Consider the following 54,306-nt stretch of genomic DNA (forward strand, 5'->3'; position numbering starts at 1 on the left):
CCAGGCGAGGGAGACGCTGCTGGCGGTGACGCCGGTCGAGCGGGCGTTGCCGGGGACGCTGGGCGCCTGCGTGTCGGTGCCTCCGCCGCCGGTGGTCTTCCACAGGGCCGCGACGTTGGGCGGCTCCCAGCCTGGCTGGGAGGTGTGGCTCTGCCGGCATTCGTACTCGACGCCGTTGTAGGTGACCCGGGTGCCCGCGGTGTACGCGGTCCACGGTGCCCAGTCGGCGAAGGCGACCTGGGTGCTGCTGGCACTGAAGGCCATGGGCGGGGCGACCACCGCTGCGCCGAGTGGCAAGAGTAAGGCCGCCAGGACTGCGAGTGTTTTGCGATGCTTCATAGTGCTCCGACATCCGGTGCTTGGGGGGTGGGATGAAGAGAGGCGCAGAAACTCTTAGGAAAGTTTCCTTTTAATTACCTGCGACGTTAACCCCTGCCCGCCAGGTCGTCAATATCTGGATCAAAAGGTCGACGAGGATCAGCAGGCCGATGCCGATCAGCACGAGGCGCCCCCAGCGAGCGTCCCGGCCCGGATGGCGAAGAAGCGGCGGGCGAGGCACCAGGACCAGGTGGACGCTCACCCCGCCGCGTCCTGCGGTGCCTTGGCCTGGCACGACGGTTCTTCCACGCGAGCGGCCCGGGTTTGTGCGGCGTAGGGCCAAGGCACGGCTTCCGTATCCTTACGGGGTGATCCGCGCCGTGGTGATTGATGTGGACGACACGCTCTGCCTCACCGAGGCGGCGTGCTTCGAGCTCGAGAACGAGGTCCTGGCGTGTATCGGCCGTGAGCCGATGTCCCGGGACGTGCACCTGTCCACGTGGGGGCAGCCGCTGCTGGAGGCGATGCCGTCGCGCTCGCCGGGCATCGACGTCGAGGCCTTCGCCGCCGCGTACCCGGCCGTGCTGCGGCGGTATGTGGCGGACGGGCGGCTGGACGTCGTCGCGCAGGAGAACCTCCAGGCGCTCGACGCGCTCGCCGCCGCGGGCCGCAGCCTCATGCTGCTGACCTCACGTACGGAAGCCGAGGTCGAGCACCTGCTGGCCCCGGACCACGCGCTGACCGGCCGCCTCGCCGCCGTCTACCACGCGGGCAACATGCGCTACAGCAAGCCCGACGCCCGCGCCTTCGACGAACTCCTCGCCGCCACCGGGCTCGACCCCCATCACTGCCTGTACGTCGGCGACTCACCCGGCGACGCCCGCGCTGCCAACGGCGCCGGCCTGCGCTTCATCGCCTGCATGCAGAGCGGCGTCCGGCGGCGTGCCGACTTCGCCGCCCATCGTGTCGACGCGTTCATCGACACCTTCCCCCAGATGGTCGAGGCCGTGGCCCACCTGGAGACCGCCCGGTCATGAACGGCGGGCCCACGCCGCCGGCGCGGACACCACGCTCCCGACCGCCGGCCGCGAGGCGGCAGGCCATGCCCCCGGTTGCCACAGTCGCCGTGACCTATCTCGGGCGCACGGCGGTGACGTAGTAGATCATCGGGCTGAGCTCGCCTTCCCCCTCGACCAGGAAGCCCGCGTCGGGGATCAGGTCGCCGAGGAGTTCGCGCGGGCTGTGGCGCATGGCGGGTCCGGTGAGCAGCCGCACGAGCCGCCCGGTCAGCCGTCCGGTCGGCGGGCGGAACTCGGCGATGAGCAGCCGTCCGCCGGGACGCAGCACCCGGAACATCTCCCGTACGGCGGCGCCGCGCAGATCGGCCGGGACGTGGTGGACCGCGAGCGTGGACATCACCACGTCGAACGACGCGTCCGGCAGGGCCAGCGCCTGAGCCTCGCCGACCAGGTAGGCGCAGTTGCGCGGGGCCCGCGAGCGGGCGTGCTCCACCATGGGCGGCGAGGGGTCCACGCCGGTGACCTCGGCCGCGATCGGGGCGACGATCCTGGTCAGGTAGCCGGTGCCGCAGCCCACGTCGAGGACCCGGTCGCCGGTCCGCACCCCGGACCTGGTGGCCAGGCGGGTGAAGACCTCGCGGCGCCGGCCCAGGAATCCGAGGGTGACGCCCATGCCGTAGGCGCGGGGATGGTCGATCGTGCCGCCGTGGTCGGCGTGTTCCTCGTGCCGGTGCAGAAGCCTGCCCAAACCCATGATCGCCTCCGATATCGAACAGAGTGTTCTGTAATGAATAGTCTGTCTGTCGGTGTTGCCGGGGCAACAAACAGTTCTGCCCGGCTGTGCCGTACTGAACACAAGGAGGGACATTGGACCGGCGGGTACGGCGCACGCGGCAGGCCATCCAGGGGGCGCTGGTGGAGCTGACGCTGGAGAAGGGCTACGACGCGGTGACGGTCACCGACATCATCGACCGGGCCGACGTGGGCCGATCCACGTTCTACGCGCACTTCACCGACAAGCAGGACGTGCTGTTCAGCAATCTGGAGGCGCTGACCTTCCTGCATGCGGAGCCGGGCGTGGACGGGCGGTTGTTCGCCTTCAGCCTGCCGATGTTCGAGCACGTGCACGAGCAGCGGCGGCTGGTGAAGGCGCTGCTCGGCAGGCGCGGCGGCGGGGTGGTGATGGCGCGGGGCGAACGGATGCTGGGCCGGATGATCCGCGCGGAGCTGGAGGCCAGGAAGGGGGAGGTGTCCGAGCTGGTGGTGAGCTGTGTGGCGGGGGCGTTCATGACGTTGCTGCGCAGGTGGGTGGACGAGGAGATCACCGCGACGCCCGCCGAGCTCGACGCCGCCTTCCGCGCCACAGTCCTGCCGGGGGTGGAGGCTCTGTGACGTTCCTTCCCACCTGCACTACCACCGGCCCGGCAGGCTACGGCATTCTCCCGGCCGCAGGCGCCTTTCTAGACTGGCCGCCATGAACGACCCCCGCCGCCGTGTGCTCCTGTGGATCGGCTTCCTCGTGTTCGCGGCCATCAACACCATCGGCGGCACCATCGGCGGTACGGCCCAGGTCGCCGGCCTGATCGCCGGAATCGTCTGCCTCGGCTTCATCGCGGCCCTGATCATCCACCACTACACCGGGCGCCGGCCGTGACCCGGCCGTCGCCTCCTCTGGAGAGGGTGCTCCCATGGCATTGGAATCCATCAATCCCGGTGAACTCGACCCACCGGCGACCTACAGCCACGTCGTCGTCGCCACCGGCACGCGGATGGTCTTCATAGCCGGTCAGGTGGCCGAGGACCGGGCGGGCAACCTCGTCGGACCGGGGGACATGACGGCCCAGGCGCGCCAGGTGTTCGCCAATATCGGACACGCGCTCGCCGCCGCGGGCGCCCGTCCCGACCAGGTGACGAAGCTGACGATCTTCGTCGCCGGGTACCGGCGTGAGCATCTCGCGCAGATCGAGGAGGGCAGGGTCGCGTTGTTCGGCGATCACAAGCCGGCGGACACGCTGGTGGGGGTTGCCACGCTGTCCAGGCCGGAGTACCTGCTGGAGGTCGACGCCGTCGCGGTCACGACGTAGCTCCGGCCGCTACGGCTTGCGGCCCACCGCGGCGTACATGTTGGTGGCGGTGTCCGGGAGGGGCCGGTCGCCGCGGGCGGGGCGCCAGCGGGGCATCGGGACGACGCCCGGGTCGAGGAGGTCCAGGCCGGTGAACAGGCGTTCCACCTCGGCGCGGGTGCGCAGGTACATGGGGATGCCGCTGCTGGTGTACTCGCGGGCCAGTTGCTCGGACTCGGGGGCCAGGTCGGCGGTCGGGATGGTGACGGCCAGGTAGCTGCCGGCCGGAAGAGGGGCGATCAGGGCCTCCACCAGGCCCTGGGCGTCCTCCACGAACTGGAGCATGGCGATCACCGTCAGGGCCACCGAGCGGGTGAGGTCGATCACCTCGTGCAGGGTGGGGTCACCGAGGAGAGCCTCGGGGGAACGCATGTCGGCCTGGATGTAGGCGATGCGGCCCTCGGGCGTACCGGCCAGCAGGGCCCGCGCGTGGGTCAGCACGATGAGGTCGTTGTCGACGTAGACGATCCGGGCCTCGGGGGCGCTCTCCTGGACGACCTCGTGCAGGTTCGGGGAGGAGGGGATGCCGGTGCCGATGTCGACGAACTGCTGTATGCCCGCGTCGGCCAGGTAACGGGCCATCCGGTGCATGCAGGCGCGGTTGGCGAGCATCGAGGTGCGCAGTCCCGGCCAGTTGGTCAGCACCTTGGACGCGGTCTCCCGGTCGGCGGCGAAGTTGTCCTTGCCGCCCATGATGTAGTCGTAGACCCGCGCCGAGTGCGGCCGGTGGGTCTGCAGATCCATCGGTGTGGGCCGGTGCTGTGGAACGTCTTCCATATCCGGATTCCGCCTTCCGGTCGTGGTCTTCTGGCCCCGCACTCAAGATCCACCATAGGGCACGGAGCGGAAGGCGCACACCGGTCGGGGGCGGGCGGCCCCGCGTGGGCGCCCGCCCGCGAGTCAGGTCAAGGGGTGGGTTCCTGCATGGTGACGCGGTGCGCGCCGCCACCGCCGTTTCCGTAGAGGTTGTCCAGGTTGAGCATGACCACGGGCTTGCCGAAGGCCGCGGCGATCGCGCTCCGCCGACCTGCTGGAGGGCAGGGCCGCGGCCCCCGTCACGCGGGCCCTGCCGACCCGTCTGGTGGAACGGGACTCGACGCTTCCCCGAGCTCCGCGATGACGGCGCCCTCCACCAGTTCGCGGGCGCGCTCCAACGTCATCGACCCGCTGAGCCAGCGTTCGCTCACGCCTTCGACCAGGGCGGTCAGCCGTTCCGCCACGGCCGGCGGATCGGCCCGCGCGGCGGCCAGCCCGGCCGCCTGAGCCTGCCTGATCATGGCGGCGAGGTCGTCGACCCAGCCGCGCGTGGAGGTGCTGAGCGGCTCGCGCAGGTCGGGGTTGAAGACCGCGCTGGCCCGCAACTCGCCCCAGGCCGCGCTGTTCTCCCGGACCGCGGGGGTGTCCTGCAGTTCGAGGAGCAGGAGCAGTTCGAGCTGCTCGCGCGGGTCCTTGCCGATCTCCATGGCCTCGTGCGTGTAGCGGCCGGCGCGCTCGTTGACGAACTCCAGCGTCTTGCGCATGAGCCCGGCCCGGTCGCCGAAGTGGTAGTAGATCAGCGCGGTCGACACTCCGGCCTCGGCGGACAACTTTTCCACCCGTAGCCCGCGCACGCCGCTGTGGGCGATGACGCGGACGGCCGCTTCCAGGATCTGCCGCTGGCGATCGGACGACATTTCACCTCACGTCGCAGGGTCGGGGACACCTTGACTGAATCTTCAGTCGGTGGGCACTATAGCAACTCCGTAAGGCTGACTGAATTTTCAGACAGGAGTGATCATGCGCATGCCCGCCGAATGGGCCGTCCATGACGGCTGCCTCATGGCCTGGCCGACCCGGGAGGAACTGTGGGGCGACCTGCTCACCTCCGCCCGGCAGGAGTACGCGGCGGTGGCCCGCGCCATCGCGCGGTTCGAGCCGGTGACGATGGTGGCGCTGCCCGGCCAGGGCGAGCAGGCGCGTGCGGAGTGCGGCGACACGGTCGAGGTGGTCGAGCTGCCGATCGACGACTCGTGGCTGCGCGACTCCGGCCCGATCTTCGTACTCGGCCCGGACGGCTCCCGCGCCGGCGTGGACTTCCGCTTCAACTCCTGGGGCGGCAAGCACCACCCCTGGGACCGGGACGACAGGATCTCCGCCCTGCTCCTGGACCGCCTCGGCGTCGCCCGCGTCGAGTCCGGCATGATCCTTGAGGGCGGCGCGATCACCGTCGACGGCGAGGGCACGCTGATCACCACCGAGCAGTGCCTGCTCCACCCCAACAGGAACCCCGGCCTGACCCGCGCCGAGATCGAGGACGAGCTCAAGGCCAGGCTGGGCGTCACCAAGGTGATCTGGCTGCCGTACGGCGGGCTGGAGGACCGGGAGACCGACGGCCACGTGGACGGCGTCGCCGCGTTCACCGCCCCCGGCACGGTGCTCATCCAGCTCCCCGACGACCCGGGACACCCCGACTACGCCCGCATGCGCGCCAACAAGGCGATCCTGGAGGCCTCGACCGACGCCGCCGGCAGACCGTTCGAGCTCGTCGAACTGCCCCAGAGCGCGTTCACCGAGGTGGCCGGGGAGACGATCGAGGTCGGCTACCTGAACTTCTACGTGGCCAACGGCGGCGTGGTCGTCCCCGTCGCCGGAGTGGAGGCCGACGAGAAGGCCCTGGCCGTCATCGCCGGCGCCTTCCCCGGCCGCACCGTGGTCGGCGTGCGTACCCCGGTCATCGCCTACGGCGGCGGCGGCGTGCACTGCGTCACCCAGCAGATTCCGGCCGCGGGGCGGGCCTCGTGAACTACGCCGAACTGACCTCCTACGGCTCGCCGCTCGGTTCACCGGCCCGGCCCGGCACGGAACCCGGCACGCTCCTGCGGGTGGGCTTGGTCCAGATGCGCTGGCAGCCCGACGAACGGGCCCACGACGAGGCCCTGCGCACCGGGGTACGCCTGGCCGCGGGCCTCGGCGCCGAGGTGGTCTGCCTGCCCGAGCTCACCCGCAGCCCCTACTTCGCCGCCGACAAGACGCGGGCGCAGGACGCCGCCCGCCACATGGAGGACCTGCCCGGCGGCCCCACCACCGCGCTCGCCACCGAACTGGCCGCGGACCTGGGCGTCGTGGTGCACGCCTCCCTGCACGAGCGGGCCACCGACGGCGGCCTCGGCTACAACACCGCGATCTGCGTGGACCCGGACGGCACGCTGCTGGCGCGTACCCGCAAGCTGCACATACCGCGCTTCCCCGGCTACCACGAGGACCTGTGCTTCCGCCCCGGCGACACCGGCTTCCCCGTGGTGGAACTCGGCGGCGCCAGGTTCGGCTTCCCCACCTGCTGGGACGAGTGGTTCCCCGAGCTGGCCAGGACCTACGCGCTGGAGGGCGCGCAGGTGCTGGTCCACCCGACCGCGATCGGCTCGGAGCCGGAACTGCCGCACTTCGACACCCGGCCCATGTGGGAGCACGCCATCTCCGCCAACGGGCTGGCCAACGCCCTGTTCATGGTGGTGCCCAACCGGGTCGGCGCGGAGGGGCTCATCACCTTCTACGGCTCGTCGTTCATCTCCGACCCCTACGGCCGCGTGATGCTGCGCGCCCCGCGGGACCGGCCCGCCGTCCTCGTCGCCGACCTCGACCTGGACCAGCGTCGCGACTGGCTGGAGTTCGGCCTGATCAACACCCGGCGGCCGGAGCTCTACGGCGCGCTGACCCGCCCGATCTGACCCCAGGGAGAGCCCATGCGGATCGCAGCACTCACGGCCCTCGCCTTCATGGCGGTGGCCTGCGGCGGGGCCGCCACCCCCCACTCCACCGCCGGCACGAGCTTCACGCTGTCGCCCACGACGCCGCCCGCCAAGGGCGAGATCGACGGCTTCACCTGGTCCGTCTACGCCGAGCCGCCGACGCTCGACTACATCTACGCCTTCGACTACCCGCAGAACATGATCCTGTCCAACGTCTGCGAGAGCCTGATGCGCTGGACCCCGCAGCTCGGCCTGGAGCCCGGCCTGGCCCAGGAGGTGAAGCAGCCGGACGCGAAGACGTTCGTCTACCGCATCCGGCCCGGGGTGAAGTACCACGGCGGCGGCGAGGTCACCGCCGACGACGTCGTCTTCAGCCTGCGCCGCCACCTGGACACCGCTTTGGGCTCCTACTGGGCCAAATCCTTCGACCGGGTCGCCTCGATCGGCAAGAGCGGCCCGATGGAGGTGACCGTACGGCTGAAGCGGCCGGACTCCCAGTTCAACCAGTGGATGGCCACCTCGGCTGGAACGGTCGTCAACCCGCGCGCCGTCCAGGCCAAGGGCCGCGACTACGGCAACCCGGACGGCGGCGCCGACTGCACCGGCCCCTACCGGCTCGGCCCGTGGCGCAAGGGCGAGTCGATCGCGCTCGACCGATTCCCCGGCTACTGGGGCAAGAAGGCGAAAGCCCGGCAGGTCACCTTCCGCTTCATCACCGACCCGGCCGCCAGGACCAACGCGATGCTGACCGGCGAGGTCGACGGCGGCTACCTCATCGCCCCCGACAGCTACGCCGGTCTGCGCGCGGGCGGCAAGGGCACGCTCTACTTCGGCAAGAGCCTGACCACGGTCAACCTCGCCTTCACCAACCTCAAGGGCACACTGAGCGACGTCCGCGTACGGCGGGCGCTGTCGCTGGCCCTGGACCGCGACGGCTTCGTCAAGACGGGTCTGCAGGGCGTCGGCTCGGTCGCCGCGGCCCCCGCGCCCCGGGACGCCTGGCCCCGGCAGACGGCGGCCCCGGCGGGCGCCAAGCGCGACGTGGCCGCGGCCAAGGAGCTCATCCGGCAGGCCGGCGCCACCGGCAAGAAGATCACCGTGGCGACCAGCCCGATCGGTACCGACGTGTCGCTGCTGGCCACGGCCGTACAGGCGGCGGGCACCGAGATCGGCCTCGACGTCGAGCTCAAGACCATCGCGCCCGACGCCTACACCGCGCTGTTCTCCGACCCGAAGGCCCGCGCGGCCGTCGACCTGTTCCCCTGCACCTACTACCTGTCGATCACCGACCCGCTGGCCAGCTACTCGATCTTCCGCAGCGACGGCTTCGAGAACTACATGGGCTACGCCGACCCCGCCTACGACGCGCTCGTCGACCAGGCCGTCGCCGAGTACGACCCGGTCAAGCGGGCGGCGCTGACCGCCGGGCTGGGACGGAAGGAGGCCGAGCAGGTGCTCTGGATCCCCGTCGCCGAATGGCCCACGTCGCTGTACCTCAGCAGGCGCATCACCGGCGCCCCGACCTCCATCGCCTACATGTACTACCCATGGGCGGCCGACGTGGGCGCGGCCGGATGATCGCCCGCTTCCTGCTGCGGCGCCTGCTGGAGCTGGCGCTGACGCTGGTGACCGCGTCGTTCCTGGTGTTCGGCGCGGTCCACCTGGCCCCCGGCCGCCCGGAGACCTTCCTGCTCGGCGGCCGGGCGGCGAGCCCGGAGGCGATCGCGGCGATCCGGGCCCAGTACCACCTGGACGACCCGTTCTTCCTGCAGTACCTCAAGTGGGCGGGCGGCGTGCTCACCGGCGATCTGGGCCGGTCGATGCAGTACCGCAGCCCGGTGCTCGGGCTGATCGAGGCCCGGCTGCCGAGCACGCTGCTGCTCATCACGATGGCCGCCCTGCTGGTGGTGGTCTTCGGCATCGGCCTGGGCCGGCTGGCCGCGGTGGGCGGGCCCGCCACCGACTCGGCGGTGCTCGTCGGCACCTCGCTCGCGCTCGGCACCCCGTCGTTCGTCGCCGCCATCGGCCTGCTGTGGGTGTTCTCCATACAGCTCGGCTGGTTCCCGACGATCGGCAGCGGCGACGGGCTGCCCGACATGATCTACCATCTGGCGCTGCCGTCCCTGGCGCTGGCCCTGTACTGGACAGGCTGGCTCGCCCGGGTCACCCGCGGCGCCATGAAGGACCAGCTCGCCCTCGAACACGTCACCGTCGCCCGCAGCCGCGGCCTGCCCGAACGCCAGGTGATCCGCCGGCACGTCCTGCGCAACGCGCTCGGCCCGGTCGCCACCGTCAGCGGCCTGACCCTGTCCGGTCTCGTCATCAGCACCGTGCTGGTCGAAGCCGCCTTCGGCATCGGCGGGCTCGGCGCGCTGCTGGAAAGCTCCGTGCAGGTCAAGGACTTCCCCGTCGTCCAGGCCATCACGCTGCTGGTGGTCGCGCTGTTCACGGTGACGAACCTGATCGTCGACCTGTGCTACCCGCGGGTCCGGCTCGGCGCACGGGGTGATGCCGGATGAGCGCCGCCGGCCCGATCATCCACCGCCCGGTCCTCGGCCGGCTGCGCACCGGCCGGAACCGGCTCTACCTGACCTGCCTCGCCTTCGCCGCGCTGATGGTCGCCGTCGCGCTGGCCGGGCCCTGGCTCGCCCCCGCCGACCCCAACGCCGGCGACCTCGGCGCCGCCCTGACCGGCCCGTCCCCGGCTCACCCGCTCGGCGCCGACGCCGCCGGCCGCGACACCCTCTCCAGGCTCATCGCCGGCGCGAGCACCACGCTGCTGGGCCCGATCGCCGTCGTCCTGTTCTCCACCGTCGCGGGAGTCCTGGCCGGCGTCACCGCCGGCTGGTTCGGCGGCTGGCCCGACACGCTGCTGTCGCGCGCCGCCGAACTCCTGCTCGCCTTCCCCGCCCTGCTCGTGGCGATCGTCTTCGTCTCCCTGTACGGCACCGGCCTGGCCGCCCCGGTCATCGCCCTCTCCCTGGCCTACCTGCCGTACGTCAGCCGCCTGGCCCGCAATCTCACCCTCTCCGAACGCCGGCGGCCCTACCTGGCCGCCTACCGGGTGCAGGGCTTCTCCGGCCTGTCCATCTGCGTGCGCCACCTCATCCCCAACATCGCGCCCGTGGTGCTCGCCCAGTCGTCGGTCAACTTCGGCTACGCCCTGCTCGACCTGTCCGCCCTGTCCTACCTGGGCCTGGGCGTACCGCCCCTGACACCCACCTGGGGATCGATGATCAACGACGGCCAGTCCGCCCTGCTCCAGGGCCATCCCCTATCGGCCATCCTGCCGTGCGCGGCGATCGTGCTCACCGTGGTGGCGTTCAACGTCGTCGCCGAGCACTGGGCCGACCGCGTGTCACGGAGGCGGGCATGAGCGTGCTGCGCGTCACCGGCCTGCGGATGTGGCTGCCCGGCACCCTGCGGCCCGTCCTCGACGGCGTCGACCTGAGCGTGGGCGAGGGGGAGACCGTGGCGCTGGTCGGGGAGTCCGGCTCGGGCAAGAGCCTCACCTCGCGGGCCGTGCTCGGGCTCCTTCCCGAGGGCGCCGAGGTCGAGGGCGGCGTGGAGGTCGCGGGGCAGGACGTGCTCGCGCTGACCCCCGCCCGGCTTCGGGAACTGCGCCGCCGTACCGTCGCGATGATCTTTCAGGACCCGCGGGCGGGCATCAACCCGCTGCGCAGGGTCGGCGACTTCCTGGTCGAGGGGCGGCCCGGGTCGCGGGATCGCGCCCGCGAACTCCTCGACGCGGTCGGCCTGGAGCAGCGGGTCCTGAGGCAGTACCCGCACGAGCTGTCGGGCGGGATGCTGCAGCGGGTCATGATCGCCGGGGCGCTGATGGGCGATCCGAAGCTGCTGCTGTGCGACGAGCCGACGACCGCCCTGGACGTCACCACCCAGGCCGAGATCGTGGCGCTGCTCGCGGCGCTGCGTGAGAGATACGGGACCGGGCTGCTGTTCGTCACGCATGACCTGGACCTGGCCGCGGCCATCGCCGACCGCGTGTACGTCATGTACGCGGGCCGGATCGCGGAGACCGGATCGGCGGCCACGCTGTTCTCCCGCCCGCGCCACCCCTACACCGCGGCCCTGCTCGCGGCCACGCCCAGGGTTCTGAGGTCTCCACGAAGGTTGTCCACCCTTCCCGGGCAACCCCCTGATCTGCGGACCGAGCTTCTCGGCTGCGCATTCGCGGCACGGTGCCCGCTGGTGACGGCCGTGTGCCGCACCGATCCACCCGAACTGGTCGCCCAGGTCGCCTGCCATCACAACCTCACCGGAGCGGAGCATGCTTGACGTCGACGGGCTGTCCAAGTCCTACGGAAGCGTCCAGGCGGTCCGCGACGTCAGCTTCACGCTGGCCGAAGGCGGCTCGCTCGGCGTCGTCGGCGAGTCGGGTTCGGGCAAGACCACCACCGCCCGCATCGTCCTGGGCCTGGAGCGTCCCGACGCCGGACGCGTCACCGTGGGCGGGCACGACCGCTCCGTCCGGCGCCGCGGCCGTGCCGGACGGCTGCGCCTGGCCCGTGAGGTGCAGATCGTCTTCCAGGACCCGTTCCTGTCGCTGGACCCGCGGCTGAGCGCCAGGACGGTGCTGCGGGAGACCCTGAAGCTGCACTTCCCCGGCCTCGACCACGCGCGGCGGATCGCTGAGCTTCTCGACCAGGTGGGCCTGGGCGAGCGGGAGGCGGACGCGCTGCCGCGCCACCTGTCGGGCGGCCAGCGCCAGCGGGTCGCCATCGCCCGCGCGCTCGCCGTCGAACCGGCCGTCCTCGTCCTGGACGAGGCGGTCGCCGCCCTCGACGTCTGCGTCCAGGCGCAGATCCTGAACCTCCTGGCCGACCTGCGCGAGCGGACCGGCACCGCGTTCCTGTTCATCACCCATGATCTCGGCGTGGTGAGCCAGGTCACCGACCACCTGGTGGTCATGCGGCGGGGGGAGGTCGTCGAACGCGGTACGACGGCGTCCGTGCTGGCCGATCCACGACACGCCTACACCCGGCTCCTGCTGGCTTCGGTACCCAGGCTACCCGGCTAGTCTGTTCCTAACCAAAATTTCAGTCAGGGGGACTGTGATGCGTATTTCTCGACGTCAGACACTACAAACGGCGATTCTTGCGGCTATGGGGGGCGCGCTGAGCGCCTGCGGCTCGTCCGTGACGGGGTCCGGGGCGGCGAAGCAGGGGCCCGCGCCGAAGGCCGCCGGGTGGCTGATGCCGGAGGAGACGCATCCGCACCAGAAGACGTTCATGTCGTGGCCGACCGAGCTCATCTGGAAGTCCGACACCGCGGGGGTGCGCCAGGACATCGCCGGCATCGCCCGCGCGATCGCCGGCTTCGAGCCGGTGGTGCTCCTGGCCAACCCCGGCGACGTCAAGGCCGCGCAGCGCGCCTGCGGTTCGCAGGTCGAGGTCGTGCCGATCCCGGTCGACGACCTGTGGATGCGCGACACCGGCCCCACCTTCGTCCTGCGCGGCAAGGACATCGCCGGCGTCGACTTCAACTTCAACGGCTGGGGCCGCAAGCAGAAGCACTCACGCGACAAGGACGTCGCCCGGCAGATCCTGGCCAGGGAGCGCGTCACCAGGATCCAGGCGCCGATCGTCGGCGAGGGCGGCTCGATCGAGGTCGACGGCGCGGGCACGCTGATGGCCACCGAGAGCTCGCTGATCAACGACAACCGCAACCCCGGCAAGAGCCGCGCCGACATCGAACGCGCGCTGACGCAGACCGTAGGCGCGACCACCTTCATCTGGGTGAAGGGCGTCAAGGGCAAGGACATCACCGACTACCACATCGACGCCCTGGCCCGGTTCTCCGAGCCCGGCGTCGTGGTGATCAGCACCCCGCCGGAGGACGCTCCCCAGGACGTCTGGACCGGCGCCTACGACCAGGCCCGCAAGGTGCTCGACACGGCCGTCGACGCGCGCGGCAAGCGACTGGAGCTCGTCGAACTGCCCGAGCCGGTCGACATCGGCAGCCGTGGCGAGGGCTTCCTCGCCACGTATGTCAACTACTACGTGGTCAACGACGGCGTCATCCTGCCCCGCTTCGGCGACAAGAAGGCCGACAAGGACGCCGCGGCCATCGTCCGTGACCTCTACCCCGGGCGCGAGGTCGTCCAGGTGCCCGTCGACACCCTCGGCGAGGGCGGCGGCGGCATCCACTGCGCGACCCAGCAGATGCCCAAGCCGAACTAGGGACTCTTGACGGCGACGCGCATGCCGACCTGCACGTACGGCCTGCCGTCCGGCAGCGTGGCACAGACCACCGGCCAGAACTCGTCCCCGGCCGGCATGCCCACGGCGGCGAACACCGTGGCCGCCGCCGACCGCGACACCGGCACCAGATCGGCCTCCAGCGGCGGGGAGAAGTGCCGCATCTCATCGACGAACTCGTAGCGCAGGCGCCCGCCGCCGTCCGCGCCCCGGCTGATGGTCGTGACGACCCCGGCCCGCGGGTACCTCCCGGCCAGCGGCGTCAGGTCCACCTCCGGCGGGTTCGCCGGCGGGGCGAAGGGCGGCGGCATGCGTACCCCGGCCAGCTCGCCGAGCAGCTCCCGGAACAGGTCGGAGTACAGGCGGCCGACCGCACCGCCGTTGGCCAGCAGCGCGATGGCCACGCCCGCTTCTGGCACCACGCGCAGGAAGGAGAACTGCGAGACGGCGCTGCCGTCATGGCCGAAGCCGGGGACCCCGTTCCAGTCGTGCAGGGTCCAGCCCAGGCCCCAGCCGTCGGCCGCGACGGTCCACTTGTCCAGGCTGTCCGCCTCGCGCCGCCGCATCGCGGCGACCGCGCCGGCGGGCAGCACGCGGGCGCCGCCGGGGGCGAGCCCGCCGTCCAGGTGCATCTTGGCGAAGCGCACGACGTCCCCCGCCGAGACGATCACCCTCCCGTACGGCCCGGCGGAGCGCGGCATCATGTCCCAGCTCGGAGCCGGTTCGGGTGCCCGGCCGGGCTCGCCCATGTGGCCCATGGCGGCGCGGAAGCGCAGCGCCTCCTCCGGCAGCGTCATCGAGCGCTCCAGCCCCAGCGGCTCGAACACCCGCTCCCGCAGCGCCTGGTCCCAGGTCCGGCCGGTCAGCACCTCGATCAACCGTCCCAGCACCACGTAGCCGGAGCTGCCGTAGGACAGCACCATGCCGGGCGGGCAGTCGAACGGCACCTCGCGCAACGCCCGGACGTACTTGGCCAGGCAGTCGTCGCCGCGTCCCGAGTCGTACATGAAGTCGTTGGTCATGCCGCCGGTGTGCGAGAGCAGCTGCCTGATCGTGATCGTCGCGGTGGCGTCCGGGTCGGGGGTGCCGAACTCGGGCAGCACGCCGGCCACGGGCGCGTCCAGGTCCAGCTCGCCCGAGGCGGCCAGCTGCATCACGAGGGTGGCGGTGTACACCTTGGCCAGCGAGCCGGCCAGGAACACCGAGTCGGGTGTGGCGCGCACACCGGTGCCGCGGTGCAGCAGCCCGCTGGCCAGTTCGTGGACGGTGCCGCCGGTCAGCACCGCCAGCGTGGCTCCGGGCACGTGGTGGGCGGCGCGCAGCTCGTCGAGCCTGGCCTGCCACCGGTCGGTGGCGAATGGGGATGTCATGGCTACCTCCGTACAGTGTTCGGACTCCGCACACTGTACGGAGAGCGTTCAGTGTGCGCAAGCCGTACACTGTGCGGGAGGGAGTGCGCGAGACGAGGAGAAGGCATGTCCGGCGAGAAGGAACTGTCGGTGTGGACCCGTCCGCGGTCCCAGCGCAGGGAGCAGCCGGCGCTGAGCCGCGAGCAGATCGTCGCCGCCGCGCTGGACCTGCTGGACGCCGAGGGCATCGACGCTCTGAGCATGCGCAAGCTCGGCACCCGGCTCAACGCCGGCGCCACCTCCATGTACACGCACGTGGCCAGCAAGGAGGAACTGCTCGAACTGGTCGTGGACGAGGTCTACGGCGAGATCGCGCCGCCGGCGCCGGGGGAGGACTGGCGGGCGGACATCATGCTGTTCGCCCGGAACGTCCGGGCGGGACTGCTGCGCCATCCCTGGATCGGGTCCGTGCTCGGCGAGGCCGGGGTGGCCTACCTGGGGCCGAACGTGCTACGCATGTCGGAGGGCACGCTGGCCGTGTTCGAGGCGGGTGGCTTCTCCCTGAAGGCCGCCGACCGGGCGCTGAACACGGTCATGGCCTACATCATCGGCCGGGCGACCAGCGAGGCCGCGTGGCTGACGAGGCTGGCCCGCCGCGGCCAGAACGAGCAGGAATGGGCCGAACGCCTGTGGCCCGCGGCCGAAGAGGCCGTCAGGGCCTACCCCCGGCTCGCCGCCCTGTACGCGGACCAGCGCGGCCAGGACCAGCGGGAGGCCAGGGAGCGGGAGTTCGAGGACGGGCTCGAATGTGTCCTGGACGGCCTGGCCACCCGCCTGAAATGAGGGCAAGTCACATTTGACGTGGCGAAATTGCCCATTGCCCTCATATCAGACTCATAAGCTGCGAGCCCGGCATAGAACCCCACGTTAAGCGCCATCCGCGCTAACGGAGAGACATATCGTGATTTATGTTCATGCCGATACTTGTGAAGAGTCAAGTGATGCTTGACGCCCCGTGGGGGTATTCACCATGATCAGCCGGGTTGGAAAAGTGCGGATTTGCGCGCCGGCAAATCCCGACAGGAGGCCCGGAAATGGATCGCACCGTCGTTGGCACCCCTCGTCACCCCACAGCCCGCACCCGCGCGCCCGAGGGAGCAGCCTGACCGATTCGTCCCCCTCCGATCCTCATGACATCCCGCCCCGTCCTTCCCCTGGCTGACGATCTGTTCCTCGTCGCCTGGGACGTCACCATTTCCGGGCAACCCCGCCTGCACCCGCACGGCATCGCCCTGGCGCTGGCCGGAGCCCTGCTGACCGAGCTGGTGTTCGCCGGGCGGCTGGCCGTACGCGAAGAACAGCTCGTCGTCGTCGGCCGGGGCGCCGTCCAGGACCCCCTGACCGCCAGCGTTCTGGCCGAGCTGGTCGCGCACCCGCAGCACACCTCGATCTCCACCTGGCTGGCCTACATGGAGAGCCAGGCCACGACCATGGTCGCCGACCGGCTCATCGGCGACGGGCTGCTCGTGCGCGAAAAGCCCCGCCTGCTCAAGAACCGCCAGTGCCGCTACCGCTACGCCTCCCGCGCCGTCTTCGGCCGGGCCGCCTGGCCCCCGGAGCGGCTGCGGGGCTGCCTGGTCGCGCACCGCCCCGTCCCCGACCAGGACATGATGCTCCTCGCGCTGGTCGACGCGTGCGGCCTGACCCCCGTGCTGCTGAACGACCCCGCCATGCGCCGGACCGGCGAGGCCTACCTGGCGACCGTCCTGCGCGCCCTGCCCGCGCCGCTGACCGCCCTGGCCCGCCAGGTACGCGCCGCCGTCGGCAACGCCGTCCTCACCTACCGCACCCGCCGCCTCTGACCCCCTGGAAAGGACCCCCCGTGACGACGCAGCATCGCCACCCCCCGGGCGACCGGATCACCGCCGCGCTGGCCGCCAACCGCCTCGGCGTACCCGCCGTCGCGTTCTTCGTCCTGTCGGCGGCCGGGCCGCTCAGCGTCATCGCCGGAGTGGTGACCACCGGCTACGCCGTCACCGGGATCACCGGCCTGCCGATCGCGTTCCTCGTGGTCGGCGCGGTCCTCGCGCTGTTCTCCGTCGGGTACGTGGCGATGGCCCGCTACATGGCCAACGCCGGGGCCTTCTACACCTATGTCACCCACGGTCTGGGCCGTCCCGCCGGAGTGGCCGCCGCCTGGGGAGCGCTGCTGGCCTACAACTCCATCCAGGTCGCCCTGTACGGCGTGTTCGGCGCCGCCTCCGTCCCGCTGCTGGCCGCCTGGCTCGGCATCACCCTGCCCTGGTGGCTCATCGCCCTGATGGCCTGGGCTCTGGTCGCGGTGCTCGGCCTGTCCCGCGTCGACCTCAACGGCCGCGTGCTGGCCGTCCTGCTGACCGCCGAGATCGCGATCATCCTCCTGTTCGACCTGGCCGACCTGCTCAACCCCGCCGGGGCGTCGCTGGCCTGGGAGGCGCTGTCACCGGCCGCGTTGTTCTCGCCCGGGATCGGGGCGCTGATGGTCATCGCCATCCTGGGGTTCGTCGGGTTCGAGGCCGCCGTCGTGTTCTCCGAGGAGTCGCGCGACCCGCGCCGTACCATCCCCGCCGCCACCTACCTGTCCGTCGGCGTGATCGCCGGCGTGTACGCGCTGTCGTCCTGGGTCATGCAGGTGGCCATCGGGCCCGCCAACATCTCCGCCGTCGCCCGCCGCGACAGCGCGGAGACCATCTTCATCCTCGCCGCCGACCAGATGGGCGACGTGATCGCCACCATCGGCCGGGTCCTCTTCATCACCAGCACTTTCGCCGCCATGCTGTCCTTCCACAACACCAGCGCCCGCTACCTGTTCGCGCTCGGCCGCGAACGCGTGCTGCCCGAGGTGTTCGGCCGCACCACCGCCCGCACCGGCGCCCCCAAGACCGGATCCATCGCCCAGAGCTGCCTCGGCCTGCTGGTCATCGTCGTCTACGCCATCCTCGGACTCAACCCGATGGTCCAGCTGTTCTACTTCGGCGGCACCTTGGGCGGCTTCGGCATCCTGGTCCTGCTCACCGTGACCGCGATCTCCGTGCCGATCTACTTCGCCCGCAACCCCCACACCGAACCCCGCACCCACGCCCTCATCGCCCCGGTGGCCGCCGCGATCATCCTGGTGGTCATGCTCGGGCTGGCCGTCACCAACTTCTCCACTCTGCTCGGCGTGCCCGAGGGCGACCCGCTCGCGGTCATCCTGCCCAGCCTGTACGGCATCGCCGCCGTACTCGGCCTGATCTGGGCCTTCGTCCTGCAACGCCACCGCCCCGGCATCTACCAGCAGATCGGCCAGGGCGCCAAGGCCGTCGCGTCCTGATCCGCCACCCCGAAGGAGCACACCCGTGTCCGAGTCCCGCGTCGTCCACCGGGCCGCCTACACCGACGTCGACCAGGTGGCCGGCCTGGTCGGCACCGCCTTCGCCGGCCTGGGGGTCGTGGCGTACATGATCTCCGAGCCCGAGCGGCGGGCGCCGGTCATGTCCGCCTGGGCGGCCATCCTCGTCGAGGACGCCCTCAAACACGGTCACATCGACCTCATCACCGATGAGTCCGGCCTGCTGGGCGCCGCCGTCTGGTTCCACCGCGAGGAGCCCCTGCCCGCGCCGGACGACTACGACCGGCGCCTGGCGGAGGCGGTGGGCGAGTACCAGGAGCGCTTCCAGATCGTCGACGAGCTCCTGGAGGAACACCACCCCCACGCGCCCCACCACCACCTGCTGTTCCTGGCCGTGCGCCCGGACCACCAGAACCGTGGCCTGGGCAGCGCCCTGATGGACCACCACCACGCCACCCTGAACGGCCTGCCCGCCTACCTGGAGTCCGCCAGCCCGGAAAGCAGCCGCCTGTACGCCAGGCACGGCTACGTCGAGCGCCGCCCGATCGTCCTGCCGGACGGAGCCAGATTCTGGCCCATGTGGCGGCCCTGACGCGCTCACCTCATCACCCGAGCCGAGAAGGTGAGCATGGCGTCGGTGAGGGGCGCGGCCTGCCCGTGGTTCAAGCAGATCGCTAGTGCTGGGCGACGAGGGTGCGGAAGGCCTCCACGTCGCCGACGACCTCTTCCACCTCCTCACGCTGCCGGTACATGCGCAGGTAGCGGGCGCCGATGGCGTCGGGGTCGCCCTCGCCGCCGCCGGGGGCGATCCCGGTGGCGATCGTCACCGTCCCCACGTAGACGCCCTCGGGCCTGAGCTCGGTGTGCAGGGAGTGCGCCCAGTTGCGCAGGCCGGCCATCGCCGCCCCCACGTTGGCCAGGAACGGCGCGGGGACGGTCGAGGAGACGCCGGTGGTCAGCAGGACCGCGCCGTCGCCGCGGGCGCGCATGTCCGGCAGCACCTGGCCCACCGCGTGCACCGCGCCGAGCAGGTTCAGCTCCAGCTGCGCCGTCGCCGACTCCACCGTGGTCTGAACCGCGTTGGTGATCGGCCCGGTGGGGCTGGGGCCGTACTCGAGGACGTCGATCGTCCCCAGTCGCTCCTTCACCGCGGCCAGCGCGGCGGCGAGGGCGTCACGGTCGCGGACGTCGGCGGGGAAGGCGGCCGCGCCGATGCCCAGGTCGGTGAGTTCCGCGACCAGCGCGTCCAGTTTCTCCGGAGTCCGCGCGATCAGCCCGACCTGGAAACCCGCGCGCCCGAACGCACGGGCGACCCCCATGCCCAGCCCCGGACCCGCACCCACGACCACCAGTGTTCTTGCCATGACCTGCTCCCTTACTCTTTGTTCGTAGCAGCATGGCTTGTTACTAAAGTGGGGGACAAGACGGCACATCTGTGTCGGTGAGGCACACGGAGGTAAGTTTTGGCGACCCGCGGCGTACTCTCCCCGCCCCTCGACGAGCCGGATCTGGAGGCGTGCCGGGACGTGCTCCAGATCCTCGCGCTGATCGGCGACAAGTGGAGCATCATGGTCATCGGGCACCTCCGGGACGGCACCCTGCGCTTCGGCGAACTGCACCGCGCCGTCACCGGCATCTCCCAGCGCATGCTCACCCGGACCCTGCGGCAGCTCGAACGCGACGGCCTGCTGTCGCGCCACGTTCACCCCAGCGTCCCGCCCCGCGTGGACTACACGCTCACCGAACTCGGCACGACGCTGCTGGACTCCGTCGTCGGCCTCGGCGACTGGGCCAGGACGAACCGGCACGAGATCAACGGCAACCGCCGCCGCTACGACGCCGAGGCGGCCGCCCGCTCGACGGCGCCCTAGCGATGGGCGGCGGCCGACACCGCCGCCAGCACGGCCAGCCCGATCAGCGCCGCCGCCACGGCCCCCGCGTCGAACAACGGCCCGATGACCAGCCCGCCCGCGAACGCCGCCAGCCCGGACACGAACGCGTACATGCCGTTGTAGACCCCGACCCGCCCCTCTGGCGCGCGGCCGACGATCGTCTGGAAGGCGGCCGGCGTGGTCAGGCCGTTGCCCAGCCCACTCAGTACGGCCGCCGCCACCAGCACCGCCACCTCCCACCCCGGCAGCACCGGGTAAGCGGCCAGGACCAGGTAGCCGCCGCCCAGGCAGAGCAGCCCGCCGCGCATCACCCAGGGCCGTTCCGCCCGCCTGGCCACGAACGGCTGGACGCCTGCCGTCGCGACGGCGACCGTACAGAAGAAGAGGGTGATCAGGCCGGAGTGGCCGACGCTCAGCGGCACCACGGACACGGCCTGGCTGACCAGCAGCGTGCCCGGCGAGGTGACGACGGCGAAGCGCAGGAACGGCCGGTCGCGCACGACCTCGGCCACCCCCCGCGCGAGCATGAGGCCCTCGGCCCGCCCGTCGGGGCCGCCCACCCCGCGCAGCATCCAGAACAACACCGCCGCCACCGCCCACGCGGCGGCCGACACGCTCGCCACGAGCACGAACCCGCCCGCCAGCAGCACCAGCCCGACCGGCGGTCCGGCGACCGCGGCGATCTGGCCCGTCACCACGTAGGTGCCGAAGCCCTTGGGCCGTACCCCGTCGGGCAGCCTGGCCAGCAGCGTCTGCGCCGCGGGATGGAACAGCGCCCCGCCGATCGCGAGCAGTAAGGCGCCGGCCACGAACCCGCTCAACGTGTCGGCCAGCCCCAGCAGCCCGAACGCGGCGACCCTGAGCACGCACGCCGCCGCCCCGGCCAGGCCGGGACCGATCCGGTCAACCAGCCAGCCGAAGGGCAGGAACAGCGCGTACTGCATCGCCACCCGCAGGCCCAGCACCAGCGCGATCGTGCCCGCGAGCAGGCCGACGTCGTCGCGCAGGTGCGTGACCAGGTGGGCCATCACCGCGTAGTAGCCCAGCGAGGCGGCCAGTTGCACGCACACCACGGCCGCGATCACGCGACGGCCCGAGACGACGGGCGCCTCGGCGGGCGGGGAGGTACGCAGCAAGATCACCAATCCGGGAGCGGGGGAGCTCCCGAGGATAGCGGCCTCAGCCGACGGCCCGCTTCACCAGCGCGGTGATCCTGGCCTCGACCTCGGGCGTCATCTCGAGCAGGCCGAAGGAGGTCGCCCACATCGGGCCGTCGTCCAGCTTCGCGTCCTCGGCGAACCCGAGCGTCGCGTAGCGGGTCTTGAACTTCGCCCTGCCCTGGAAGAAGCAGATGAGCTTGCCGTCCAGGGCGTACGCGGGCTGGCCGTACCAGAGCTTGGGCGCCAGAGACGGGGCGGCGGCCGTGACGACGGCGTGAACCCGCTCGCCCAGGATCCGGTCGTCCTCCGGCATCTCGGCGATCTTCTCCAGCACGTCCCGCAGGGCCTCGGCGGCCTTGTCGGCCTTCGTGCTGCGGCGCGCCGCCTTCTTCATCTCCTGGGCGTGGTCCTTCATCGCGGCCCGCTCCTCGGCCGAGAATCCCTCGTACGTGCTCATGGCAGATCTCCTTCGTGAAACTGGACTCGAAACGTATCGCCCGCCGGTCAGGACTCGTCGATGACCTGGCCGTTCTGGGCGGTCGCGTCCTTGGTCAGCGCCATGGTCAGCGGGGCCTCGGGGAAGCTGGGCAGGTCGGCGAAGGCGGCGCCCATCTGCCCGGCGCTCTCCCAGTGCCAGGTGTCGGTGTAGGAGCCGTCCTCCAGCCTGACCAGCACCGCGTGGGTGAGGCCCGGGTGGCTCTCGCGGATGGTCGCGATCAGCGAGCCACGCCGGGCCAGGAACTCCTCAAGGTCGGGCTCGGCGACGGAGTAGCGGTGCGCGCGTACGACGGAACGGTTCATCTGTGCTCCTCGGGTTGTTGTCCGTGTGAGAACAGAGTGCGCGCCCGGGTTAATACATCCGCTGTGCGCCGGCGATGTATGGGCCGTCTACCCCCACTGGCCGGGCTGGTAGCCGCCAGCGGGCTGCTGGGTGATGACGTTCATGCGGTTCCAGGCGTTCATGACGGCGATGGCCGACAGCAGGGCGGCGAGCTGGTCCTCGTCGTGGTGCTTGGCGGCGTTCGCCCACGCCTCGTCGGTGACGCCGCCGGCCGCGTCGGCCACGCGGGTGCCCTGCTCGGCCAGTTCCAGGGCGGCCCGCTCGGCGTCGGTGAAGACCGTCGCCTCCCGCCAGGCCGCGACCAGGTTGAGGCGCACCGAGGATTCCCCCGCGTGCGCGGCGTCCTTGGTGTGCTGGTCGATGCAGACGGCGCAGCCGTTGATCTGGCTGACGCGCAGCTGCACCAGCTCCAGCGTCGTGGCCGGCAGCGACGAGCCGGCCACCGCCCTGCTCACTGAGACGAAGTACTTCGCGGCCTTCGCGCCGATCGGGTTGGCGGCGTAGTCGAACCGGGCTTCCATGAGCTCTCCTCGCGGTATTGGCTGATACGCCCACACCACGAACGGCCCGGCGGAAAGGGGACACTCTTCAGTAGAGGAAAATGCCGGTGGTCCTGGTCGCCGGGGTGACGCCCATGCCGATGATCGGCGCCTCCGCGTGCGGCAGCGCCCTGATGTGCGAGCCCGCGTAGCCGTCCGGGGTGAGGAAGGCGTCCCAGGCCGCCGCCCACAGCTCCAGCTCGCCGGAGTCGGGGTTGACCACCGGTTCCGGGCGGGGCCGTACCCGGCGCTGGACCACCGCGCCGGTGGCGACCCCCTGCTCGACGGCCGCCCGCCAGGCGCCGGCGGGCACGTCCCAGCCCGCCACGATGCCGCTGCCGCCGAAGTCGGCCCACGGCTTGATGATCAGGTCGTCCTGCTGGTCCAGGCACTGCTCCGGCAGCTCGCCGGGGACCAGGCGCCTGGTCCAGGGGAGCACCCGGTCCACCAGCTCCAGCTCCTCGGCGGACAGGGTCGCACGGCAGCGGGGATCGGACAGCAGCGCCAGGCAGCCCTTGTTGTTGTAGATCTCGCTGGCCAGCGTCGTGAACAGGACCGCCGCGCCGTCGGCGTGCGCCCGCAGCACCGGCTCCACCGCCTGCTCGCCGCCGGGCGCGGCCATGATCTCGCCGATGTTGAAGTAGCGCAGCACCAGGTCCACCCGCCGCCCGCCCACGGTCAGGGCGGTGCCGTCGTAGGCGGTCTGGCTCAGCTCGCCCAGCACCACCTCGATGCCGAGCCCGGTCAGCGCCTCGGTGAACGACTCGACCAGCTTCAGGTACGTCCCCAGCTCCCCGTCCGCCTCCACGAAGCCGACGACCGGATCGCGCGGGCCGGTGACCGGGGCCGCCGCCGCGCGCAGGGCCGCGGCCACGCGCTCGCCGGTGTGCACGAAGTCCAGCCCGTGCTCGATGGCGAACGAACGGAACGCCGGCACCTCCAGGAGCGCCTCGGAGATCTGGGCCCGGTCGGCGCCGCCGAGCGCGCTGCCGAAGTTGAACTCCAGCAGGCGAAAGGAGTCTCCGTCGTGGTAGAGGTCGGCTCTGCCATACAGGGTGGGGCGTTCCGGGAACTTGGCCAGCAGCGCCGAACTGCGCGCGTCGAAGCCGAGCGCGGCGCAGAAGGCGGCCACGTCGCCGCCGTGCAGCCGCTCGGGCAGCGAGACCAGCACGTCGAACAGCCGCGTCAGCTCGTCGGCGAAGCCCAGGATGCGCTCGCGCGCCATGAAGAACGGACGCGGCAGCAGCCGGTGCGCGCAGGAGGCGGCGAACTTCTCCGTCAGCCGGATGTCGCTCATCGCCTTGGCCAGTTCGCTGCGGCCCGCCTCGCAGCGCTCGATGTAGACCTCGGTCACGTGGTCGGTCATAACGGTACTCCTTCGACCAGGAAGACCCCCGTGGACGGTCCTGCTCCCAGCCCCCTGACGATGCTGGCGCCCTCGGGCATCGCCCTCGCGTAGCAGCCGGAGTAGCGCCCGCCGGGCATGACGAACGGCCCCAGCACGCCCACCCAGCGCGACACCTGGTTCGTCTCCGGGTCCATGACCTCGAACGGCTTCGGGCGTACCCGGCGCTGGACGATGGCGCCAGTGGTCCTGCCGTCGTCGAGCGCCTCGTGCCAGTCGCGTTCGCCGCTCTCCCAGCCGACCACGATGCCGGTGCTGCTGAAGTTCGCGCGCGGCTTGAGTATCAGCTCGTCGCGGTGCTCGCGGCAGTAGTCCACGAGGTCGACCCGCTCGCCCTCGATCACCGAGTGGGACGTGCTGAGCGTGCGGGTCAGCGGCAGCACCCGGTCGACCAGCGCGATCTCCTCGGTGGTGAACGCCGCGCGCCACCGTTCGTCGGAGAGCATCGCCAGGCAGCCCTTGCTGTGGTAGAGCGCGCTGTCCAGCGTCGCCCACAGCACCACCCGGCCCTCCTCGTGGAGGCGCTCGACGCGTTCGACCGCCTCCATCGGCGCCTCGCCGGAGACGATCTCGTTCTCGGTGTAGTACCGGAGCACGAGGTCGATCTGACGGCCGTGCAGCCGCAGGCGGCCGTCGCGCTCGGTGACCTGGCCGATCTCGCCGAGCAGCATCTCGATGCCCTGGCCCGCCATCGCCTCGCGCAGCGACTCCACCATCGGCAGGTACACCTCCAGCCCGCCGTCGCACTCCAGGAACGCCACCACGGGGTCGGCGCCGCCGGTGATCGGGGCCGCCGCCTTCCGCCACTCCTCGGCCAGCCGCGCGGCCGCGTTCACGTAGGACAGGCCGTGGCGCTCGGCGAACTCGCGGAACGCCGGTACGCGCATGAAGCCCGCCTCGACCGCCGATCGGTCGATGCCGCCCAGGGAGCTGCCGACGTTGAACTCCAGTGCCTTGTAGGAGTCGCCGTCGTGGTAGACGTCGGCCCTGCCGTACAGCAGAGGGGTGGCGCGGTAGCGGCGCAGGACGGCGTGCTTGGCCGGCTCCAGGCCCAGCTCCTTCAGGTAGGCGTCGAAGTCGCCGTCGAACAGCCGCGCGGGCAGCTGGAAGACCAGCTCGTAGAGGGCGTGCAGGTCGGCGGCGAGCGCGCGGGCAGGCTCGGCGTCCACGAACAGCGGGCGCGGCAGAGTGAGGTCGCCGCCGTGGGCGGCGAGGAAGGCCGGGCCGAACGGCGCGGCCTCCTTCGCCTCCAGCAGTGCCCGGTTGCCCGCGGACACCTCACCCAGGTAGCGCTCAGTCATCGGAGCGAACATCTGAACCTTCCTGTTCCGACGGAAGCTCGCGCATCCACCGCAGCGGCGAGAAGTAGACCGGCAGCCAGGCCACCGTCAGGCCGATGACCGACACCCACAGCGCGGCGCGCACTCCGGCGAACTGGCCGACCAGGCCGGCGACACCCGCGCCGAGTGCCAGGGAGCCGGTCATGAGGAAGCGCATGGTGGCGTTCATCCGGCCCAGCAGCCGGTCCGGGGTGATGCGCTGGCGGAAACTGACCAGGACCACGTTGTTCATGCCGATTCTCAAGGTGACCGCGAGCCAGCACACGTACGTGACCCACTGCCAGACCCCCGGCTGGACCAGCGGCACCAGCAGGCACAGGGGCGCGCCGGCCAGCCCGGCCAGCCACAGCGACGGACCGTAGCCGATGCGGTCGGCCACCCGCCTGGCCATCGACGAGCCGATCAGGATGCCCACGCCGCCGAAGGTGAAGAAGATGCCGATGTCGCCGGCGTTCAGGTGGAGCAGGCGGGTGAACACCAGCGGGATCGAGATGATGCCCACCATGAGGAACAGGTTGGTGACCGCGCCCTGCAGCGCGATCGGCCGCAGGAGCCGATGGCGCAGCACGAACGAGACGCCCTCGCCGACCTCGCGCGCCAGGTGCCGATCCGCCCGGCGCTCCGGCTCCGGCTCCTTGACCCGGATGCCGAACAGGCACAGCGCCGACCACAGATACGTCGTCGCGGTGACCGCGATCGCGATGGGCGCGGCGGCCAGCTGGACCAGGAAGCCGCCCAGGCTCGGCCCTGCCACGGTGGCGCCGGCGTCCCAGGACTGCAGGTAGGAGTTGGCCTGGACCAGGCGTTCCCTGCCGACGGCCGTCGGCAGGTAGCTCAGGCTGGCCACGTCGAAGAAGACCCGCCCCACCCCGGTGAGCAGCGCCACCGCGAACAACTGCCAGATCGTCAGGACGCCCATCAGCCAGGCGACCGGGATCGAGGCCATGAGCAGGGCGCGGCCCAGGTCGGCGACGACCATCACCCAGCGCCGCCGCGTACGGTCCAGCCACGCGCCCGCCGGAAGCCCGATCAGCAGGAACGCCATCGTGTCGAGCACGCCGATCACCGCGACCTGGCCGGGGGAGGCGTTCAGCGCCGAGATGGCGACCAGCGGGAGCGCGACGAAGGCGATCTCGACGCCGACCAGACTGGCCGCCGCGGCCATGAACACCCGCCGGAAGGCCTGGTGCGAGAAGAGGGAAGGGACTTTCTCTGTCGTGGCCATTCCGTGGACCTATCCGTTGGCGGTGGGTGGGCCGGCGGCGAACTGCTCCATCGCGAATGCCTCGTCCCCGCGCACCGCGACCGCCAGGCGCCTGCCCAGAAGCCGGTCCATCTGGTACGGCTTGAGCCCGTCGCCGGGAGATTTGCAGGCGACGTCGCACTCGGTCAGCAGGTGCCCCTCCGGCAGGTCGTGGGCGGCGACCAGCTTCTTGCCCAGCTTGCGCACCGCCGCCAGCTCCTGCGCGGAGCAGGACTTCTCCGGGGAGCCCAGCATCCGCCGCGTCGTGTCCAGCGCGGCGGTCAGCGTGCCGAGCTGTGGCGGGGTCAGGGAGAAGTGGTGGTCGCTGCCGGGGCGGCTCTGGTCGAGCGTGAAGTGCTTCTCGATGACCCGCGCGCCCAGCGTGAACGCGACCAGGCTCGCCTCGACGCCCAGGTCGTGGCCGGAGAAGCCGACCACGACGTCCGGATAGTCCTCGCGGTAGCGGGTGATCACCGACAGGTTCAGGTCCGCGGGACCGGCGGGGTAGACGGCCGTGCACTGCAGCAGGGCCAGGTTCGGGTTGACCGGAAGGATGGTGTCGACGGCCCGCCGTACCTCGTCTTTGGTGCCGCCGCCCGTGCTGACGATCAGGGGTTTGCCGGTCTTGGCCGCGTAGCCGAGCAGCGGGGTGTTGGTGAGGTCGGCGGAGGCGATTTTGATGGCGGGAGGGTCGAACTCCATCAGGAAGTCGACGCTCGGGAAGTCGAAGGCGGTGGAGAAGAAGTCGATCCCCGCTTCCTTGGCCACCTGCGCGAGGTGTGTGTACTCGGTCCGGCCGAATTCCAGGGCCTCTCGGTGTTCTCCGTACGTGGGGCCGAAACTGTTCCGCCCTTCGTAGGGCTGCGCGTACATCGCCTTGGTGAACAATGTCTTGTTGTCGCGCTTCTGCAGTTTGGCGGCGCTCGCGCCCTTGACGGCGGCGCTCAGCACGAGTCGCTCCGCCTTTTCGAGGTCGCCTTCGTGGTTGTGCCCGATCTCCGCGATGACGTATGCGCCGGAGCGGTCCGAGATCACTCTGTCGGCTATTGCCAGTTCCCGCGAACTCATCTTACCCCTTTTAAGGGAATGCATTCTTAATTACTTTGTCCCGCGACTTTCATAATGAACATGCGGCGGAATGCGGGCACCCGGGTCAAGAGATACATGACGGCTCATCGCACTGTCAACAGAGGCCATTTTCGCGCGCTCGGCCTTAAAAGCCGGATAGGGATGACCCTTTAAGCGGGCGGCGGTGACCTGCGGAGGGCCGGCATCTGCCCTTGTGGCACGGCGACCACCGGCGTTGCCCGCCGTGCCCGATCGGTAAGAGCTATTGCGGGACCCTGGGGTTTCGCGGCTTTAAAGCGGCGCTTCAACCAGGGGGACAGAATCTTTCACAATTCTGCGACGGGGATATACGGCCCTAGCCCGAATAGACCGGCGCCAGGTCGACGAAGATGCGGTAGTCGGAGATCAGGCCGTCGTCGCGGGTGTGCCAGATCGACACGGCCGCGACGCTGACGTGCGTGCCGTCGAGCCGCCGGTAGGTCACCTCGGTCTCGGCGACGGTGTCGGCGCCGGCCTGCCACGTTCTGATGATCGTGTGTGCGAGGCCGGCGATGGTCGCGTAGAACCCCCGCAGCCCGTCGGTGACGGCCTCGTGGCCGACCATGGGCGCGGAGTTGCCGAACACCATCCTGACGTCGTCGGACAGTAACCGTACGAACTCGCCGGGGTCAAAGGTGTCGACCGCCTGGAAGACACGTCGTGCCGCATCATGGGACATGCCGATCTCCTCCCCTGGTACGGAGGTCGCCAAGCCGTTGTCGTGCGGCTGCTTTTCGCGGCGGTCGGGGCGAAGGCGGCCTCAGGTGGGGTCGTCGCCGGTCAGGGAACGTACGCCGGCTATGTCGTACTCGGCCACCGATGCCGCGAGCATCGCCGCGCTCTGGTCGTCGCCGGGGCCGCTGCCGCGAAAGGCGTCAACGGCCGCCTGCGACTCCCAGCGTTCGAAGACGTTGACGCGGCCGGAGTCCAGCAGGTCCGCGGTGATGGCGAAGTCGAGGCATCCCGCTGCCCCGCGAGCCTGCCGGACGACGTCCACGCAATCGGCGAGGTAGGAATCGCGCTGCGGGGGTTCGACGGTGATGTGCCCTGCGACGATGACCACGGGTGCTCCAGTTCTTACGTCTTCATTCTTGTCAGCCATGTAGACACCGTGAGGACGGAAAACTCATCGGCCGCGCCTGTTCATGTCGCCGGGGCCGTTGACGGCAGGTGGCGGCGGAGGAAGGTGATCTGGTCGGCGGCGACCTGGTCGCGGATGGCGGGGTCGGTGTAGAAGCTGAAGTGGGTGCCCGCGTACTCACGCAGCTCGCCCTTGGGAGCACTGTTCGCCAGCGCGCGGGTCGACTCGCCGGGGGTCTCCTGGTCGTTGGCGGCGATGCAGACGAGGAGCGGCTGGGTGAGGCGGGCGGCGTCCTCGGCCGGGCGGTAGCGCATCATGGGGATGAAGGCCCTGGGTGCGACGCTGTTGCGCCACAGGGTCTTGCCGTCGCCGGTGAGGGTGCGGATGTGCTGGTCGGCCTCAACGGTGGCGGTGACGGCGAGCTCGCCGGGACGGCCCACCATGGGGATGTAGTACGGCTTGAGGCCCAGTTTGCCGCGGACGGTGTCCCAGAAGATGGCGGCGAGGAGGCGGAGGGTTTGGCCGGTGCTACGCCCTTCGACCCGCTTCGGGAAGCCGTTGTAGGGGATCTGCGAGACCACGGCGACGATCGCCGGGTCGTCGGCCGCGACGGACACGACGTGCGCGCCGCCGAGCGAGTTGCCCCACAACACGATCTGGCGGGCGTCGACGCGTTCGTGGCCGCGGGCGAAGGCGACGGCGGCGCGCAGGTCGTCGTGCTGGCCCTTGATGGCGGCGAGTTGCCGTGGTTCGCCGCCGCTCTCGCCGAAGCTGCGGTAGTCGAAGACCAGCGCCGCGATGCCCTCGGCGGCGAAGCGCTCGGCGTAGCCGTACAGGCGGTCCATGGTGCCGCTGAAGCCGTGGCAGAGCACGACGCAGGGCAGGCGCCCGGTAGAGCCGGTCGGCAGGTAGAGATATCCCGCGCAGGGGGTGCCGGACGACTGGAAGGACACTTTCGTGCGTTCGTACATGGTGAGCTGATCCCTTCAGCGAACTGACTTACGGTTAGTAGAGTAGCCAAAAATTTGACCCAAGGTAAGTGTCGCTTCGTGAAGGATGCGGTTCAAAGTCTGCAGAGCGACGATCGACTGCTGTCTCGAAAACTAATTGTGAGACTTTGATTTCGAAACGGCGGTCCTATCGTTGCTTCGCCAGGAGTGCGCAGAAGGCCGTGGCGGTGAGGAGGGTGGCGGCGGTGGCCAGCAGGGTGGTGTGCATGGCGCTGGTGAAGCTCGCGGTGAAGGCCTCCTCGCCCAGGCGCCGGAACAGGGCGGCTTCTGCGGGGCTGAGGCCGGCCGGTGGGCTGGGCGGGGTGAAGTGCCGGGCGCCGTCGCCGATGGCGGTCATGAAGTCGTCGCGCAGGTGCGCGGGCAACTGGGCGGCCTGCCGTACGGCGTCGTTCTGGAGTGTGGTGTTGAGGCGGGCGGAGAGCAGGGCGCCCAGGACGGCCAGGCCGACGACGCTGCCGATCTGGCGGATGGTGTTGGCGACGCCGGAGGCGGCACCGGCCAGCCGGGGGCTCACGCCGTCCATCGTGATCTGTTGCAGAGGGGCGTAGGTGGCGCCGTTGCCGAGGCCGATGATCATCAGGCCGGGGAGCAGGCTCCACGCGCTGCTGTGCGGGCCGGTGGTGACGGCCAGGACGAGCAGTCCGAGGGCGAGCGTGGCCAGCCCGGCCGGCAGGATGCGTCTGCCGCCGAACCTGTCGGCCAGGCGCCCGCTGCGGGCGGAGGCGACAGCGGTCAGGACTGCGCCGGGGAGCAGGATCAGGCCGGTCTCCAGCGGGCTGTGGCCGCGGGCCGTCTGCAGATAGAGGACCATGACGAGCGGGATGGCCATCATGCCGGCGTAGAAGAGGAAGCCGATCCCGTTGCCGACCGAGAAGTCTCGGGCGGAGAACAGGGCCATGGGGATGAACGGCTCGCTCTTTCCGCGGCTCTCCCAGAGCACGAACAGGACCAGCAGCACGAGGCCGGCGACGATGACGGGGGCCATGGGGCCCCAGCCGTAGCGCTCGCCCTCGACCAGGCCGAAGACGATGCCGGTCAGCCCGCCGGTGGCCAGGGCCACGCCGATCGGGTCGAGCTCGTGGCTGCCGCCTGAGCGCATCGGCGGGGCGTAGATCAGGGTCAGGATGATCGTGATCACGCCGATCGGTATGTTGATGAAGAAGATCCAGGGCCAGCCGAGGTGGGCGAGGATGAAGCCGCCGACGATCGGCCCGGCGACCGGGGCCAGGCCCGCGATCGCCCCGAAGACGCCGAACGCGCGGCCGCGCAGCTCCGGGGGGAAGATCGTCAGGATCGCCGAGATGACCTGGGGGAACAGCAGCGCCGTACCCACTGCCTGCAATACTCGCGCGGCCAGCAGCCAGCCTCCGGAGCCGGCCAGGCCGCACAGGGCCGAGGCCACGGTGAACAGGGTGGTGCCGATCAGGAACAGCCGCCGGTAGCCGAAGATGTCCCCGAGCCGTCCGGTGGTGATCAGCAGCACCGTGAAGACCAGCAGGTAGGCGTCGAGTACCCACAGCACCTGGTTGTACGAGGCGTCGATGCCGCTGATGAGCGTGGGAACGGCGATGTTGACGATGGTTCCGTCCAGCAACGCCATGAAGAATCCGGCGCAGAAGACGCCGAGGACCAGCCACGGTCGCCGCGTGGCCGAGGGGACTTCCGTCATGCTGTTCGACCTCCATGAACACGGAAGTACCGGTCATGGCCACGGCGCTCGCGCGGGCGGGACGGTTCGTCACGGTGGCGGGCCCGGGGCTCGCGACCGGTCGTGGATCTCTGCTCGGCGGCGGCAGGGAACGCCGCGAAGGGGAGAACGTGAAACCGGTCGCGCTAAGGGCGGGACACGGGTTCCCGTGCGCTCCGAGGCAAGGACGTCGGCTCGTTAACGGCTCGCCAGACTGCCAGCACCATCGCAGAGATACTCTCTTCCAGGTGTGGAACGACTTCCACCTTTTCCGTGGCCATCGGGGCCCGAAGAAGCTGGTTGGCGAGGCGTGAGCCCGCGGTGAGAAGTCTCGCCTGGAAAGTTAGCAAGAGCCATGGCGCCTTGCAACGGAGCAGTCCCGCTGGAAGGGAAGGCCCCCAGGGGTGATCGCCACCTAGTTGGGCGGGTCCAGGACGGTGTCGATGAGGTAGACGGTCGCGTTGGCCGTCTGGATGTCCGGGCACGTCACCGTGGCCTCGCCGTTCAGCGTGATCGTGCCGTCGGTGGTCTTGGCGGTGATGGTGCCGGTCTGCCTCGTGGTGAGCTTGGCGTCGGCCAGGTCCGCCGGGGTCATGCGGCCCTGGACCACGTGGTAGCCGAGGAGGCTGATGAGCGTCTCGCGGTCGCCCAGCCACTTGTCGAGCCGCCCCTCGGGCAGCTTGTCGAAGGCGTCGTTCACCGGTGCGAAGACGGTGATGTCGCGAGAGGTGTCGAAGGTGGCGGCGTAGGACGCCTGGTTGATGGCCGAGACGAACGTCGACAGTTCCGGGATGCCGGACATGGCGGCGACCACTTGCTGTTCGGCCATCCATTTACGGCTGCCGGGCCCGGTAGCCGGGAGGATGTCGCAGCCCGCGGGCGCCACGCGGGGCCGACTGGTGCGGGGACGCGGCTTGGGGCTCCATTCCGGGGGCGGGGACACTTCCCCCGGCGGGGGCGGGGACACTTCTCCCGGCGGGGGCGGGTCATCTGGTTCCGGGCTGGGGCTGGTGTCCGGTTCCGGGTGGGGCTCGACCTCCGGCGCCTCGGGCTCGGCGTCCGGGGTCGCGTCGGGTGCCGGGGCCGGAGAGGAGAGCACCGTCGAGGCGGCCGGTGGCGCGCCGGCCAGGATCGCACAAACGGCTGCAAAAACGGACGCTAGTCGCATTCTCGGATTCATGGCTTAATACCCCCCGAAAACAGTCGTCAGCAGGAGGCTGTCACCCGGGCAGCGGACGTGGCCAGCGCACATCAGGCGGCCCCGAGGGCGGAGTTCACCGCCCTTCAGGACGCACGGACGCGCGTGGTCACTTCTTCTGGACGATCAGGTAGTCGAAGTCCGTGGGCAGGACGGTGATCCGATCGGAGAACCACTCCACCGTGAACGCGCCGTCACCCTGGCCACCCACGCATACTCCCGACATGGCGACACCGGCCAGCCCCCGGTGCGCGGCGTCCGTGGTGAGCAGGATGACCCCGGAACCGTCCGCGAGAGGCGAACTGATGCGCACCGGGTCCCCGCTGCCGCTCACGGCGTCCGTCGAGCTCACCCCGGCCAGCGCGGGGTCGCCGGAGTCGATGACGACCCAGTTGAACCCGACGTCCACGGGCGCCGGCGACAGGTCGAGGGTGGCGACCGTGAAAGCGCCGTCGTTCTTGGCGTCCACCTTGAGTCCCGTGATCGCTTGGTCCGCCGGCCCGTCCAGCTCCACGGTCAGCAGGATCACCGAGTCGCTCGTGGCCGCGCCCGCAGGCACGTCCACGCTGGTCTCCCCCTCCGGAAGCGACCCGGAACCAGCCTCGAACGGCATGCCGCCGAGGTTTCCGCTGGGCTGCTTCACGACGAGGTAGTCGAAGGCCATGCCCTCCACGCTCTCCCCGTCGATCGGCTGAACCGAGAAGGAGCCGCCGTCGCGGCCGGTCACGCCGAGGGATCCGGTGGGCAGTTCCGCGCGGGTGCGCGGCTGGCCGAGATTGGCCGCCTTCTCGCCGAGCCTGGACAGGTCGGAGGTGACGAAGATCTTCGCCTGGTCGGACAGCCCGTTCACCGCGACCGACGCGTACCCGTCGGTGAGCGTGCCGACTCCGGCGGCGTACGGCCCCCGGGCGGCGGGCGCCGGCCTCGATTCCGGCTCCGGCCGCCACGCGTTGATCACGACGACCGCGGCGACGGCGATGAGGACCAGGCCGAGGACCACGACCAGGGTCTTCAGCGCCCATGGCGGGATCAGCGGCAGCACCACCCGGGTGCCGTCGACCCGGAACGACTTCTCGCCGTCGTCCAGGCTCGCCGTCACGGAGAAGGGGATCTCCGCCGGCTTCCCGGTGAAGGGCGGGCGCGCGGACACACGCAGTGGCACCACGGTACGGCCGGCGTCGATCAGCAGGTTGGTCACCGGCATCCGGAAGCCCAGCGCCTCCTCCTCGTCGGCGGCGCGCAGCCGGGCCCGGTGGGGCAGGTTGCCGCGGCTGTCGAAGGTGATCGAGTGGCGGGTCGCCCACCGGCCCCGTGAGATCCCGGGAGTCAGGTCGACTCTCAGATCGTCGAAGCCGCCGACCTCGCACGTGCCTTCCGCGATCGCGTAGACGCCCCTGGTGACCAGGGAGCGGGCCAGCACCGTGAACTCCGTCGTACCCGCGGCGACGGACGAGGACCGCGGCGGGCCGAAGACGATCGTGGAGGTGGCCGCGCCCGCGGGCGGGACCACGAGCTCGTCGGGCTCGACGGTCGCGAACGCGGCCGCGTCCCCCTTGACGCCGACGCTGACCCGCTCGACCCTGGTGCCCCTGTTGCGCACGGTCACGGTCGTGGACGCCTGCTCGCCGGGCGTGACGGGTACCGATCGTTCGGACAACGCGGCGACGAGTTCCGCGTGCTGCTCGGGCGGGCGCGGCTCGGCGGGCTGAGGCAACCGGTTGTCCTCCGGCTCGCCGCCGTGCTTGTCCCAGGCCAGGTACTCGCCGCACTGGACGCAGAACCTGGTGCGGTCCGGGTTGACGTCGCCACAGTTCGTGCAGGTGATGCTCATCCCAGTCCTTCGGTGCCGTGGCGTTCTTCCGCGCGTACCCCGAGCGGCCCGCGTACCGGCGGCGCGACGGGCCCGGGTGTCTCCGGCTTGATCGGAGCGCTGATCACGACGTTGACGAACGGCCGCGCCCCCGCGGCCGAGGCGGCCACGAAAGCACGGTCCTCCTGCGGCGGATGGGCGGCCACCAGCGTGACCGGGAGCCCGAGCTCCGCCAGCGAGCCCGTCAGGTGGTCGGCCGGGATGGTGTCGTGGGTGAGGAGCACGCGCAGGATCGTGCCCAGGAGCCGGTGCTCCTCCTCCGGCTCCGGCGCGCGGGCCGTCACCGCGTACGAGAGGCTGACGTACCGGGGAGGGCGGTGCCTCGCGGTGACCGCGCCGTCGGCGTTCGTTTCGTTGATCATGCCCTGCCGCCGCTTGCCCAGATCCTCGCGGATGTCATAGAGGCGCAGGTGCACCGCGGGGGCCTCGCCCTCGGCCGACGGTTCCGGGCCGGGCGCGCTGAGGAGAACCTCGGTCTTGGAGCGGGACGGCGCTCCCCGGCGGATCAGCTCGCGCAGCGCCTCGTCGGCTTCGCCGATCACACCGTCCTGCCCGCTCACAGCAGCCCGTTGCGCAGGGCGTAGGCGACCGCGTGCGCGCGGTTGCGGAGGTGGAGCCTGGTGGTGATGTCGTGCAGGACGGTCTTCACCGTCCGTTGCGAGTACGCCAGCTCGGCGGCGACCTCCGCGGTGTCGTACCCCTCGGCGATGAGGCGCAGCACCTGAACCTCGCGCTCGGCCAGGCCGGAGAAGTTCAGTCCACGTGGGGTGAGCAGGTCGCCCTGAACCCGGCTGACCTGGGCGAGCAGCCTGCCGAGGAGATCGGGCGGCATGGCGCCCCCGCCGGTGGTGGCCGAGCGGATCACGGAGACGAGTCGTTCCGGGCTCGCCTCGGCCCGCCGTACGACGCCGGACACCCCGATCTCCACGATGGCGAGCAGCCCGGAGTCGTCCACGGTCCCGGCGACGACCACCAGCCGGAGGTCGCCGTGGCAGCGCAGGGTGCGCAGGACGCCCAGCGTCTCCTGGCACACGGAGTCGGCGACGACCAGCGCGACGTGTGCGTTCTCCGGGCGTTCCGTCTCCAAGATCTCAACCTCGGGCCGCTGCCTGAGCTGGCTCAGCACCCCGGCACGGGAGATTGGGTCGTGGGCGCGCACGACCACCTGGATACGCTCCATCCGATCTCCATTCGGCGCCCGCTCGATCGGGCAAGGCGGATACCTACGAAAATCGCATATCCAGCATTCCGAAGGTGTCCGCAGCGCCCTGGGCGTCACCAGAGTTCGGCCAACAAACCTTTACCGCATGATCGTCTGGGTGTCTTTGGTTCTTCGCGGGAGCGGAACCTATCGTCCAATCTGACTCACACGAATTCGACGGGGGCCGAAAATGGCGACACTGAGCGTCGGAACCACCATGAATGTGTCGGTGCGCTCCATCAACGACACCACATCCTCGGGGCTGGGCAGCTCGTTCAACGTCAGCAACGGATTTCCCGTGTCGGGGAAGGCACTGGCCACGCCCGGTGTTCCGCTGACGGTTCAGATCTCCGCCGAGAACGACAGGGGCGACGGCAACACCTGCACGTTCGTGGTCTCCGATCCGGAGGGCAGCGGACGCTTCCTCGGGGAGGCCTCCCTGACCTGGCAGGAAGGCGACAGCAGCGTCGGCTGGGTGGAGTTCAGCGGCTTCCCGGTGCGGGCCGACGGAGTCTCACCCACGGGTGACTGCGACTACGCCATTTCCCTGGTTCACAACACCGACTCGAGCGGCACGCGAGTCGGCATCCGCGTCTTCACCCTCTGACGGTAAGGAAAAGAACATGACAGAACCGGACCTGGAGACCCTCCCCGATCTGGAACTTCCTCAGCAACTCCCGGAAGCGGGGGCGGACGTCACCGAACTTCCGGTATTCGACGTCTGCGTGCGGTTCAACGGGCGTTCCTGGCGCTCTCTCAAGGTCGCCGCGCCTTCGCCGGAAGACGTCGCGACGATCATGGACAACTTCGTGGCCAACATCAACGCCATATTGGTTCAGCGGCGCTATCCACCGGGGATGTGCACCTGGACGCATAACGCCTGCCCGTGAAGTTTCCCGTCAAGGCGGGTTGAGTATGGTGATGCGGACGCTGATGTGTGCGGGTACGCCCAGTTCGAGCACGTCCTGGAGCCATTGACGGTCGACCACCGTCTCGTCGGGCAGGTGGATGGTGACCACCGCCTCGTCCGTGCCGGGCAGGTAGCCGCCCGGCCGGGTGGACCAGCCGACGCCGCCCGAGTCGGTGACCCGCGCGTCGATGCCGGTGAGGGTCTTCACCAGCCTGGTCAGCGCGTCCAGGGTGCCGCGGCCCCGGTGCAGTGACACGGCGTCGGCCACGAGCGCGCGCCGCTGTTCCTCGGTCATCTGCTCGCCGAAGCCGATCGCGACCCAGCCCGCCAGCCACGGGAGCATGTCCGTGGGCGTGAGGGCGGGGTCGAGGTAGCTGTCCAGGCAGTCGAGCGTCGTGAGGATGGGGGCGAGCACCTCGTCCAGCGCCTGCGTCAGGTCCTGGGCCATGCCTTCGGCGAAGATGGCCGGTAGCTGCTCGCCCATGGGGTGGGCACTCGCCAGGTGGCCGACCGCTTTACGCATCGCTCGGTTTCCTCACTCTGATCTGGTGGCGGTAGGAGAAGACGAGGGCGTCCGGTTCCAGGACGATGCGCTGGGTGGGCTCGCCGCGGTCCCCGGTGACCGGGTCGGCCTCGAACAGCTGGATGTCCTCGACGAGTTCGACGCCCGAGACCCGCTGGAGCACGGCGTGCACGTCCCCCGACTGCACCATGCGGCCGAACGGCCAGCCGGCGCCGAACTGACCGCCGATGATCGGATTGAGGTAGGCGTCGAGGGCGGACACGGCCTGGGCGCGCACCGCCTCGATGTTCGAGCCCGACCTGCCCTTCAGCCTGGCCACGACGGTGACGCCCTGGTAGAAGGGCGGCTCGACGAGCACGCGGGCACCCAGGCAGCGCCGTCGGTCCAGGTGCCGCCCGATCTTCCCGACCAGTTCCTTGGAGGGCTGGAGGTGCTCGAAGCTCATGTTCGTCGGCTCCACCCGGGGTACCACCAGCACCCGGACCCCTTGATCCTGCCCGGGCACGCACCTGATCCGCGCCGCTTCCGGTGCCGCCTCCCGCGCGAGTTCCTCGTAGTCCTCGGCGGTGACGGCGCGGTCCCTGATGCGCAGTTGCAGCGGGCCTCGAGCGGCGGCGTTGGCCACCGACTCGCCGTCCACACCGCCGATGGCGGGCTTGCGGTTGACGACCGACGTCACGAACGGCACCGGCTCGCGCTGGACGTCCAGCATGCCGCGCGCCACGTTGCCGCGAGAGCCGCCGCCGGTCAGGTAGTACGGCACCTGGATGAAGGCGCCCTTCTCCGGCACGTCGCCGTACCGGAGCAGCGAGCCGTCCTTCTGCCGCACCGCGGGCCCGAAGACGATCTGGCCCGCCGCCCGGTCCACCATGATGTGCCGGTCGGCGGGTCCCGACGGGGCGAAGGAACTCACCTCGTTCCACTCCTGAGTGCCGTCACGCGCGTGCACCCGCACCACCATCGGCTCGTCGGCGAGAATGGGCGGGCGCTGCACGGTGAGCCGCTGCCCGGGGACTCCCTCCGCCACGCCGACGATCTCGTCCGCCACGACGTCGGCGTGAAACGCCGCGACCGTCCCGCCGACGGTCCGCGCGCGCACCGCCGTGATGCGCGGCGAGGCGGTGTACGACGGCCGGCCGTCCCTCGCCTCGACCACGCGGCACCGGAGCCAGCCCGCCCGCTGCTCGCCCACCACCGAAGCCACGTGGCCGCCCGGCACGTGCACCTCCACCTCGCCGTCCTGGGTGAGCCCGCCCGTGGTGTCCCGGCCCACTTCGCAGGGCACCCAGTCCTTGGCCTCCCCGTCCCAGTACTGCCATTCGAGAGGCGGATCGCGGGGATCGATTCCCGGCCCCGCGAGCGCGCAGGAGAACGAGAGGCCGACCACGCATCCGGGCACGGCGTTCGAGAGCCCGAAGTACACCGCGTCGCCCTGGCGGGGTGAGCGGGAGAAGCAGTCCACACCCGTCCCCTCAGCGAGCGTGTCGCTCTGGTTCACCGGAGCCGATCCGACGGTTCCGGTGGAGAGGCGGGTGAGCGAGCACGGGAGGATCAGCAGGTCGTCCGCCGTCGTGAAGACGATGGGCTCCTCCGCCTGCGCCCCATGGGTCTTGCTCGCCACCTGCGTGCTCTTGGGGACCGTGACCGTGTGCTCCCTGGACGCCGACAGCGTGAACGTGAGGTCGCACCGCGCCGGTGCCGGTGGAAACCGCTGTACGCCGATGAGGTCCAGATAACGGAGGTAGTGCAGGTCGGTGACCCGATTCAGGCGGTAGAGGAGCTGGTCGACCATGAACGCGAACGCCTCGATGAGCGTGATGCCCGGATCGGAGACGTTGTGGTCCGTCCAGTCCGGGCAGCGCTCCTGGACGAGGCGTTTGGCCTCGTCCACGAGGTCCTGGAAGCTCCGGTCGTCGAGGTTGGGAGCGGGCAGCGTCATCGTGCTCCTTCGTGCGGCGGGATGACGTAAAAGGGAAAGACGAGGTTGCGCGGGTCGTTGTCGCCACGAATCGTGTAGCGGATGTCGATGAGCAGGATCCCTTCGTCCACGCGGCCGAAGCCCACCTGGACGTCGTGGAGGGCGACTCGGGGTTCCCAGCGTTCGATCGCCCGCCGTACCTCATAGGAGATGAGTCCCGCCGTGCCCGCGTTGGCGGGCGCGAACACCAGGTCGTGGATCGCGCAGCCGAATTCTGGGCGCATCGGCCGCTCGCCGGGAGAGGTGCCGAGGATGAGGCGGATGCTCTCCGCGACCTCCCGCTCCGCCGCGACGAGCGCGATCGATCCGGTGCGGTCCACCGCGATGGGGAAGGCCCAGCCCGACCCGATGAAGTCTCTGCTCATGGTCATCCGCCGATCGTCACCGTCGGGCACCCGACGAGGATCATGGCGCCGCATCCGGCACGGTCGCCCACGCGTACGGCGGGCAGCCCGCCGATGAGCACGCTCACGCTGCCGGGCCCCACGATGGGCGTCGGCGGGTGCGGCGTGGTGGGGGAGGGGAAGGAGCAGGCGTGCATCGCGGTGACCGTCGCCGCCGGCATTCCGCCGATGAGCACGGTCGGCACACCGGGCCCGGTGATGACGCCGGGATGATCCGTCGGGTCGCCCACCCGTGCCGCGAACCCCATCAGTTGATCCTCACCTGGGTGCCTCTGATCTCCACGTCGGCCAGGCCGCTCATGGTGACGCGGGCGCCCTTGAGCTCCAGCGGCCCGTTGCCCGCGTCGATGGCGACGCCGTTGGCCCCCTTGATCGCGACCATGCCGGTGAGCGCGTCCAGCCGTACGGTCAGCCGCTCGTCACCGGAGGCGAGCAGGACTCCGCTGCCGTCGGTGACCGAGTCGACGAGCTCCAGCCGGTGGCCGGCCCGGGAGACCAGGGCGCGGACGTTCACCTCCCCGCTGACGCCGTCGATCACCGAGGTGGACAGGCCGGGGGGCGCGTCCTGGCCGTTGTAGAGCCCGCCGAGCACGTACGGGTGGTCGAAGTCGCCGTTCTCGAAGCCGACCAGCACCTCGTCGCCGACCTCCGCGGGCAGCACCGCTCCGCGCTCGCTCCCCGCACCGGCCGTGATAACCCTGGCCCAGCCACTGGTGTATCCGTCGGCCAGCCACGGCATACTCAGCCGCAGCCTGCCCCGGCCCGCCGGGTCGTGCACGTCGCTCACGATCGCGGGCACCAGTCCCGTGCCGCCGGACGGCGCGGGGCCCGGAGAGGGGCCGGCCGACACGGCGAAGGCGGTGGTGTAGCCCGTGACCTCGGAGAACGTGTGCCGGGTCGTCGACAGCGTGTACTTTCCCTCGAAGGGCGCGCCGACGTTGGCCAGCGCCACCAGGGCGCCCGCCCGCAGCGCCGGATCCCCCCTGACCACGCCCTCCAGCTCGGCCGCGCCGCCGCCCAGCTCCGCGGCCAGCGCGTCGGCCGCCGCGCTCACTTCGGCCTGCGTGCGGTACGTGCTGTCGCCGGCCATCAACGACGGCGCCCCGAACCGCGTGCCCAGCGCGACCGGGTCGGCGCCGCGTACCTCCGCCTCGGTCGCGCGGGGGGCGGCCACGGCGGCGACCTCCTGCTTGTTCTCGGCGTCCCAGCCCCGTACTTCGACCTCCGGCACCTGCCCGCCCGCCGTGACGGTGGCGCGGAGCGACAGCAGGGCGCCGCCCGCCGCCACGGTGACCGCCGCCGCCCCGGCGGGCGGTCTGGGCCGCAGGAACGACAACTTCCCGTCGGTGACGCGCACTCTGGCCCCGGTACGGCGGGCCAACCGGCACAGGAACTCCCAGTCGCTGATCCCGTCCTGGTTGATCTGCGTGTCGGGGCGGCCGCCGACACCCGGCAGCGGGTCGATCTCGCCCGGCCGCAGGCCCGCTCGCCGGGCCACCTTGCGCACGATGTCCGCCACCGTCATGTCCGGATATACGGCGACTCGCCGTCCGCGCATGAGGCGGTGCGCCTCGTCCATCCCCCGGACCTCGGCGAAGGCCCCGTCCGCGGCCAGGTCGAGGGCCACCGAGGTGACCTCGCCGCTCATCAGGAGGCGGGGGCCGCCGGGATCGGAGGTCTGGACGCGCAGCCGTACCTTGGCGCCGATGGCGAAGCCGCCCTTGCTGAGCACCACGTTGGCGTCGTCACGGAAGCGCAGCACGAACACGTCGGGAAGATGCCCGCTGTCCTCGACATATCCCGACACGAGGCGCTCCGCGACGTCCTCCGGCAGGGGAGCGCCCTCGACGTCCACCACGAGGCCGCCGGTGAACAGCTCAGCGGCCACTGGTCAGCTCCTCGACCGTCGGGAGCAGCAGCCGCGTGCCGGGCCGCAGCCGCAACGGGTCGTCGACGTCGTTGGCCTCGGCGACGGCCCGCCAGAGGGCGGGGTCGCCATACGCGCGGTAGGCCACCGCCGCCAGGGTCTCCCCGGCCACCACCACGTGCACCTCGACCGCGCCCAGCGCGCCCGAGGTCGGATTCTGCTTCGACGGGACCCCGGCGACCTCCTCCATCGTCACCGAGCAGACCGCCCTGATCGGCAGGCCACCCGGGGTGAACAGGGTGAACCTCGCCGCCACGTCGCTCACGAACGCGGTGAAACCGTTCAGCAACCCCCACCGCAGCACCACCCACGGCGGGCACGACTGGGCGTTGGCCAGCGTCCTGTCCGTGGGGACCACGCAGGTGAACAGCTTCTCCACCGCCTTGACGACCTTGTCGTCCATGGTGTCGCTCGCGTCGAAGAACATCTCCAGCGTCAGCTTGCACGGCTCCGGGCCCTGGAACTGCGGCACGCCGCTCTTCCTGGTGTTGCGCTGGGGGCTGCGCCGCCACCGCGCGGCCTTGGTGAACGACAGCTCGTTCGGGTTGAACTGGAAGCCGATGGTGTCGTAGCGGGTGCCCGGCTTGCCGAAGCCGCCGCTCGGCGGATGAAGGAGCTCCAGATAAGCCCGTTCCAGGCTGGGCGGCGGGCCCTGGGCGGCGATCCCGGACGGCGCGGAAGCCTCGAACGCGACAGGCGTGGACACCGTCAGCCTCCCCAGCCCGGTCCGAAGAACCCGTGATGGGCCAGCTCGACCGTCTCCATGGCGGCCCTGGGCGTCCCGGCGTCGAACCGCGGCCCCGTCCACCTGACCGGAACGACGTCCCGCAGCCCCCAGCTCGTGATCAGCTCGCCCGCGAGCGTGCGCGCCTCGATCGTCGCCGTCCTGCGCGCCACGCCGTGCACCGTCCCCGCGAACCATCGCGTGACGTCCTTGCTGGCCGCGGTGACCGGCCGGGACAGCCGCACATTGGAGAACCGCACCCGGGTCGGCAGCTGCCAGACATACCCGTTGTTGCCGCCCTCCTCGCGCTCCTCCATCTCCACCTCGCAGCCGAGCCCGTCGCAGCTGTCGAACGTCCCCAGATCATGGCCGTCGATCTTGAGCACGTAGCACACCGCGACCGCGATCTCCTCCTCCGCCATCTCCGCCCCCCTCAGAACCGCGAGCCCATGGACAGCCCCCGCCGCTCCCGATCCAGCCGCGAGTCGGCCCTCAACCTGCGTACCAGCAGCTCATAGACCGTTTCCACCAGCTCTTCCACCTTCATCGGCCCCTCCTCACCGCTCTCCGCCCGCCGCGCGCCCGCCTTCCCCGCTTCCCGCACCGCCGACCGCTCCTCCCCGTCCCGCGTCCCCTGCACTTCTTCTGGTACGGCCCGCGTCTGGACTTCTTCCGGTACGGCCCGCGCCCCGCCCCAGGGCTCCCACTCGGCTCGCGCCGTTTGAACGGCCCGCGCCGTTTGAACGGCCCGCGCCTCCGCGCCGTGCGCGTGCCCGGCAGGCGCCTCGTTCCCCCGCACCTGTGCACCCTCCGGGCCCGGTGGCCGCACTCCCGTTGATACGCCGGGCGGTGTCGTGGCGGCCGGTTCCCTGTGTGTCGGCTCGTGCGCGGGGGACTGGGCTCTGGCCGGAGGGGGCGGGAGGTCTCCTGGTGCCCGCCGCACGTCGCCGTCCCTCTCTGTGTCGCCGCCACGCAAGATCCTGGGATCGGCGGAGAGGCCCGGCGGGAAGGAACCCCGTGCGCGCGGCGCCGATGGCGAGCCGAGCGTGGCCGAGTCCCGGCGTGTGGCGGAACACTGGTGCGTGGCGAAGTCTTGGCGCGCGGGGGCGTGCTCGCCGGAGGGCTCGGGGGTGATCCCTTGGTCCGGTGTTCGTGGCTCGCTGGTCGTCGTGGCCTGCTCCGGGGCAGGTGGGAGGGGATGGGCTGGGAGTGGTTCGCCCAGACCCAGCGGGCGAGACGGAGAGGCATGGCCCGCTGGTCGCGGCATGACCGGGGGGCGGAGGCCGCCATCGGGCGTGCTCACGGCGGGGTCAGCCCATGCGGTGGGTACCGCGGGCGCGCTGGGTGTGGCCTCGTGGGTGGTGGGCTCGGCGGTGCTGGGCTCGTGGGTGGTGGGCTTGGGGATGTGGCCCGGGGGAGGTGGCTCACCTTCGGGGGTGACAGGCGGCGTCGGCCGTACGGGATCAGCGGGTTGTGACGTGGCCCGCTCGGGCTGCGGTGCGAGCGGCGGCTGTGGTGCGAGCGGTGGGTGTGGTGCGAGCGGTGGGTGCGGCGCGAGCGGCGTGGGTTCGGGACGCGGGCTCACGGCCGGTGCCGGGTGCGAGGCCGTGGGCGTCGGTTCCACGGAAGGTGTCAGCGGGGAGGTCGGCGCAGGCGGCACATTCGCGGGCGATTCGGCGACGGGCGCCGGACTGCCGGGGAGTGCGGCGGGCCGCGGATCGAGCTCGGGCGATGGAGCGGGCCCTGTCACGGGGGAGTGGGTGCCAGGCACGGAGGTGCGCGCGGGCTCGTCGGGCGGCGGGGTGGAGTGTGAGTCTGGCGTGGGCTCGGTGGGTGTCGGGGCGGGGTGTGAGCCTGGCGTGGGCTCGGTGGGTGTTGGGGCGGGGTGTGGGCTGGGCGTGGGGGTGGTGGGTGTTGGGGTGGGGTGTGTGCTGGGGGCGGGCGCGGTGGGCAGCGTGGTGCGGGGGCCTTGGAACGGGATCGGGGTGGCCAGGTTGTGGACGAGGCCGGAGGGGGCTTCGGTGGATTGCTCGTGGGTGAGGAAGGTCAGGAAGGACGGGTTGCGCCAGGACGCCAGCGCCGCCGCGAAGCGTGCGGGGTCGAGCAACACGGGGTGCCGGGGGATGGAGAGGGGGATGGGGGGCAGGGTCTGCCATTCGGCGCAGGAAGGGGGCGCTGATGGCTGCGGGCGGCGGGTGCGGCGCCAGGGCCATCTCATCGGGGGGCGCCCAGGGCGGCGATCTGGGCGACGAATCGTTCGCGGTCGGCGTGCTCCAGGTCCAGGATGTCGTCGAGCGGCCAGTGGAAGTGGTACGCGACGTAGGCGATCTCCCCGTAGAGACGGTCCGGCGCGTGGGTCACGATTCCCCCAGGCGGCTGCCCGAGAGGTCGACGGTGAACCCGTGCCCGCAGGCCGGGCAGCCCACGTCCGCGCGCGCGTGTCCCTCGCTGTTGACCCTGCGGTAGAGGTCCTGCAGGAAGGCGAGGTCGGCGGCGAAGAGGTTCTCGATGATCCCGGGGTGTACGTCGGCGATGCCGCCCAGGCGGGTGACCACCCGCCCGAGGAGCACGACCGTGAGGTAGGCGGCGTTCTCCCGTACCCGGTCGTCGCGCAGGGGGATGAGCTCGTCGCGGGCGGTGGCCAGGCGCATGACCCCGTCGCGGTGGAGGGTGCCGGAGGCGTCGAGGTATCCGCGGGGCAGCCGGAAGGGGAACTCGGTGCGCAGGGGCGCCTCTCCGGCGGGCGGCGCGGGGTCGGCGACGGCCGTCGATCGCCACATGCTCACTCGACCTCCATCTGCTCGTACGTGACGACCAGGGTCTCGGTGAGCACGTTGGTGTCGCCCGCCTTCATGGCGCTGATCTCCAGGCTCTTCGGCCAGGCGTTGACCAGCTTGTAGCGCTTGATGGGGTTGTTCTCGTAGTCGTAGACGATGATCGCGCCGCCTTTTCTGGCGTTGGACATCCGGCCGAACTGCGCCTCTTTGGCCCACTTCTCGAAGCTGTTGTCGGCGGTCAGGCCGCGTACCAGCGTCACCTCGCCCGCTCTGACGCGGCCGGGCAGCTTCTTGACGACGTACTTGCCGTCGGCGGTGTTCTGGCGCAGCTCGATGACGTCCTGCTCCATCTTGAGCCCGGCCACCTCGCTGATCTGTTTGATGACGATGCCGTCCACCTCCAGGCCGAAGGAGTGGGCGACCGCGGTGTCGAGGTCGGGAAGTGCCATCTGCGATCTCCTGTGTTATTCGCTGACGAGGCTGGTGCCGCTCGCCATCTGGGCCAGCCTGAAGACGACGAACTCGGCCGGTTTCACCGGTGCGACACCGATCTCGCAGACGACCAGGCCCTTGTCGATGCTCTCCGCCGGGTTGGTCTCACGATCGCACTTGACGTAGAAGGCCTCGTCCGGGGTGAGCCCGAACAGCGCGCCCCTGCGCCACTCCATGACGAGGAAGGCGGCGATGGTACGCCGGATCCTGGCCCACAGGGCGTCGTCGTTGGGTTCGAAGACCACCCACTGGGTGCCTTCCAGAATCGACTCCTGCAGGTAGTTGAACAGGCGCCGGACGTTCAGGTACCTCCATGGCGAGTCGGCGGGGGCGAGGGTGCGTGCTCCCCACACCCGGATCCCCCGGCCGGGCATGACCCGGATGCAATTGACGCGGGGCGGGTCGATCTGGTTCTGCTCCGCCAGGGTGAGCTGCGACTCCAGCGCGATGGCGCCATGGATCACCTCGTTGGCCGGCGCCTTGTGCACCCCGCGGGTCGCGTCGCTACGCGCCCAGACCCCCGCGATGTGGCCACTGGGCGGGATGAGTCTCACCCCCTTGGTCTCCGGATCGAAGACCTTGATCCACGGGTGATAGAGGGTGGCCCACATGCTGTCCAGGCCGAGGTCGAGCTGCCATTCCTGCAGCTTTTGCGCGGACAGCCCCGGCGGCGCGTCGAGGATCGCCATCCTGTCCTTCATCGCGTCGCAGTGGGAGTGGAGCTGGCCCTGCACGACCTTCACGCCGTCGGCATCGATGGCACCCCGCTCGAACGCGCCCATCAGGTCGGGTATCGCGATCATCGTCACCGCGTCGACCGCCGCGAGACCGCTGAGGCCGCTGCGCTGCTCCTCGTTCCCGATGTACATGTCCGGGCCCACCTCGGCGGGCAGCACCGGAGGCGCGGGCGGCGTCCTCAACGTGATCGCCTGCGGCTCCAGCTTGACCAGCTCCGCGTCAGCCTCCTCGACCTTGATCAGCTTCGACTGCCGGACGGCCGTCGCCAGCGTGCCCTTACCGGACTTCGCCGGGAACTCGAAGGTCTCCTCGACCTTGCCGTCACGCTTGACCCTGATCGCGAACCTTTCCTCCGTCGACTGTTCACCCTCGGCCTGGGGCAGCTCGGACACCTCGACGCTGATGTCCCCGCTCTCCCCCTCGGGCAGTTCCTTGGCCACGATGCGGAAGGAGCCGAGCATCGCCTGTGGCGCGGGGGTCGGGGCGGCGCCGTCTCCGCCGATGCGGACCACGTAGCAGGCGCTGCCGCCGTTGAGGAAGAACCCGTAGACGGCGTGCGCGAGCAGGCCGCCCGCGAAGGACTCACCGAACAGGCCCGTGTACTGGGTCCAGCTCGTCACCAGGGTCGGCTCGCTCGGTCCATCGCTCGCGAAGCCGACGAACGCGGCGACAGCCGTACCCACGCCCTCGATCGGCCTGGAACCGGAGTCGACTGCTTCGATGTAGACGCCAGGCGTCCTGTAGTCAGGCATCGCTCCTCCTCGGCGATAGGGCTACGTCGAGTTCTCCCCACTGCGCCGCCGCGGTGGCAGCATCATCGGGCGTCCATGGAGGCGGAGAGCACCGGCCTTTCGGGCATGCGTGCGCGGGCCTCATGGACGGCGCAAATCAACAACCTCTTCAAGATTCCGCGCGTCTGAGTGACTATGACCTCATCTACCGAGCACATCGGCCGCCGCTTCGGAGCATGGGCGGGCGCCGCCGCCCTGACGATGGTCCTGGGCGGAGGCGTCGCCAACGCGGCCACCACGGATGGCGTGACGGCACCGGCCGCCACCCGGGTCGACTGGGCGTCCGTGGTGGAGCCGATGCTGAACTGTCCCAAGCCGAAGCCGAAACCCGCCTGGTACGTCGTGCGCGCCCGCGTCGCGGCCGTGGGCGACCTCACCCGTGACCGACGCCGTGAGACCGTCGTCGTCTCGTCGTGCCCGAGCCCGACGTCGAGCAACCCCTTGGTCGCCTTCGTGTACGACGGAGTCTCCAAGCCCCACCTGCTCGGGCAGCTCGGCAAGAACCGCTACTTCAAGTCCATGAAGGTCTCGATCCGCGGCGGGCTCGTACACCTGCGCGGCAAGGTGATCAGCGACCGGTCCCCCAGGTGCTGTCCCGATCTGGTCGTCAGCCAGACCTACAGATGGGACGGCACGAAGTTCCGCAGAACGGCGGAGAAGGCGACGCGCATCTCCTGAGCTTGCGAAGTTCCCACGCCTCAGGGACGACGGCGGCATCGGTGGCTCGCTCACCGGTGCCGCCGTCGTCTTTCTCCAGCAATCCGCAATACGGAAAACTTCTACCGCTGTGCGGAATCTACGCGGGTTTCCAGGAACGCAAAAGTCTTGACGTGGATGGTGAGCCGGGTCATACTCTCGCAAAGCGGAAACAAGTTTCCACATCATGGAAAACCGGAGTCCCCGCATGTCGGTGCAAGTCATCACGATCATCGTGCTCGCCGCAGTGTTCCTCGTCGCCACCGTCCTGCCCGTTCACATGGGCGCCCTGGCTTTCGTCGCCGCCTTCATGGTCGGGGCCTTCGTGCTCGGCGAAGGCAAGGACGACATCGTCGCGGGCTTCCCCGGCGACCTGTTCGTCATCCTCGTCGGGGTCACCTACCTGTTCGCGATGGCCAAGGCCAACGGGACGGTCGACTGGCTGGTGCAGGCCGCCGTCCGCCTCGTACGTGGCAAGATCGCGCTCATTCCCTGGATGATGTTCCTGGTCACGGCATTGCTCACGGCCGTGGGCGCGGTCGTGCCCGCGGCCGTCGCCATCATCGCCCCGGTCGCCATGGGCTTCGCCCTGCGCTATCGCATCAACCCCATGCTCATGGGCCTGCTGGTCATCAACGGGGCCAGCGCGGGCGGCTTCTCGCCCATCAGCATCTTCGGCAGCATCGTCAACGGTGTCGTCACCCGCAACAACCTGCCGGGCGATCCCGGGATGTTGTTCATCAGCTCGTTCGCCTTCAACCTCGCCCTGTCCGCCGTCGTCTTCCTCCTGTTCGGCGGCCGTGAGCTGCTGCGGCGCAACGGGGAGCCGGTCGTCGAGAACGAGCCTGAAGGCGGCTCGGGCGGCACCGCCGTCATGGCCCCTCCGGCCGCCGGCGTGGTCGTGCTGAACAAGGAGCGACTGCTGACGCTCACCGGCCTGGTCGTCCTGGCCGGTGGAGCCCTGTTCTTCGGCCTCGACGTCGGGTTCACCGCCATCACCGTCGCCGTCGTGCTCTCCCTGGTCTCGCCCAAGGGCGCCAAGGACGCCATCGGCCAGATCGCCTGGCCGACCGTGCTGCTCATCTGCGGGATCGTCACCTACGTCAGCCTCATGGAGCGCGTCGGGACCATCGACTTCCTCGGCGGCAAGGTCGCCACCATCGGCATCCCCCTGCTGGCCGGACTGCTCATCTGCCTCATCGGCGCCGCCGTGTCCGCCTTCGCCTCCACCACCGGAATCCTCGGCGCGCTCATCCCGCTGGCGGTGCCGTTCCTGCTGACCGGGGACATCGGCGCCGTGGCCCTGGTCATCGCACTGTCGGTGTCGTCCTCGGTGGTCGACTCCTCACCCTTCTCCACCAGCGGCGCCCTCGTCGTCGCCAACTCCCAGGAAAGCGAGCGCGACTACGTCTTCCGCGGCCTCATGCGCTGGGGATTCAGCATGATCGCCATCGCGCCCCTGCTCACCTGGCTGATCTTCCTCGCACCCAGCTGGTCCTGAGTCCGCCGCCAATTCTGTATCGACCTTAAGGCCGATATCAGGCAGCCTTTTCGAAACTGTGTTCCCTTGAGGGTTGTGACTCCAGGTTCGGTTGAGGTAGAACTGACCTGGAGTTACGCAAGTCGCACCCGGCTGAAGACGGTGGCGAGCCGTACCGGAGGAGGGCCGATCGCGGCCGCCCGTGAACGCTCGCTCCGTCGCAGCCGCCATGCCGCCCTGGAGTCCGCCGGAAGGCTTACTCCGGCACCCCCGAGGAGCCTTGTGCCGAGCTTGCTGCTGCCCATGTCCAGACATATCCCGTTTCTGGCGGCGCTGGTGCCCGCCATCGCCTTACGGGGACTGGCGATCCACGGCTACCCGCCCGCCCTGTTCTTCTGGGCGGACTCCTTCACCTATCTCAGGTCCGCGGCCGAACCCGTCCCTGGAACGTTCCGGCCGCTCGGATACTCCTTATTCCTGGCCGTGCTCGGCCCGGGGCAGAGCCTGGCGCTGGTGACGACCGTCCAGCACCTGCTCGGCCTGGGCCTGGCGGTGGCGGCGTACGCGCTGCTGCGCCGGCACGGCCTGCCCGGATGGGGCGCGACGCTCGCGGTCACGCCCGTGCTGTACGACGAGTTCCTGATCCTGCTGGAGCACATGATCATGGCGGACGCCCTGTTCACCGTGCTGGCCACGGGTGGGATCGTGATCCTGTTGCGCCGGGTCACGCCCGTGTCGGGGGCCTGCGCCGGGCTGCTGCTCGCGCTGGCCACGCTCACCAGGACGATCGGCGCGGTCGTCCTGCTCCTCACCGCCGCCTACCTGCTGTGGCGCGGCCGGCACGCCCTCATTCCCCACCTGCTCGCCGCCGCCGCGCCGCTCATCGCCTACGCCTGCTGGATGGCGGCCACGAGCGGCACCTTCGGGCTCACCAAGTCCGAGGGCATCTTCCTGTGGTCGCGCACGATGAGCTTCGCCGACTGCTCGGTGATCAAGCCGGAGCCCCGGCTGGCGGTCCTGTGCCCCGACCAGCCCGTCGGCGAGCGACCGGCGGCGCCGTTCTGGCTGTGGCAGCCGGCATCCCCCCTGTACAAGGTGCCGGGCGCGGACAGGAACGCCCTGGCCGGGCAGTTCGCCCGCACGGCCGTCGCCGCGCAGCCCGGCGACTACCTCGCCGCGGTCGGCAGGGACATGCGCTGGCTGCTGCGCTGGGAACGCACCACCGACAGAAGCGTCGCCGTCAGGAAGACCAACCCGTACTGGTTCCCCTTCGAGCCGCGGCCGCTCAAGGACGGCGCTGCCGCCGCCTACGAGGGCGAACCGGTCCAGCCGCGCATCGCCGAGCCGTACGCCGGCGTGCTCCGCGCCTACCAGCGGTTCGGTTACCTGCCGATCCCGCTGCTGCTCGTGCTGCTGGCCGGCGCCCTGGCCACGGCGCTGGTACGGCGCCGCCACGACGCCCTGCTCCCCGCCCTCGCGGCCACCGCGCTCATCCTGGCCCCGCTCTTCACCGCCGGCTTCGACGTGCGTTACGTCGTCCCGGCCATCCCGCTGGTCTGCGTGGCGGCCGGGCTCGCGGTGGTGCGGGGCGGACAACCCCGGGATGTTGTCCGCCCGCGCGACCTCTACACCGCAAGCTTCGGGCACGTCCGGGCGGGCGGCACAACTCTGGTTGGTGGTAGCCGGACGTCCCTCACCGGCCCAGGTCGTCCCATTCCTGGAGCAGGTGGGCCGTGGCCGCCGCCGGGGCCGTGAACGACCAGCGGCCCGGCGGCAGGTTCAGGGCGCAGCCGCCGTCGGCCAGCCTGGTGGTCGGCAGTTGCTCGCTGAGTCCCATGAGGAAGGTGCCGTTGACGGTCATCCCGTCCCAGGCGCCGCGTACGGGCAGCACCGCGCGGGCGCTCACGCCCTCCGGGACGGCGAAGGTGAACTGGACGCCGTCGGGCCCGGCCCGCCAGCCCGACTCGACCGTTCCCGACGCGCTCTGGTAGCGGGCGTGCGCCTCGCGCAGCAGCGGGACGGGGCCGGGACGCAGCAGCAGTTCGCCGAAGCCGCCACTCGTCCCGCGCGGGTCGTCGCCCAGGCCCGCCACGTGCCGGAACAGCCAGTCGCCCACGCAGCCGTAGGCGTAGTGGTTGAAGGAGTTCATGGCCGGCGTCTGCAGGCCGTGCCGGTGGTGCCAGGCGTCCCAGCGCTCCCACATGGACGTCGCCCCCGCGCGGAGCTGGTAGCGCCAGGACGGATAGCCCTCCTGGTTGAAGATCCGGCAGGCCAGGTCGTGGTGGCCGGTCTCCGACAGGACGGGCAGCAGCAGGGGAGTGCCGACGAAGCCCGTCATGAGCCGGTTCCCGTCGGCGCGGACCAGCTCGGCCAGCGCCTGCGCCGACGCGGCCCGGTCCTCGGGCGGGACCAGGTCCCAGGCGAGGGCGACGGCGTAGCCGGTCTGCGTCTCGGTGTGCAGCCTCGGCCCGCTGAGGAAGGCCTGCTGGAAGGCGCCCGACACGCGGGTGAACGCCTCGCCGTACTCCGGAGCGTGGGGCTCGCCGAGCACGTCGGCCACGTGCGCGAGCAGGCGGAGGCTGCGGGCGAGGGCGGCGGTGGCGATGAGGCTCTTGGGCGTCTCGACCGTGCCGGGCGCCAGCCAGTCGCCCAAGGCCCTGCCCGGCCTGATGCCCCCTTCGGCCTGGGCCAGGCAGTAGTCGGCCCACCGCCGCATCGGCTCGTACGCGCGGCGCAGCGTACGGTCGTCGCCGTAACGCCGCCACAGCAGCCACGGCACCTCGACCAGCGCGTCGGACCATACGGGGGAGTCGTATCCGTACTCGGGCAGGACCGGCGCGACGTGCGGGACCGCGCCGTCGGCCCGCTGCCCGTCGATCAGCGTCGTCACCCAGCCGGACAGGAACGCCTGCGTGTGCCGCAGGAAGCTGAGCGTCGAGCCGAACACCGAGATGTCGGCGGTCCAGCCGGCCCGCTCGTCACGCTGCGGGCAGTCGGTCGGCACGCTCACCAGGTTGCCGTCCGCCGACGCGCCGATGTTGGCGACCAACTGCCGTACGGTGGGGTCGCTCACGGTCAGCGAGCCGGTGACGGCCAGCGCCGAGGACAGCAGCACCGCCTCCAGGTCGTCCGGCGCCAGCGTGCCCGGCCAGCCGGTGACCTCCGCGTAGCGGAACCCGTGCAGGGTGAACGCGGGCTCGGCGACGTGCGAGCCGGGGCCGAGGACGAACTCGTCCCGCTGGTCCGCGGTGCGCAGGTTGTCGGTGTAGAGGCGGCCGGTCGCGGTCAGCTCCTCCCCGTGCCGCACGACGATCCGTACCGGGCCGGGGGCATCGACGCGCAGCCGTACGCGCCCGACGACGTTACGCCCGAAGTCGGCCACCTGGACGCCCGGCACGGGCTCGGTCACCGACACGGCGGGCACCGTGCCGATCACCCGCACCGGGGGAGCGGGGTCGGCCTCCACCACGATCTCCGGGGCGGGGATCTCCAAGGCGGGTCCCGCCTTCGCGGAAGGGGCCTGGACGGTCTCGCCCATCACCAGGTCGGCCCGTGGACGGCCGAGATCACGCACGGTCCAGGTGCTGTCCGTGGCGGCCACGCGGCGAACTCCGCCGGAGTCCCGCACGAGCACCTGGGCGCTGGCGGCGGGCCGGTCGCCGTAGCGTCGCGGGCCGCCGCCGGCGACGTGACCCGCGTACCAGCCGGGCGCGAGCCACAGCTCCAGCTCGTTCTCGCCGGGTACGAGCAGTTCCGTGAGCTCCAGCAGCCGATAGCGGGTCCGGTGGCCGTAGTCGGTCCAGCCGGGGGCCAGTTCCTCCTCGCTCAGCCGTACCCCGTTGAGCAGCGCCCGGTAGAGACCCAGCGCGGTGGCGGCCAGCCACGCGCGCCCGGACGGCCTGATGAAGGATCCGCGCAGGCTCACCGCCGCCCGCGGGTCTCCCGCCAGCCACGGAGCGGTCCACTCCCCCCGCAGGCCCGTCGTGAACGTGCCGGTCGCGTGTCCTTCCACCTTCCACGTGTACGGCGTCAGCGGCGCCAGCCGCTCACCCGGCACGTCCACGACGTTCGACCCGGCGGGCACGGACGACCGCCACACCTCTCGCCCGTCCGCGGACACGGTGACGGTGGCGGCCGCGGGCAGCCGGGCGTCCCAGGACAGCCTGGGCTCGTCCACGCCCACCGGATCCGCCAGACCACACGTCAGGCCCGCCCGCGCTCCGGGCGGAGCCGGACGGATGTAGGGCGTCTGCGCGCCCGAGACCTGGACCCCCGAATCCCGGTTCACGCATCGAGCCCGGTGGTGAAGGCGTTGTGCAGGCCGTCGACGTCGACGCCGGACAGGCTCGGCGCCATCACGTTGATCAGCAGGACGAAGCAGGCGTCCTGCTCCGGGTACATCCACCACTGGCAGCCCGAGGCGCCGCCGTGCCCGTACAGGCGCCGCTCCAGCAGGCCGGGAGCCGCGTTGCGCAGGTTCCAGGTGAGGCCCCAGTCCTGGCCGGCGTTGACCGGATCGGGCTGCAGCTTGACCAGGCCGGTCGTCTGCGGGGTCGTCATGGCGGCCAGAGTGGTCGGGTGGATCAGCTCGCGGTCGCCGCGCAGCAGCGCCCCGCCCAGCGCCAGGAGGTCCTCGGCGCGGGAGAACAGCGCCCCCGCGGGGTGGCGGAGCCGTACGAACGCGTCGAAGTCGAAGCCGGGCCCGAGCAACTCGATGCCGTGGACCTCGGCCGGGTCGCACGCCGGGTCGAACGTGATCCGCCCGCCGCCCGGAACCAGCGTGTTCAGGTCGGAGTCGATCACGTCGGCCACGTCGCGGCCCGTGACGTCCCGGACCATCTCCGCGATCCCGGCGAAGGCCAGGTTGGAGTACTGACTGAGCGTGCCCGCCTCGAACATCGACGGCGCGGTGAGGAGGTGCTCCAGCAGGCTGTCGGGCGTGAGCGTCTGCTCGGCGATGCCGCTGGTGTGGGTGAGCAGGTGCCAGAGCGTCACGTCGGGCCGCGCGAAGCCCGGCAGCACGTCGCGCAGCGGGCGGCGCAGCGACAGCAGCCCGCGCTCGACCTGGCGCAGGGCGACCAGCCCCATCAGCGGCTTGGTCACCGAGAACAACGCGAAGTGGTCATCGGTCCTGGTCTGGCGGCCGTCGTGTTCGCCGAACGCCTCCAGT

59 protein-coding genes (1 of these 59 only partly in view) are annotated in these 54,306 nt (G+C 70.8%); 22 read left to right on the plus strand and 37 right to left on the minus strand.

The annotated features are described in order from the left end of the window. Both ACFWY5_RS17105 and ACFWY5_RS17110 read right to left on the minus strand, forming a co-directional pair. Positions 1-264, minus strand: a 264-nt coding sequence (locus ACFWY5_RS17105) for a carbohydrate-binding protein (protein WP_379632831.1), incomplete at its 3' end; no start/stop codon positions are given. Positions 265-409: 145 nt separating this feature from the next. Beyond that, positions 410-580 carry a hypothetical protein gene (locus ACFWY5_RS17110; protein WP_379619460.1) on the minus strand — a complete coding sequence of 57 codons (171 nt, stop codon included), beginning with the start codon at positions 578-580 and terminating at the stop codon, positions 410-412. Between the two features lie 106 nt (positions 581-686). On the opposite strand from ACFWY5_RS17110, the gene ACFWY5_RS17115 reads away from it, so the two are divergent. Continuing rightward, the gene (locus ACFWY5_RS17115; RefSeq protein WP_379632833.1) at positions 687-1,355 is read left to right on the plus strand and encodes an HAD family hydrolase; all 669 of its coding nucleotides are present in this window, start codon (positions 687-689) and stop codon (positions 1,353-1,355) included. A 94-nt stretch (positions 1,356-1,449) separates the two neighbouring features. Here the strand turns inward: ACFWY5_RS17115 and ACFWY5_RS17120 are convergent, their stop codons facing one another. Continuing rightward, a complete protein-coding gene (locus ACFWY5_RS17120; protein WP_379632835.1) occupies positions 1,450-2,091 on the minus strand; it encodes a class I SAM-dependent methyltransferase in 642 nt (213 codons plus the stop codon). 113 nt (positions 2,092-2,204) lie between these two features. Here ACFWY5_RS17120 and ACFWY5_RS17125 point away from each other — a divergent pair, with 113 nt between their 5' ends. The 3 genes from ACFWY5_RS17125 (at position 2,205) to ACFWY5_RS17135 (ending at position 3,421) form a co-directional block, all read left to right on the plus strand. Then, complete coding sequence (locus tag ACFWY5_RS17125; protein ID WP_379619454.1) at positions 2,205-2,729, plus strand: TetR/AcrR family transcriptional regulator; 525 nt, start codon at positions 2,205-2,207, stop codon at positions 2,727-2,729. Between the two features lie 82 nt (positions 2,730-2,811). After that, complete coding sequence (locus ACFWY5_RS17130; RefSeq protein ID WP_379619452.1) at positions 2,812-2,991, plus strand: hypothetical protein; 180 nt, start codon at positions 2,812-2,814, stop codon at positions 2,989-2,991. Positions 2,992-3,025: 34 nt separating this feature from the next. Further along, positions 3,026-3,421, plus strand: a complete 396-nt coding sequence (locus ACFWY5_RS17135) for a RidA family protein (protein ID WP_379619449.1) — start codon at positions 3,026-3,028, stop codon at positions 3,419-3,421. 9 nt (positions 3,422-3,430) lie between these two features. On the opposite strand, the gene ACFWY5_RS17140 is transcribed toward ACFWY5_RS17135, so the two are convergent. Then, on the minus strand, positions 3,431-4,237 hold the full coding sequence (locus ACFWY5_RS17140; protein ID WP_379632837.1) for an SAM-dependent methyltransferase: 807 nt from the start codon (positions 4,235-4,237) through the stop codon (positions 3,431-3,433). A 278-nt stretch (positions 4,238-4,515) separates the two neighbouring features. Then, the gene (locus ACFWY5_RS17145; protein WP_379619445.1) at positions 4,516-5,133 is read right to left on the minus strand and encodes a TetR/AcrR family transcriptional regulator; all 618 of its coding nucleotides are present in this window, start codon (positions 5,131-5,133) and stop codon (positions 4,516-4,518) included. 103 nt (positions 5,134-5,236) lie between these two features. Between ACFWY5_RS17145 and ACFWY5_RS17150 the strand changes: the two genes are divergently transcribed. The 8 genes from ACFWY5_RS17150 (at position 5,237) to ACFWY5_RS17185 (ending at position 13,385) form a co-directional block, all read left to right on the plus strand. Continuing rightward, positions 5,237-6,241, plus strand: coding sequence for an agmatine/peptidylarginine deiminase (locus ACFWY5_RS17150; protein ID WP_379632839.1), 1,005 nt, complete (start codon positions 5,237-5,239; stop codon positions 6,239-6,241). Then, positions 6,238-7,164: a nitrilase-related carbon-nitrogen hydrolase gene (locus ACFWY5_RS17155; protein WP_379632841.1), complete on the plus strand. Its 927-nt coding sequence runs from the start codon at positions 6,238-6,240 to the stop codon at positions 7,162-7,164. Before ACFWY5_RS17150 ends, ACFWY5_RS17155 begins: the two co-directional genes overlap by 4 nt. A 15-nt stretch (positions 7,165-7,179) precedes the next feature. After that, a complete protein-coding gene (locus ACFWY5_RS17160; protein ID WP_379632843.1) occupies positions 7,180-8,763 on the plus strand; it encodes an ABC transporter substrate-binding protein in 1,584 nt (527 codons plus the stop codon). Then, a complete protein-coding gene (locus ACFWY5_RS17165) occupies positions 8,733-9,704 on the plus strand; it encodes an ABC transporter permease (protein WP_379632845.1) in 972 nt (323 codons plus the stop codon). The genes ACFWY5_RS17160 and ACFWY5_RS17165 overlap by 31 nt, the downstream gene beginning before the upstream one ends. Then, positions 9,701-10,561, plus strand: coding sequence for an ABC transporter permease (locus ACFWY5_RS17170; RefSeq protein WP_379632847.1), 861 nt, complete (start codon positions 9,701-9,703; stop codon positions 10,559-10,561). Before ACFWY5_RS17165 ends, ACFWY5_RS17170 begins: the two co-directional genes overlap by 4 nt. Then, positions 10,558-11,481 carry an ABC transporter ATP-binding protein gene (locus ACFWY5_RS17175; RefSeq protein WP_379632849.1) on the plus strand — a complete coding sequence of 308 codons (924 nt, stop codon included), beginning with the start codon at positions 10,558-10,560 and terminating at the stop codon, positions 11,479-11,481. Before ACFWY5_RS17170 ends, ACFWY5_RS17175 begins: the two co-directional genes overlap by 4 nt. Next, positions 11,474-12,223, plus strand: a complete 750-nt coding sequence (locus ACFWY5_RS17180) for an ABC transporter ATP-binding protein (RefSeq protein WP_379632851.1) — start codon at positions 11,474-11,476, stop codon at positions 12,221-12,223. The genes ACFWY5_RS17175 and ACFWY5_RS17180 overlap by 8 nt, the downstream gene beginning before the upstream one ends. Before the next feature lie 85 nt (positions 12,224-12,308). Then, the gene (locus tag ACFWY5_RS17185) at positions 12,309-13,385 is read left to right on the plus strand and encodes an agmatine deiminase family protein (protein ID WP_379632853.1); all 1,077 of its coding nucleotides are present in this window, start codon (positions 12,309-12,311) and stop codon (positions 13,383-13,385) included. Here the strand turns inward: ACFWY5_RS17185 and ACFWY5_RS17190 are convergent. Then, positions 13,382-14,773, minus strand: a complete 1,392-nt coding sequence (locus tag ACFWY5_RS17190; RefSeq protein WP_379632855.1) for a serine hydrolase domain-containing protein — start codon at positions 14,771-14,773, stop codon at positions 13,382-13,384. The genes ACFWY5_RS17185 and ACFWY5_RS17190 overlap by 4 nt on opposite strands. A gap of 105 nt (positions 14,774-14,878) precedes the next feature. Between ACFWY5_RS17190 and ACFWY5_RS17195 the strand changes: the two genes are divergently transcribed. The 4 genes from ACFWY5_RS17195 to ACFWY5_RS17210 all read left to right on the plus strand — a co-directional run bounded on the left by ACFWY5_RS17195 (position 14,879) and on the right by ACFWY5_RS17210 (position 18,714). After that, positions 14,879-15,595, plus strand: coding sequence for a TetR/AcrR family transcriptional regulator (locus ACFWY5_RS17195; RefSeq protein WP_379632857.1), 717 nt, complete (start codon positions 14,879-14,881; stop codon positions 15,593-15,595). 347 nt (positions 15,596-15,942) lie between these two features. After that, the gene (locus ACFWY5_RS17200) at positions 15,943-16,614 is read left to right on the plus strand and encodes a GPP34 family phosphoprotein (protein ID WP_379632859.1); all 672 of its coding nucleotides are present in this window, start codon (positions 15,943-15,945) and stop codon (positions 16,612-16,614) included. A 20-nt stretch (positions 16,615-16,634) separates the two neighbouring features. After that, positions 16,635-18,104 carry an APC family permease gene (locus ACFWY5_RS17205; protein ID WP_379632861.1) on the plus strand — a complete coding sequence of 490 codons (1,470 nt, stop codon included), beginning with the start codon at positions 16,635-16,637 and terminating at the stop codon, positions 18,102-18,104. Between the two features lie 25 nt (positions 18,105-18,129). Continuing rightward, a complete protein-coding gene (locus ACFWY5_RS17210) occupies positions 18,130-18,714 on the plus strand; it encodes a GNAT family N-acetyltransferase (protein ID WP_379632863.1) in 585 nt (194 codons plus the stop codon). Positions 18,715-18,796: 82 nt separating this feature from the next. Here the strand turns inward: ACFWY5_RS17210 and ACFWY5_RS17215 are convergent, their stop codons facing one another. Beyond that, positions 18,797-19,486, minus strand: a complete 690-nt coding sequence (locus ACFWY5_RS17215; protein ID WP_379632865.1) for an SDR family NAD(P)-dependent oxidoreductase — start codon at positions 19,484-19,486, stop codon at positions 18,797-18,799. A 99-nt stretch (positions 19,487-19,585) separates the two neighbouring features. On the opposite strand from ACFWY5_RS17215, the gene ACFWY5_RS17220 reads away from it, so the two are divergent. Beyond that, positions 19,586-19,993, plus strand: coding sequence for a winged helix-turn-helix transcriptional regulator (locus tag ACFWY5_RS17220; RefSeq protein WP_379632867.1), 408 nt, complete (start codon positions 19,586-19,588; stop codon positions 19,991-19,993). On the opposite strand, the gene ACFWY5_RS17225 is transcribed toward ACFWY5_RS17220, so the two are convergent. From ACFWY5_RS17225 to ACFWY5_RS17300, 16 genes are all read right to left on the minus strand, one after another. Then, entirely contained in the window at positions 19,990-21,150 is a 1,161-nt protein-coding gene (locus ACFWY5_RS17225) for an MFS transporter (RefSeq protein WP_379632868.1), read from the minus strand. The two genes, ACFWY5_RS17220 and ACFWY5_RS17225, sit on opposite strands and share 4 nt — an antisense overlap. Before the next feature lie 43 nt (positions 21,151-21,193). Beyond that, positions 21,194-21,631: an iron chaperone gene (locus ACFWY5_RS17230; protein ID WP_379619407.1), complete on the minus strand. Its 438-nt coding sequence runs from the start codon at positions 21,629-21,631 to the stop codon at positions 21,194-21,196. Positions 21,632-21,678: 47 nt separating this feature from the next. Next, entirely contained in the window at positions 21,679-21,975 is a 297-nt protein-coding gene (locus tag ACFWY5_RS17235) for a hypothetical protein (RefSeq protein ID WP_379619405.1), read from the minus strand. Between the two features lie 87 nt (positions 21,976-22,062). Further along, the gene (locus ACFWY5_RS17240) at positions 22,063-22,536 is read right to left on the minus strand and encodes a carboxymuconolactone decarboxylase family protein (RefSeq protein WP_379632870.1); all 474 of its coding nucleotides are present in this window, start codon (positions 22,534-22,536) and stop codon (positions 22,063-22,065) included. A 67-nt stretch (positions 22,537-22,603) separates the two neighbouring features. Further along, on the minus strand, positions 22,604-23,920 hold the full coding sequence (locus tag ACFWY5_RS17245) for a hypothetical protein (RefSeq protein WP_379610789.1): 1,317 nt from the start codon (positions 23,918-23,920) through the stop codon (positions 22,604-22,606). Further along, on the minus strand, positions 23,917-25,260 hold the full coding sequence (locus ACFWY5_RS17250) for a hypothetical protein (RefSeq protein ID WP_379632872.1): 1,344 nt from the start codon (positions 25,258-25,260) through the stop codon (positions 23,917-23,919). The genes ACFWY5_RS17245 and ACFWY5_RS17250 overlap by 4 nt, the downstream gene beginning before the upstream one ends. Next, positions 25,253-26,524, minus strand: coding sequence for an MFS transporter (locus ACFWY5_RS17255; RefSeq protein ID WP_379610791.1), 1,272 nt, complete (start codon positions 26,522-26,524; stop codon positions 25,253-25,255). Before ACFWY5_RS17255 ends, ACFWY5_RS17250 begins: the two co-directional genes overlap by 8 nt. 9 nt (positions 26,525-26,533) lie before the next feature. Beyond that, positions 26,534-27,610, minus strand: coding sequence for an N-acetylneuraminate synthase family protein (locus tag ACFWY5_RS17260; RefSeq protein WP_379632874.1), 1,077 nt, complete (start codon positions 27,608-27,610; stop codon positions 26,534-26,536). Positions 27,611-27,965: 355 nt separating this feature from the next. After that, positions 27,966-28,328 carry a nuclear transport factor 2 family protein gene (locus ACFWY5_RS17265; protein WP_379610793.1) on the minus strand — a complete coding sequence of 121 codons (363 nt, stop codon included), beginning with the start codon at positions 28,326-28,328 and terminating at the stop codon, positions 27,966-27,968. Between the two features lie 81 nt (positions 28,329-28,409). Beyond that, positions 28,410-28,712: a putative quinol monooxygenase gene (locus ACFWY5_RS17270; RefSeq protein ID WP_379632876.1), complete on the minus strand. Its 303-nt coding sequence runs from the start codon at positions 28,710-28,712 to the stop codon at positions 28,410-28,412. Between the two features lie 80 nt (positions 28,713-28,792). Further along, a complete protein-coding gene (locus ACFWY5_RS17275; protein ID WP_379610795.1) occupies positions 28,793-29,701 on the minus strand; it encodes an alpha/beta hydrolase in 909 nt (302 codons plus the stop codon). 166 nt (positions 29,702-29,867) lie between these two features. Further along, positions 29,868-31,409 carry an MFS transporter gene (locus ACFWY5_RS17280; protein ID WP_379632878.1) on the minus strand — a complete coding sequence of 514 codons (1,542 nt, stop codon included), beginning with the start codon at positions 31,407-31,409 and terminating at the stop codon, positions 29,868-29,870. Between the two features lie 433 nt (positions 31,410-31,842). Then, positions 31,843-32,256 carry a fasciclin domain-containing protein gene (locus ACFWY5_RS17285; RefSeq protein ID WP_379632880.1) on the minus strand — a complete coding sequence of 138 codons (414 nt, stop codon included), beginning with the start codon at positions 32,254-32,256 and terminating at the stop codon, positions 31,843-31,845. Between the two features lie 478 nt (positions 32,257-32,734). Continuing rightward, positions 32,735-34,456, minus strand: coding sequence for a hypothetical protein (locus ACFWY5_RS17290; protein ID WP_379632882.1), 1,722 nt, complete (start codon positions 34,454-34,456; stop codon positions 32,735-32,737). After that, the gene (locus ACFWY5_RS17295; protein ID WP_379610800.1) at positions 34,453-35,055 is read right to left on the minus strand and encodes a DUF4255 domain-containing protein; all 603 of its coding nucleotides are present in this window, start codon (positions 35,053-35,055) and stop codon (positions 34,453-34,455) included. Before ACFWY5_RS17295 ends, ACFWY5_RS17290 begins: the two co-directional genes overlap by 4 nt. Further along, positions 35,052-35,675 carry a LuxR C-terminal-related transcriptional regulator gene (locus tag ACFWY5_RS17300; RefSeq protein ID WP_379610801.1) on the minus strand — a complete coding sequence of 208 codons (624 nt, stop codon included), beginning with the start codon at positions 35,673-35,675 and terminating at the stop codon, positions 35,052-35,054. Before ACFWY5_RS17300 ends, ACFWY5_RS17295 begins: the two co-directional genes overlap by 4 nt. Positions 35,676-35,913: 238 nt before the next feature. On the opposite strand from ACFWY5_RS17300, the gene ACFWY5_RS17305 reads away from it, so the two are divergent. Beyond that, a complete protein-coding gene (locus ACFWY5_RS17305) occupies positions 35,914-36,303 on the plus strand; it encodes a hypothetical protein (protein WP_379610802.1) in 390 nt (129 codons plus the stop codon). Positions 36,304-36,319: 16 nt separating this feature from the next. Then, a complete protein-coding gene (locus ACFWY5_RS17310) occupies positions 36,320-36,586 on the plus strand; it encodes a hypothetical protein (protein ID WP_379610803.1) in 267 nt (88 codons plus the stop codon). 9 nt (positions 36,587-36,595) lie between these two features. Here the strand turns inward: ACFWY5_RS17310 and ACFWY5_RS17315 are convergent, their stop codons facing one another. The 12 genes from ACFWY5_RS17315 to ACFWY5_RS17370 all read right to left on the minus strand — a co-directional run bounded on the left by ACFWY5_RS17315 (position 36,596) and on the right by ACFWY5_RS17370 (position 46,921). Continuing rightward, the gene (locus ACFWY5_RS17315) at positions 36,596-37,129 is read right to left on the minus strand and encodes a phage tail protein I (protein WP_379610804.1); all 534 of its coding nucleotides are present in this window, start codon (positions 37,127-37,129) and stop codon (positions 36,596-36,598) included. Continuing rightward, complete coding sequence (locus ACFWY5_RS17320; RefSeq protein WP_379632884.1) at positions 37,122-39,068, minus strand: putative baseplate assembly protein; 1,947 nt, start codon at positions 39,066-39,068, stop codon at positions 37,122-37,124. Before ACFWY5_RS17320 ends, ACFWY5_RS17315 begins: the two co-directional genes overlap by 8 nt. After that, complete coding sequence (locus ACFWY5_RS17325) at positions 39,065-39,478, minus strand: GPW/gp25 family protein (RefSeq protein ID WP_379610806.1); 414 nt, start codon at positions 39,476-39,478, stop codon at positions 39,065-39,067. The genes ACFWY5_RS17320 and ACFWY5_RS17325 overlap by 4 nt, the downstream gene beginning before the upstream one ends. After that, the gene (locus ACFWY5_RS17330; protein ID WP_379610807.1) at positions 39,475-39,759 is read right to left on the minus strand and encodes a PAAR domain-containing protein; all 285 of its coding nucleotides are present in this window, start codon (positions 39,757-39,759) and stop codon (positions 39,475-39,477) included. Before ACFWY5_RS17330 ends, ACFWY5_RS17325 begins: the two co-directional genes overlap by 4 nt. Then, complete coding sequence (locus tag ACFWY5_RS17335) at positions 39,759-41,399, minus strand: VgrG-related protein (protein WP_379632886.1); 1,641 nt, start codon at positions 41,397-41,399, stop codon at positions 39,759-39,761. The genes ACFWY5_RS17330 and ACFWY5_RS17335 overlap by 1 nt, the downstream gene beginning before the upstream one ends. Beyond that, a complete protein-coding gene (locus ACFWY5_RS17340) occupies positions 41,389-42,144 on the minus strand; it encodes a hypothetical protein (RefSeq protein WP_379632888.1) in 756 nt (251 codons plus the stop codon). The genes ACFWY5_RS17335 and ACFWY5_RS17340 overlap by 11 nt, the downstream gene beginning before the upstream one ends. A 2-nt stretch (positions 42,145-42,146) precedes the next feature. Further along, positions 42,147-42,584, minus strand: a complete 438-nt coding sequence (locus ACFWY5_RS17345; protein ID WP_379610810.1) for a phage tail protein — start codon at positions 42,582-42,584, stop codon at positions 42,147-42,149. 11 nt (positions 42,585-42,595) lie between these two features. After that, complete coding sequence (locus tag ACFWY5_RS17350; RefSeq protein WP_379632890.1) at positions 42,596-42,961, minus strand: hypothetical protein; 366 nt, start codon at positions 42,959-42,961, stop codon at positions 42,596-42,598. A gap of 1,415 nt (positions 42,962-44,376) precedes the next feature. Continuing rightward, positions 44,377-44,523 carry a DUF6760 family protein gene (locus ACFWY5_RS17355; protein WP_379610812.1) on the minus strand — a complete coding sequence of 49 codons (147 nt, stop codon included), beginning with the start codon at positions 44,521-44,523 and terminating at the stop codon, positions 44,377-44,379. Beyond that, positions 44,520-44,948, minus strand: a complete 429-nt coding sequence (locus ACFWY5_RS17360) for a hypothetical protein (protein WP_379610814.1) — start codon at positions 44,946-44,948, stop codon at positions 44,520-44,522. Before ACFWY5_RS17360 ends, ACFWY5_RS17355 begins: the two co-directional genes overlap by 4 nt. Then, positions 44,945-45,388 carry a phage tail protein gene (locus tag ACFWY5_RS17365; RefSeq protein WP_379610815.1) on the minus strand — a complete coding sequence of 148 codons (444 nt, stop codon included), beginning with the start codon at positions 45,386-45,388 and terminating at the stop codon, positions 44,945-44,947. Before ACFWY5_RS17365 ends, ACFWY5_RS17360 begins: the two co-directional genes overlap by 4 nt. Before the next feature lie 15 nt (positions 45,389-45,403). Then, a complete protein-coding gene (locus ACFWY5_RS17370; protein ID WP_379610816.1) occupies positions 45,404-46,921 on the minus strand; it encodes a phage tail sheath family protein in 1,518 nt (505 codons plus the stop codon). 174 nt (positions 46,922-47,095) lie between these two features. Here ACFWY5_RS17370 and ACFWY5_RS17375 point away from each other — a divergent pair, with 174 nt between their 5' ends. From ACFWY5_RS17375 to ACFWY5_RS17385, 3 genes are all read left to right on the plus strand, one after another. Continuing rightward, positions 47,096-47,638: a hypothetical protein gene (locus ACFWY5_RS17375; protein WP_379632892.1), complete on the plus strand. Its 543-nt coding sequence runs from the start codon at positions 47,096-47,098 to the stop codon at positions 47,636-47,638. A 226-nt stretch (positions 47,639-47,864) separates the two neighbouring features. Beyond that, positions 47,865-49,157 (plus strand): SLC13 family permease, encoded by a 1,293-nt coding sequence (locus ACFWY5_RS17380; protein ID WP_379632894.1) that lies wholly within the window; start codon positions 47,865-47,867, stop codon positions 49,155-49,157. A 282-nt stretch (positions 49,158-49,439) separates the two neighbouring features. Further along, positions 49,440-50,891: a hypothetical protein gene (locus ACFWY5_RS17385; protein WP_379632896.1), complete on the plus strand. Its 1,452-nt coding sequence runs from the start codon at positions 49,440-49,442 to the stop codon at positions 50,889-50,891. Here ACFWY5_RS17385 and ACFWY5_RS17390 read toward each other — a convergent pair. Both ACFWY5_RS17390 and ACFWY5_RS17395 read right to left on the minus strand, forming a co-directional pair. Next, entirely contained in the window at positions 50,830-53,424 is a 2,595-nt protein-coding gene (locus tag ACFWY5_RS17390; RefSeq protein WP_379632898.1) for a family 78 glycoside hydrolase catalytic domain, read from the minus strand. The genes ACFWY5_RS17385 and ACFWY5_RS17390 overlap by 62 nt on opposite strands. After that, positions 53,421-54,306, minus strand: the 3' portion of a protein-coding gene (locus ACFWY5_RS17395) for a serine hydrolase domain-containing protein (protein ID WP_379610822.1). 104 nt of this gene lie beyond the right edge of the window; 886 of the gene's 990 nt are visible here — the last part of the coding sequence; the start codon falls outside the window, past its right edge — the gene reads right to left on this strand; its stop codon occupies positions 53,421-53,423. The genes ACFWY5_RS17390 and ACFWY5_RS17395 overlap by 4 nt, the downstream gene beginning before the upstream one ends.

It is taken from the genome of Nonomuraea sp. NPDC059007 (assembly GCF_042740555.1).
GTDB lineage: Bacteria > Actinomycetota > Actinomycetes > Streptosporangiales > Streptosporangiaceae > Nonomuraea.

Excerpts from the sequence above, each read along its gene's own strand:
- ACFWY5_RS17250 (WP_379632872.1), bottom strand. The coding sequence starts at position 25,260 with ATGACTGAGCGCTACCTGGGTGAGGTGTCCGCGGGCAACCGGGCACTG.
- ACFWY5_RS17345 (WP_379610810.1), bottom strand. The coding sequence starts at position 42,584 with ATGGCGGAGGAGGAGATCGCGGTCGCGGTGTGCTACGTGCTCAAGATC.
- ACFWY5_RS17180 (WP_379632851.1), top strand. The coding sequence starts at position 11,474 with ATGCTTGACGTCGACGGGCTGTCCAAGTCCTACGGAAGCGTCCAGGCG.
- ACFWY5_RS17315 (WP_379610804.1), bottom strand. The coding sequence starts at position 37,129 with ATGCGTAAAGCGGTCGGCCACCTGGCGAGTGCCCACCCCATGGGCGAG.
- ACFWY5_RS17160 (WP_379632843.1), top strand. The coding sequence starts at position 7,180 with ATGCGGATCGCAGCACTCACGGCCCTCGCCTTCATGGCGGTGGCCTGC.
- ACFWY5_RS17300 (WP_379610801.1), bottom strand. The coding sequence starts at position 35,675 with ATGGAGCGTATCCAGGTGGTCGTGCGCGCCCACGACCCAATCTCCCGT.
- ACFWY5_RS17285 (WP_379632880.1), bottom strand. The coding sequence starts at position 32,256 with ATGGCCGAACAGCAAGTGGTCGCCGCCATGTCCGGCATCCCGGAACTG.
- ACFWY5_RS17240 (WP_379632870.1), bottom strand. The coding sequence starts at position 22,536 with ATGGAAGCCCGGTTCGACTACGCCGCCAACCCGATCGGCGCGAAGGCC.
- ACFWY5_RS17185 (WP_379632853.1), top strand. The coding sequence starts at position 12,309 with ATGGGGGGCGCGCTGAGCGCCTGCGGCTCGTCCGTGACGGGGTCCGGG.
- ACFWY5_RS17265 (WP_379610793.1), bottom strand. The coding sequence starts at position 28,328 with ATGTCCCATGATGCGGCACGACGTGTCTTCCAGGCGGTCGACACCTTT.
- ACFWY5_RS17275 (WP_379610795.1), bottom strand. The coding sequence starts at position 29,701 with ATGTACGAACGCACGAAAGTGTCCTTCCAGTCGTCCGGCACCCCCTGC.
- ACFWY5_RS17200 (WP_379632859.1), top strand. The coding sequence starts at position 15,943 with ATGACATCCCGCCCCGTCCTTCCCCTGGCTGACGATCTGTTCCTCGTC.
- ACFWY5_RS17375 (WP_379632892.1), top strand. The coding sequence starts at position 47,096 with ATGACCTCATCTACCGAGCACATCGGCCGCCGCTTCGGAGCATGGGCG.
- ACFWY5_RS17380 (WP_379632894.1), top strand. The coding sequence starts at position 47,865 with ATGTCGGTGCAAGTCATCACGATCATCGTGCTCGCCGCAGTGTTCCTC.
- ACFWY5_RS17120 (WP_379632835.1), bottom strand. The coding sequence starts at position 2,091 with ATGGGTTTGGGCAGGCTTCTGCACCGGCACGAGGAACACGCCGACCAC.
- ACFWY5_RS17255 (WP_379610791.1), bottom strand. The coding sequence starts at position 26,524 with ATGGCCACGACAGAGAAAGTCCCTTCCCTCTTCTCGCACCAGGCCTTC.
- ACFWY5_RS17135 (WP_379619449.1), top strand. The coding sequence starts at position 3,026 with ATGGCATTGGAATCCATCAATCCCGGTGAACTCGACCCACCGGCGACC.
- ACFWY5_RS17235 (WP_379619405.1), bottom strand. The coding sequence starts at position 21,975 with ATGAACCGTTCCGTCGTACGCGCGCACCGCTACTCCGTCGCCGAGCCC.
- ACFWY5_RS17175 (WP_379632849.1), top strand. The coding sequence starts at position 10,558 with ATGAGCGTGCTGCGCGTCACCGGCCTGCGGATGTGGCTGCCCGGCACC.
- ACFWY5_RS17190 (WP_379632855.1), bottom strand. The coding sequence starts at position 14,773 with ATGACATCCCCATTCGCCACCGACCGGTGGCAGGCCAGGCTCGACGAG.
- ACFWY5_RS17365 (WP_379610815.1), bottom strand. The coding sequence starts at position 45,388 with ATGGCACTTCCCGACCTCGACACCGCGGTCGCCCACTCCTTCGGCCTG.
- ACFWY5_RS17385 (WP_379632896.1), top strand. The coding sequence starts at position 49,440 with ATGTCCAGACATATCCCGTTTCTGGCGGCGCTGGTGCCCGCCATCGCC.
- ACFWY5_RS17290 (WP_379632882.1), bottom strand. The coding sequence starts at position 34,456 with ATGAGCATCACCTGCACGAACTGTGGCGACGTCAACCCGGACCGCACC.
- ACFWY5_RS17325 (WP_379610806.1), bottom strand. The coding sequence starts at position 39,478 with ATGACCATGAGCAGAGACTTCATCGGGTCGGGCTGGGCCTTCCCCATC.
- ACFWY5_RS17330 (WP_379610807.1), bottom strand. The coding sequence starts at position 39,759 with ATGGGGTTCGCGGCACGGGTGGGCGACCCGACGGATCATCCCGGCGTC.
- ACFWY5_RS17280 (WP_379632878.1), bottom strand. The coding sequence starts at position 31,409 with ATGACGGAAGTCCCCTCGGCCACGCGGCGACCGTGGCTGGTCCTCGGC.
- ACFWY5_RS17145 (WP_379619445.1), bottom strand. The coding sequence starts at position 5,133 with ATGTCGTCCGATCGCCAGCGGCAGATCCTGGAAGCGGCCGTCCGCGTC.
- ACFWY5_RS17215 (WP_379632865.1), bottom strand. The coding sequence starts at position 19,486 with ATGGCAAGAACACTGGTGGTCGTGGGTGCGGGTCCGGGGCTGGGCATG.
- ACFWY5_RS17195 (WP_379632857.1), top strand. The coding sequence starts at position 14,879 with ATGTCCGGCGAGAAGGAACTGTCGGTGTGGACCCGTCCGCGGTCCCAG.
- ACFWY5_RS17140 (WP_379632837.1), bottom strand. The coding sequence starts at position 4,237 with ATGGAAGACGTTCCACAGCACCGGCCCACACCGATGGATCTGCAGACC.
- ACFWY5_RS17170 (WP_379632847.1), top strand. The coding sequence starts at position 9,701 with ATGAGCGCCGCCGGCCCGATCATCCACCGCCCGGTCCTCGGCCGGCTG.
- ACFWY5_RS17165 (WP_379632845.1), top strand. The coding sequence starts at position 8,733 with ATGGGCGGCCGACGTGGGCGCGGCCGGATGATCGCCCGCTTCCTGCTG.
- ACFWY5_RS17305 (WP_379610802.1), top strand. The coding sequence starts at position 35,914 with ATGAATGTGTCGGTGCGCTCCATCAACGACACCACATCCTCGGGGCTG.
- ACFWY5_RS17130 (WP_379619452.1), top strand. The coding sequence starts at position 2,812 with ATGAACGACCCCCGCCGCCGTGTGCTCCTGTGGATCGGCTTCCTCGTG.
- ACFWY5_RS17245 (WP_379610789.1), bottom strand. The coding sequence starts at position 23,920 with ATGACCGACCACGTGACCGAGGTCTACATCGAGCGCTGCGAGGCGGGC.
- ACFWY5_RS17230 (WP_379619407.1), bottom strand. The coding sequence starts at position 21,631 with ATGAGCACGTACGAGGGATTCTCGGCCGAGGAGCGGGCCGCGATGAAG.
- ACFWY5_RS17370 (WP_379610816.1), bottom strand. The coding sequence starts at position 46,921 with ATGCCTGACTACAGGACGCCTGGCGTCTACATCGAAGCAGTCGACTCC.
- ACFWY5_RS17310 (WP_379610803.1), top strand. The coding sequence starts at position 36,320 with ATGACAGAACCGGACCTGGAGACCCTCCCCGATCTGGAACTTCCTCAG.
- ACFWY5_RS17260 (WP_379632874.1), bottom strand. The coding sequence starts at position 27,610 with ATGAGTTCGCGGGAACTGGCAATAGCCGACAGAGTGATCTCGGACCGC.
- ACFWY5_RS17320 (WP_379632884.1), bottom strand. The coding sequence starts at position 39,068 with ATGACGCTGCCCGCTCCCAACCTCGACGACCGGAGCTTCCAGGACCTC.
- ACFWY5_RS17150 (WP_379632839.1), top strand. The coding sequence starts at position 5,237 with ATGCGCATGCCCGCCGAATGGGCCGTCCATGACGGCTGCCTCATGGCC.